Source organism: Streptomyces sp. NPDC057002 (assembly GCF_042673825.1).
GTDB lineage: Bacteria > Actinomycetota > Actinomycetes > Streptomycetales > Streptomycetaceae > Streptomyces.
The window spans coordinates 286,555-334,322 of record NZ_JBHURZ010000007.1; the positions used below are offsets into that span (position 1 = coordinate 286,555).

37 protein-coding genes are annotated in these 47,768 nt (G+C 72.3%); 19 read left to right on the forward strand and 18 right to left on the reverse strand.

Annotated elements, in window-relative coordinates:
• The first annotated feature begins 65 nt into the window (after positions 1-65).
• Positions 66-821, forward strand: a complete 756-nt coding sequence (locus ACFT32_RS32335; RefSeq protein ID WP_382496369.1) for an isocitrate lyase/phosphoenolpyruvate mutase family protein — start codon at positions 66-68, stop codon at positions 819-821.
• On the opposite strand, the gene ACFT32_RS32340 is transcribed toward ACFT32_RS32335, so the two are convergent.
• Positions 818-1,792 (reverse strand): phosphotransferase enzyme family protein, encoded by a 975-nt coding sequence (locus ACFT32_RS32340; protein WP_382496371.1) that lies wholly within the window; start codon positions 1,790-1,792, stop codon positions 818-820. The genes ACFT32_RS32335 and ACFT32_RS32340 overlap by 4 nt on opposite strands.
• Complete coding sequence (locus tag ACFT32_RS32345) at positions 1,785-2,375, reverse strand: TetR/AcrR family transcriptional regulator (protein WP_382496372.1); 591 nt, start codon at positions 2,373-2,375, stop codon at positions 1,785-1,787. Before ACFT32_RS32345 ends, ACFT32_RS32340 begins: the two co-directional genes overlap by 8 nt.
• A gap of 209 nt (positions 2,376-2,584) precedes the next feature.
• Between ACFT32_RS32345 and ACFT32_RS32350 the strand changes: the two genes are divergently transcribed.
• From ACFT32_RS32350 to ACFT32_RS32360, 3 genes are read left to right on the forward strand one after another with little or no spacing between them, the layout of a single operon-like run.
• Positions 2,585-4,345 (forward strand): S8 family serine peptidase, encoded by a 1,761-nt coding sequence (locus ACFT32_RS32350; RefSeq protein WP_382496374.1) that lies wholly within the window; start codon positions 2,585-2,587, stop codon positions 4,343-4,345.
• A 30-nt stretch (positions 4,346-4,375) separates the two neighbouring features.
• Positions 4,376-5,455 carry a ComEC/Rec2 family competence protein gene (locus ACFT32_RS32355; RefSeq protein ID WP_382496375.1) on the forward strand — a complete coding sequence of 360 codons (1,080 nt, stop codon included), beginning with the start codon at positions 4,376-4,378 and terminating at the stop codon, positions 5,453-5,455.
• A complete protein-coding gene (locus ACFT32_RS32360; protein WP_382496377.1) occupies positions 5,452-6,732 on the forward strand; it encodes a patatin-like phospholipase family protein in 1,281 nt (426 codons plus the stop codon). Before ACFT32_RS32355 ends, ACFT32_RS32360 begins: the two co-directional genes overlap by 4 nt.
• A 1-nt stretch (position 6,733) precedes the next feature.
• Here the strand turns inward: ACFT32_RS32360 and ACFT32_RS32365 are convergent, their stop codons facing one another.
• The 3 genes from ACFT32_RS32365 to ACFT32_RS32375 form a co-directional block, all read right to left on the reverse strand.
• Positions 6,734-8,053 (reverse strand): jacalin-like lectin, encoded by a 1,320-nt coding sequence (locus ACFT32_RS32365; protein ID WP_382496379.1) that lies wholly within the window; start codon positions 8,051-8,053, stop codon positions 6,734-6,736.
• A 106-nt stretch (positions 8,054-8,159) separates the two neighbouring features.
• On the reverse strand, positions 8,160-8,927 hold the full coding sequence (locus ACFT32_RS32370; protein ID WP_382496381.1) for a hypothetical protein: 768 nt from the start codon (positions 8,925-8,927) through the stop codon (positions 8,160-8,162).
• Positions 8,928-9,065: 138 nt separating this feature from the next.
• Complete coding sequence (locus ACFT32_RS32375) at positions 9,066-10,142, reverse strand: endo-1,4-beta-xylanase (protein WP_382496382.1); 1,077 nt, start codon at positions 10,140-10,142, stop codon at positions 9,066-9,068.
• 96 nt (positions 10,143-10,238) lie between these two features.
• Here ACFT32_RS32375 and ACFT32_RS32380 point away from each other — a divergent pair, with 96 nt between their 5' ends.
• Positions 10,239-11,534, forward strand: a complete 1,296-nt coding sequence (locus ACFT32_RS32380; RefSeq protein ID WP_382496384.1) for an MFS transporter — start codon at positions 10,239-10,241, stop codon at positions 11,532-11,534.
• Here ACFT32_RS32380 and ACFT32_RS32385 read toward each other — a convergent pair.
• The 9 genes from ACFT32_RS32385 to ACFT32_RS32425 form a co-directional block, all read right to left on the reverse strand.
• Positions 11,524-12,330 (reverse strand): ABC transporter permease, encoded by an 807-nt coding sequence (locus ACFT32_RS32385; RefSeq protein WP_382496386.1) that lies wholly within the window; start codon positions 12,328-12,330, stop codon positions 11,524-11,526. The two genes, ACFT32_RS32380 and ACFT32_RS32385, sit on opposite strands and share 11 nt — an antisense overlap.
• Before the next feature lies 1 nt (position 12,331).
• Entirely contained in the window at positions 12,332-13,135 is an 804-nt protein-coding gene (locus ACFT32_RS32390) for an ABC-2 family transporter protein (protein WP_382496388.1), read from the reverse strand.
• A 1-nt stretch (position 13,136) separates the two neighbouring features.
• Positions 13,137-14,132, reverse strand: a complete 996-nt coding sequence (locus ACFT32_RS32395; protein WP_382496390.1) for an ATP-binding cassette domain-containing protein — start codon at positions 14,130-14,132, stop codon at positions 13,137-13,139.
• A 126-nt stretch (positions 14,133-14,258) separates the two neighbouring features.
• Positions 14,259-17,126, reverse strand: a complete 2,868-nt coding sequence (locus ACFT32_RS32400; RefSeq protein WP_382496392.1) for a glycoside hydrolase family 2 TIM barrel-domain containing protein — start codon at positions 17,124-17,126, stop codon at positions 14,259-14,261.
• A 12-nt stretch (positions 17,127-17,138) separates the two neighbouring features.
• On the reverse strand, positions 17,139-18,026 hold the full coding sequence (locus ACFT32_RS32405; protein WP_382496394.1) for a carbohydrate ABC transporter permease: 888 nt from the start codon (positions 18,024-18,026) through the stop codon (positions 17,139-17,141).
• Positions 18,023-18,988 carry a carbohydrate ABC transporter permease gene (locus ACFT32_RS32410; protein ID WP_382496396.1) on the reverse strand — a complete coding sequence of 322 codons (966 nt, stop codon included), beginning with the start codon at positions 18,986-18,988 and terminating at the stop codon, positions 18,023-18,025. Before ACFT32_RS32410 ends, ACFT32_RS32405 begins: the two co-directional genes overlap by 4 nt.
• A 21-nt stretch (positions 18,989-19,009) precedes the next feature.
• A complete protein-coding gene (locus ACFT32_RS32415; RefSeq protein ID WP_382496398.1) occupies positions 19,010-20,275 on the reverse strand; it encodes an ABC transporter substrate-binding protein in 1,266 nt (421 codons plus the stop codon).
• A 221-nt stretch (positions 20,276-20,496) separates the two neighbouring features.
• Positions 20,497-21,747: an ROK family transcriptional regulator gene (locus tag ACFT32_RS32420; protein ID WP_382496400.1), complete on the reverse strand. Its 1,251-nt coding sequence runs from the start codon at positions 21,745-21,747 to the stop codon at positions 20,497-20,499.
• A gap of 208 nt (positions 21,748-21,955) precedes the next feature.
• Entirely contained in the window at positions 21,956-22,705 is a 750-nt protein-coding gene (locus ACFT32_RS32425; RefSeq protein WP_382496402.1) for an ANTAR domain-containing protein, read from the reverse strand.
• Positions 22,706-22,841: 136 nt separating this feature from the next.
• Here ACFT32_RS32425 and ACFT32_RS32430 point away from each other — a divergent pair, with 136 nt between their 5' ends.
• The gene (locus tag ACFT32_RS32430; protein ID WP_382496404.1) at positions 22,842-23,186 is read left to right on the forward strand and encodes a helix-turn-helix transcriptional regulator; all 345 of its coding nucleotides are present in this window, start codon (positions 22,842-22,844) and stop codon (positions 23,184-23,186) included.
• An 18-nt stretch (positions 23,187-23,204) separates the two neighbouring features.
• On the opposite strand, the gene ACFT32_RS32435 is transcribed toward ACFT32_RS32430, so the two are convergent.
• Entirely contained in the window at positions 23,205-24,461 is a 1,257-nt protein-coding gene (locus tag ACFT32_RS32435; RefSeq protein WP_382496405.1) for a D-arabinono-1,4-lactone oxidase, read from the reverse strand.
• 172 nt (positions 24,462-24,633) lie between these two features.
• On the opposite strand from ACFT32_RS32435, the gene ACFT32_RS32440 reads away from it, so the two are divergent.
• The 5 genes from ACFT32_RS32440 to ACFT32_RS32460 all read left to right on the forward strand — a co-directional run bounded on the left by ACFT32_RS32440 (position 24,634) and on the right by ACFT32_RS32460 (position 31,837).
• Entirely contained in the window at positions 24,634-25,641 is a 1,008-nt protein-coding gene (locus tag ACFT32_RS32440; protein WP_382496407.1) for a hydroxyacid dehydrogenase, read from the forward strand.
• A 1,315-nt stretch (positions 25,642-26,956) separates the two neighbouring features.
• Positions 26,957-28,282, forward strand: a complete 1,326-nt coding sequence (locus tag ACFT32_RS32445) for a radical SAM protein (protein ID WP_382496409.1) — start codon at positions 26,957-26,959, stop codon at positions 28,280-28,282.
• Positions 28,283-28,514: 232 nt separating this feature from the next.
• Entirely contained in the window at positions 28,515-30,008 is a 1,494-nt protein-coding gene (locus tag ACFT32_RS32450; RefSeq protein ID WP_382496411.1) for a cellulose binding domain-containing protein, read from the forward strand.
• 207 nt (positions 30,009-30,215) lie between these two features.
• Positions 30,216-31,322 carry a ribosome small subunit-dependent GTPase A gene (gene rsgA / locus ACFT32_RS32455; protein WP_382496413.1) on the forward strand — a complete coding sequence of 369 codons (1,107 nt, stop codon included), beginning with the start codon at positions 30,216-30,218 and terminating at the stop codon, positions 31,320-31,322.
• 77 nt (positions 31,323-31,399) lie between these two features.
• Entirely contained in the window at positions 31,400-31,837 is a 438-nt protein-coding gene (locus ACFT32_RS32460) for a hypothetical protein (protein ID WP_382496415.1), read from the forward strand.
• On the opposite strand, the gene ACFT32_RS32465 is transcribed toward ACFT32_RS32460, so the two are convergent.
• Positions 31,834-34,701: a BTAD domain-containing putative transcriptional regulator gene (locus ACFT32_RS32465; RefSeq protein WP_382496416.1), complete on the reverse strand. Its 2,868-nt coding sequence runs from the start codon at positions 34,699-34,701 to the stop codon at positions 31,834-31,836. The genes ACFT32_RS32460 and ACFT32_RS32465 overlap by 4 nt on opposite strands.
• 132 nt (positions 34,702-34,833) lie before the next feature.
• Between ACFT32_RS32465 and ACFT32_RS32470 the strand changes: the two genes are divergently transcribed.
• The 4 genes from ACFT32_RS32470 (at position 34,834) to ACFT32_RS32485 (ending at position 40,379) form a co-directional block, all read left to right on the forward strand.
• The gene (locus ACFT32_RS32470; RefSeq protein ID WP_382496418.1) at positions 34,834-35,220 is read left to right on the forward strand and encodes a hypothetical protein; all 387 of its coding nucleotides are present in this window, start codon (positions 34,834-34,836) and stop codon (positions 35,218-35,220) included.
• A gap of 35 nt (positions 35,221-35,255) precedes the next feature.
• Complete coding sequence (locus tag ACFT32_RS32475) at positions 35,256-38,405, forward strand: lantibiotic dehydratase (RefSeq protein ID WP_382496420.1); 3,150 nt, start codon at positions 35,256-35,258, stop codon at positions 38,403-38,405.
• Positions 38,406-38,478: 73 nt separating this feature from the next.
• Positions 38,479-39,894: a DNA-3-methyladenine glycosylase 2 family protein gene (locus ACFT32_RS32480; protein ID WP_382496422.1), complete on the forward strand. Its 1,416-nt coding sequence runs from the start codon at positions 38,479-38,481 to the stop codon at positions 39,892-39,894.
• Positions 39,894-40,379 carry a methylated-DNA--[protein]-cysteine S-methyltransferase gene (locus ACFT32_RS32485; RefSeq protein WP_382496423.1) on the forward strand — a complete coding sequence of 162 codons (486 nt, stop codon included), beginning with the start codon at positions 39,894-39,896 and terminating at the stop codon, positions 40,377-40,379. The genes ACFT32_RS32480 and ACFT32_RS32485 overlap by 1 nt, the downstream gene beginning before the upstream one ends.
• 20 nt (positions 40,380-40,399) lie before the next feature.
• On the opposite strand, the gene ACFT32_RS32490 is transcribed toward ACFT32_RS32485, so the two are convergent.
• On the reverse strand, positions 40,400-40,882 hold the full coding sequence (locus tag ACFT32_RS32490; protein ID WP_382496425.1) for a DUF456 domain-containing protein: 483 nt from the start codon (positions 40,880-40,882) through the stop codon (positions 40,400-40,402).
• A gap of 209 nt (positions 40,883-41,091) precedes the next feature.
• On the opposite strand from ACFT32_RS32490, the gene ACFT32_RS32495 reads away from it, so the two are divergent.
• Both ACFT32_RS32495 and ACFT32_RS32500 read left to right on the forward strand, forming a co-directional pair.
• Positions 41,092-42,780, forward strand: a complete 1,689-nt coding sequence (locus tag ACFT32_RS32495; protein WP_382496427.1) for a protein phosphatase 2C domain-containing protein — start codon at positions 41,092-41,094, stop codon at positions 42,778-42,780.
• 66 nt (positions 42,781-42,846) lie between these two features.
• Positions 42,847-44,589 (forward strand): pyruvate dehydrogenase, encoded by a 1,743-nt coding sequence (locus ACFT32_RS32500; RefSeq protein ID WP_382496429.1) that lies wholly within the window; start codon positions 42,847-42,849, stop codon positions 44,587-44,589.
• Between the two features lie 6 nt (positions 44,590-44,595).
• Here the strand turns inward: ACFT32_RS32500 and ACFT32_RS32505 are convergent, their stop codons facing one another.
• Positions 44,596-45,867 (reverse strand): helix-turn-helix domain-containing protein, encoded by a 1,272-nt coding sequence (locus tag ACFT32_RS32505; RefSeq protein ID WP_382496431.1) that lies wholly within the window; start codon positions 45,865-45,867, stop codon positions 44,596-44,598.
• A 230-nt stretch (positions 45,868-46,097) separates the two neighbouring features.
• Here ACFT32_RS32505 and ACFT32_RS32510 point away from each other — a divergent pair, with 230 nt between their 5' ends.
• A complete protein-coding gene (locus ACFT32_RS32510) occupies positions 46,098-46,721 on the forward strand; it encodes a hypothetical protein (RefSeq protein ID WP_382496433.1) in 624 nt (207 codons plus the stop codon).
• Positions 46,722-47,211: 490 nt separating this feature from the next.
• Positions 47,212-47,634 carry an ATP-binding protein gene (locus tag ACFT32_RS32515; protein WP_382496435.1) on the forward strand — a complete coding sequence of 141 codons (423 nt, stop codon included), beginning with the start codon at positions 47,212-47,214 and terminating at the stop codon, positions 47,632-47,634.
• The last annotated feature ends 134 nt before the right edge of the window (positions 47,635-47,768 follow it).

The window sequence follows — 47,768 nt, forward strand, 5'->3', positions numbered from 1 at the left end:
TGCCATGGCACCCGGGCGGCCGTACTTCGGTCCGCGCCGAAGCGACCCGCGCCTAGCGTGGCCCCATGACTGCCTTCGCCGACCTCCACCACGACGAGGAGCCCCTCCTCCTGCCCAACGCCTGGGACCACGCCTCGGCCCGGGCCCTCGCCGGGCAGGGCTTCCGGGCGATCGCGACGACGAGCCTGGGCGTCGCCGCCGTCGCCGGACTGCCCGACGGCGTGGCGGCGACCCGTGAGGAGACGCTCCGGCTGGCCTTCGCCCTGGGATCCGAACCGTTCCAGCTGTCGGTCGACGCGGAGGGCGGCTTCAGCGACGACCCGGACGAGGTGGCGGAGTTCGCGCGCGAGCTGTACGCCGTGGGAGCGGCCGGCATCAACCTGGAGGACGGCCTCGGGCCCGTCGCCCGGCACGCGGCGAAGATCGCCGCGGTCAAGAAGGCGGCCCCCGCCCTCTTCGTCAACGCCCGCACGGACACCCACTGGCTCGGCGACGGTGACACCGGGGACACGCTCACCCGCCTCGACGCGTACCGACAGGCGGGCGCGGACGGTGTGTTCGTCCCCGGCCTCACCGACCTGCGGCGGATCGCCGCCCTGGTGCGCCACGTGGACGTCCCCCTCAACGTCCTCTACGCGCCCGGCGGCCCGACCGTCCCGCACCTCGCCGACGCCGGCGTCCGCCGGATCAGCCTCGGCTCGCTGCTGTACCGGAGGGCGCTGGGCGCGGCGCTGGAGGCGGTGGCGGACATCCGGGCGGGACGGCCGCCGAAGGGCCTGACACCGTCCTACGACGACGTGGCCCTGCCCCCGGCCCGCTAGGTGTCGAGCGCGGCGACCAGCAGGGCGACGGCGGCCAGGTCCGGCACACCGCGCAGGAAGGCGAGGGCCTGGTCGCCCGCGAACGCGCGTTGCGCATCGGTCACAGCGGGATCGACGGCCGTCCCGGCCTGCACATGGACGTAGTTGAGGGCCGTGGCGAAGAGCATCGAGAACGACTCCGGGCCGGTGATGACGGCCGGGCCCCCGGCACCGCGGTAGGCCCGTGCCAGCCGCCGGGCCGATTCGATGTCCACCGCGTTGCCGCCCGCCCAGACATGGACGGCGCGCGCGAACTCCCGTTCCGCCGAGACCGGCCCCGCGTTGTCCCAGTCGAGGAGGACCGGCCCCTCCGGGCCGACCAGGACGTTCTGCGGCTGGAGGTCGAGGTGCGAGGTGACGAGGCCGCGCGGTGCGGACGGGGTGACCCAGTGGGCCAGCGCGGGAGCGGACGTGGCGATGAAGCCGCCGAGCTCGTCCGACCAGGGCCGGCCGGCGTCCCGCACCTTCTTGAGCACGTCCTCCCACTCGGCGTCGTCGGGACACCGCTCGTACCAGTCGCCCGGGGTGTCGACGGCGCCCTCCCCGGCCTGGTGCAGCAGCGCCATGGTCCGGCCGAACCAGTCCAGCACGTCCGGGTCGGAGGCGTCCGCCCGGGTGCCGTCGACCCAGTCGTACAGCTTCACCCAGGAGGCGCCGCCCGGGGAGTCGAGGCGGGAGACGTAGGCGCCGTGCCGGTCGGCGTGGAGCCGGGGCGAGGCGATGCCGAGGCGTTCCGCGGAATCCCTTAAGGCGGCCTCACGCCGTACTTGGGCTTCGTCGCAGCCGAAGAGGAGCTCCTTCACGGCCCAGGAGGAGCCGTTCCCGGAGAGTCTCCAGATCTGGCCCAGGGCGCCCCGGGTGACCGGCGTCATCGTCCAGGGGCCGGTGCCGAGCGAGTAGAGCTCGGCTATCGAGCCGGCGGTGTCACGCATCGGGGGTCCTCTCCTCGCGGGGCCAGGTCAGAAGCAGGGCGTGCAGGGCGTCGACGGCCCGGTCCCAGGACGCCTGTAGGTCACGGGGCGCGCCGAAGGCGCCGTTGGACTCCAGGGCGCAGTAGCCGTGGAAGGTGCTGCGCAGCAGGCGCACGGCGTCGGTGAGGTCGGGTTCCTCCAGGCCGTAGGCGCGGAGCATGCCGTAGGTGATGTCGGCCGTGCGGCGCATCGCGGGGGAGTCGGCGAGAAGGTCCTGGTCGACGGGGATCTGGGTCGCCGCGTACCGGCCGGGGTGCTCGAGGGCGTAGGCCCGGTAGGCACCGGCGAAGGCGGCGAGGGTGTCCCGGCCGGCTTCCCGCCCCTCGACCGCCGCCGCGATCCGGTCGATCATCTCGCCGCCCGCGAAGAGGGCCAGGCGGGTGCGGAGGTCGTTGAGGTTCCGCACGTGGGTGTACAGGCTGGCGTCCTTCACACCGAAGCGCCGCGCCAGCGCGGACAGCGTGACACGCTCGAAGCCGGCCTCGTCGGCGAGGTCGGCTGCGGCCGAGACGAGGCGGTCGGGGGTGAGGCCGGCTCTGGGCATGGGGGTTCTGGGCGTTACCTCTCGAAGAGGGCCACGACGGTGATGCCGCGTCCGTGTGAAGGTCCCACAGGCGCAGGGTGATCGTAGCCTGCGGGCCAGCGGTTGCAGTGCCCATGACCAGGGCGGAAAATGAGAACAGGCCCCCGGCAGCCATGGCGTCTCCCACCGCCTCGCGCGGGGCCGTACGCACAGCGCACCCGGGAATCCACATGGACCGAGCCGATCTCGCAGCGGTGTTCTATGGGGAGGGACCCGTACCTGTCCTCTGGGCCACCTACTGCCCCGTCCAGTTCGATGTGTGGCTGGCGTTCGCCCAGCCGCCGCGGCCGTCCTCGGAGGGACGGCAGGACCTGATCCTCGCGATCCGCGAGGAGTACGGCGTCGAGCGCGTACTGGAACGGTTCCAGAGCCGCGGGCTGATGGAGAAGTGCCGTCCGATCGCCGCCGGGAGCTTCGTGGCGGCGCGGCTGACCCTGAAGGAACTCGTCAGCGACCTGCTGCCGCTGACCAGTCTCGCCGGCGCGGTGCGGGTCGCCCACGAACTCGCCGGGAGCGGCGGCGCGGACGGCATCGAGGCGGCCCTCGCCGGACACGTCAGGACCCCGGCCACCAGCGAGATCCACGACAGCATGGAGCGCCGGCAGGAGCGCGGCCGCCATCTCACCTGGTTCCTGCGGCTGCTGCACCGCGTCGTGGAGAACGCGCGGCCGGACCTGGCCCGGAGCGACACCCGGGAACAGGAGGTGACCGGCGTACTCGTCGACATGCTGAACGACGTGGTCGTGGACACCACCCCGGTGCGCGGCCCGCACACCCCCGTCGGGCGCGTGGCCGACCGGAGGCAGAAGTACCCGATCGTCTCCGTGACGACGAACCGGCCGGCGACCCGCGCGGTCGTACGGTCCCGCCGGACGATCAAGGCCGACGCGGCCGAGCAGGTCTTCTCGGTCGACACCGCCACCATCGGATGGGCGGTGGTCGACAGCGGCATCGACGCGCGGCACCCCGCCTTCCACGACTGGGACACCACCGGCCCGACGCCGCAGCCGCTGGAGACGCGCATCGCCCGCTCCTTCGACTTCACCGGTGTACGGGAAAAGCTCACCGCCGACGTCCTCGTGGGCGGCCTCGTCAACTGGGCGGCCGCCCTGCCGTCCGTCGAGACCACTCCGGCCCCGGGACAGCAGCCCGCCCGGCCCCCGCCCGGCGACCAGCACGGCACCCATATCGCCGGCATCATCGGCGGCTGGTGGCCGGAGCTGGACTTCCGAGGCATCTGCCCGCGCATCCGGCTCTACGACTTCCGGGTCCTCGACGACGAGGGCGGCGGCGACGAGTTCTCCATCGTCACCGCGCTCCAGGCGATCCGTCACATCAACGAGCAGGCCGGGCGGTTCATCGTCGCCGGGGTCAACATCAGCCTGTCCGTCCCGCACGACGTCGCCAGCCACTCCACCGGGTGGACACCCGTGTGCGTCGAGTGCGACCGCCTGACCCGGTCGGGTGTCGTGGTCGTCACCGCGGCCGGCAACGCGGGGTTCACCGGCGGCACCGCGCACACTCTCGGCGCCGACTACCGGGACATCAGCATCTCCGACCCCGGCAACGCGGACTCCGTGATCACCGTCGGCTCCACCCACCGCAGCAACCCGCACCGCCACGGCGTCAGCTACTTCTCCAGCCGGGGCCCCACCGGCGACGGGCGGCTCAAGCCCGACCTGGTGGCGCCGGGGGAGGACATCGACGGACCCATCCCCGGCGAGGGCATCTCCGCCATGCACGGGACCAGCCAGGCGGCGGCCCATGTCAGCGGGGCCGCCGCCATGCTGCTCGCCCGCCACCGGGAGTTGCTCGGCCGCCCGGAACGCGTGAAGGAGATCCTCTGCGCCACCGCGACCGACCTCGCCCGCGAACGCCACTTCCAGGGACATGGGCTCGTCGACGTGCTGCGCGCCGTGCAGTCCGTGTGACGGGCCGAACCACCAGCCAGGCAGGTTGACATGTATACCTTCGATTTCCTCGACGCCCGGCACGGCGACTGCTTCCTCGTCCGCTGGGGCACACCCGACGAGCGGGTCATGCTCGTCGACGGCGGTCCCGTCGGTGTCTACCGGGCCACGCTCCGCGGCCGGCTCCAGCAGCTCGGGACGCCGGGCGGCGACGCCCCGCCGCACCTCGACGTGGTGTGCCTCTCCCACGTCGACGACGACCACGCCGGCGGCCTCGTACGGCTCTTCCGCGACATGAGGCAGGCCCAGCAGGACGGGGACGCCCTGCCGTACGCGGTGGACGCCCTGTGGTTCAACTCCGTGGAGGAACTCGTCGACAAGCGCGCCCCGGGGCTGAGCGCGTCCGTCCAGCCGCTCCTCGAACGTGCCGCCACCGACGCGGCGGTCGCCGCCAGCTACCAGCAGGGCCGCGACATCCGCAACGCGGCCGGCGCGCTGCACCTGGACGGCAACGCCCCGTTCGGCGGGCCGCTCACCGAGGGTGCCGAGGCCACCCTCGGCGACCTGGACGTCACGGTCGTCGCGCCCGACGAAGCGGCGCTGGAGGAACTGGAGGAACGCTGGCGCAAGGCGAAACAGCGCGGCGACCCCGACGTCATCACGGCGGCGTACTCCGACTCGTCGGTGCCGAACCTCTCCAGCATCGTCCTGCTGCTGCGCCACGAGGACCGCACCGCGCTGCTCACCGGCGACGCCCGCGGCGACCACGTCCTGACCGGGCTGCGCGATCTCGGCCTGCTCGACGACTCGGAACCGCTCCACGTCGATCTGCTGAAACTGCCGCACCACGGCAGCGACCGCAACGTGGAAGCCGGCTTCTTCGAGCAGGTACGGGCCGACCACTACGTCGTCTCCGCCGACGGCATCCGCCACCACCATCCGAACGAGGACACCCTGCGCTGGCTCGTCGAGTCCCGGGCACCGGACGACGAGTACGTCATCCATCTGACCAACCACATCCCGTTCGCCGAGGAGGAACTGGCCCGGCTCAGCGAGGGCCGCGCCTTCGGCGTGGACGTCCGGGAGCCGGCCGAGCAAGCGCTCGTCGTCACGATCGGAGACCGGCCATGACCTCCGCCCGGCATGCCCCCGCCCCGCCCGCGCCCCCGGCCGAGACCGTGGCGGCCGCCCCTCCCGGATGGATGGTCGACTCGCCCGCCGTCGGCACCGGCCTCACGGCCCGCCCCTGCGGTGACACCCTCCGCCCGGCCGAACCGCCCGCCACGGCACACCCGGTCGCGCTTGCGATGTCCGGCGGGGGATTCCGCGCCACCCTCTCCGCGCTGGGCTTCATCCGGCTGCTGGCCGACACCGGGCTGTTGTCCCGGCTGCGCTACTCCTCCTCCGTGTCCGGCGGCTCGATCGCCAACGGCTGCCTGGCCACGGCCTGGCCCGCGCTGCGGCAGGAGGGCTTCACCACGAGTGCCGTGGACGAACTCGTCATCGCACCGGTCGTCGACCGTGTCTCCTCCCGCTCCCTCAAGCGCGCCCTCCTGCGCGGCCTGTGGCGGACCCTCGGCCCCACGACCCGCACGGACCTGCTGGCCAGGCGTCTGGACGAGTGGTTCTTCGAGAAGTCCGAACTGGAGCGGCTGGACCCGCAGGTGCGCTGGATCGTCAACGCGGCCAACCTGACCACCGGTGCCCGCTTCACCTTCGAACGCGATGTGTACGGCGACTACACCATCGGCCTGGCTCCCACGGCCGGCACGCGGCTGCGGCTGAGCCGGGCCGTGTCGGCCTCCGCGGCGGTGCCCGGCGCCTTCCCGCCCGTCGTCCTCGACCGGAACCCCTTCCCGTGCGCCACCCATGCGCCCGCGCTGCTCGATGGCGGTACCTATGACAACACCGGCCTGGAGGCGATCGACGGGGACCGCTACCGCCACACCTTCCTGTGCGTCCTCAACGCCGGAGGACTGCTGCGGCCCGGTGTGTACGGGCGCGTCCCCGTCGTCCGCGACCTGGCCCGGGCGAACTCACTGCTGTACCGGCAGAGCACCACGCTGCGCACCCGGGCGGTCGTCGACCGCTTCGAGGAGGCGAGGGCGGCGGGCCCGGACGGCGAACTGCCGCGCGGTGCCCGCCGGGGAGTCCTCGTCCAGCTCTCCACCGACTTCCCGGCCGACGGCCCGGACGCGCTGCGCCGCTGGCGCGCGGCCTTCGCCGAACAGCCCGCCTTCGACGGCCGGCACCTCGCTCTCGTCCCGACCGTCTTCGACCGCCTCGACCCGGGCCTGTGCCGGGCCCTGATCCACCGCGGCTGGTGGCTCGGCGGCGCGGCCCTGGCGACCTACCACCCGGAGTTGCTGCCCGCCGACCTGGCAGCCCTGCGCCCGCCGCCACGCTGACTCAGCGGATCGGCGCGTACACCACTCCCAGCTTGTCGACCTCGTCTCCCGCGCGGCCCGTGAAGCCCACGATCTGCCGGCCGGCGGGGGCCGTGAAGGTCTTCGCGTCGGACGTGGCGGTACCGGCGGACAGGGTGCGGCCCTTGTCGGTCGTGAACGCCGCCGAGAACAGGCGGGTACGGCCGTCTTTCTGGCCCTGCGTGAGCTTCACCGAGGTCAGGTGCTCACCGGCCGCCAGCGTCAGGGACGTCGCCGTGCCGCCCGTGCCGCCGTGGGTGAGCGTCGTACCGCCGTCGTGGGTCAGGGACACCGCGTCCAGGCGGGCGCTGCCGCGCAGGGTCAGCGTGCGGGGAGCCGGGGTCGCGGGCAGATCGTCCGCGTCGTTGAAGGCCGTGCCGTGCGGGCCGCCGAAGAAGTCGCTGGCGCGCAGGGAGGAGTCGAGCCTGTAGGAGAAGTCGACCGTGTGCGGGAAGTGGTCCGAGAGGTTGGCGCCGGCCGGGTCGAGGAAGGAGGCCCAGTCGTTGCTGTAGCGGGTCGCGTCGAGGCTGAGCAGCTTGCTGCCGCGGTAGAGGACCTTGTCCACGACCTCGCAGTCGTTCGTGGGCGCTGTCGTGGGGCAGACGAGCGCGTCGCTGCCCTGGGCCGGGGGTGTTCCGCCCTTGACGCGCTGGACCCATGCGTCGGTCAGGCCGTTCTCGCTCAGCAGGGTGCGGATGTTGTCGCCGGAGCGGGTGTACCGCGTGTTCGTGTCGCCCATGACGATCACCGCGTTGCCCGCCGAGTTCGCCTGGACGAAGTCGGAGAGCTGCTCGATGTTGGCCCGGCGGGCGGCGAGCGCGTCGTCGGAGTCGTCCGCGTTCGTGTGCACGTTGTAGAGGTCCACGAAGACGCCCTCGGCGAGCCGGACCCGGGCCAGCGAGAAGCCCTTGGGCGTGAGGCAGTTGGTGCCGGTGCACTTGTTCCACTTCACCCGCTGGAAGTCCTCGAACGGATGGTCCGAGAGGGTGTTGAGGCCGTCGCCGAAGGGGACACCGCCGCTGGTCGCGGTGCGGTGGGCGTGGTCGTCGCCCGCGTACAGGGCCGCGTGGTAGTTGAAGTCCTCCTGCACATTGACGATGTCGTACGCCCCGAGCCTGGGGGAGATCAGCGGGGTGTTCTTCTCCGGATTGCCGGAGCTCAGGCCCTCGGGAAGGCCCGCGACGTTGTAGGTGAGGACGTTGAAGGAGCCGGAGTCCGCGGCGACGGCGGGTGTCGCGGCGGTGGCGGCGAGGCCCGTGACGGCCAGGGCGGCGGCCATGAGGGTGCCGATCAGTCTCTTCATGGGGGGTGTCTCCGGTCGGGAGAAGAAGGTGAACGGTGCTCAGGTTCGGGGGCAACACCCGTGGTACGCAAGGGGAGTCGGGAAAACAGTGGGAGACGCCCCGGCGTCAGGTGGGACGCAGCAGCTCCAGGTCCGTACCCCAGGAGTCGAGCACTCCGCCGTGCCCGGCCCGCCGCGCCGCCCCCTCGATGCCGGTGAAGAGCGCACGCTGTGTGTCCGGGTCGCCGTCGGCGAGCAGCCGTTCCACGACGGGCAGCAGCCGGTCCGCCTCCCACCGCCGGTCGCCCAGCGGGCTCCGTTCCAGCTCCCACCGCAGGTACTTGTTGTAGGGCCGGACACGGCGGTGCAGCGCGAAGAGCACCTCCAGGGCGTACGGCACGGACTCGGCGGCGTCCAGGTGGCCCATGGCCGGGTGGCCGTCGCGGTAGCTCTTCAGGGAGCGGTAGGCCTGGTTGACGTAGGCGTCGAGCCAGCCGTCGACCGCGGCCCTGGCCTCTTCGGCACCCAGCCTCCGCTTCTCGTCGAGGATCCGGGCGACCTCCCCGTCGAGCCGGTCCAGCAGCACCTCCGCGTGGACATAGGAGTAGCGCGCGAAGTGGTCGGGCCGGCCGGGCATGCCGCGGGTGCGGAACTCCGCCAGTGGGATGACCACGAGGTCGAGGTGGGCGGAACGGAACCAGTCCAGCTCGGCGAGTTCGGAGGCCTGCCGGTCCCGGAGGATCACGTGCAGGTCGTAGTCCGAGTGGACCGTCGGCATGCCCTCGTGGACCCGGGAGCCGCTGAGGACCAGACCCGCGACTCCGGGGTCCTCGGCCGCCCGGGCGGTGAAGGCGGCGAGTGTGTCGTCAGGGGTGTTGCCCAGGACGATGCGCATGGTGATCTCTCCCTGTGGGACGGGCACGGCAAACGGAGTGCGTCGCGCGTCTGCGGTGCCCGGTGGCACCGCGGGAGAGATCAGCTCACGGTGCGGACGATAGCCCGTCCGCACCGCCCACCGGTACCGGTTTTCGCCCTACGCCTGCGGATTGAGCCCGTCCGACAGCCCCTGGTACGCCGGCTTCGCCCCGTAGCTCTCGGTGTACGGCAGGGCCGCGCCGTAGCCGTTGAACGTGCCCGGCACCCATGAGTACTTGTCGGTGACGCCCCACACCGTGACGCCCGCGCAGCGGGGCACGCCCAGGCAGTTCTCCGTGGCCGTCTTGTAGTCGGTGGACTGCTGGGCAAGCTCGGCGGAGGACGCCGGCATCGGGATGCGGACGTCGAGTTCGGTGATCGACACCTCGAGACCGAGGTCGGAGAAGCGCTTCAGGTTCGCCTTCATCGAGGACGGCAGCTGGCCGACGACGAAGTGCGCCTGGAAGCCGATGCCGTGCAACGGCACGCCCTGCGCGAGGAGTTGCCGCGCCAGGTTGTACAGGCCGTCGCTCTTCGCGTTGTCCGCCTCGATGCTGTAGTCGTTGATGTACAGCTTGGCGCTCGGATCCGCCGCGTGGGCCCAGCGCAGCGCGTTGGCGACGTACCCCGAGCCCAGCTTGCTCTGCCAGAGCGAGTTGCGCATCGAGCCGTCCTCGTTGAACGCCTCGTTGACGACGTCCCAGGCGTAGATCTTGCCCTTGTAGCGGCCGAGCGTGGTGTCGATGTGCTTCTTGAGGATCGTGTTGAGCTCGGACGCCGAGAAGTTGCCATTGGCCAGCCAGGACGGATTCTGGTTGTGCCAGACCAGGGTGTGGCCCCGTACTCCCTGGTTGTGGGCCGCGGCGTGGTTGACCAGCCGATCGGCGGCGGCCCAGTTGTAGCCGCCCCGGCTGGGCTCCAGCGCGTCCCACTTCATGGCGTTCTCCGCCGTCACCGAGTTGAACTCCCGGTTCAGGACGGTGGTGTAGGCCGGCTCGGTGCGCAGCGGCCCGTCGGCGACCGCCGCGCCGATCCGCGCGCCGCGCGCGTCGGCGTAGCCGCGCAGCGTGGTGGCGGCGGAGGCGTCCGGGGTGAACTGCGGGAGCGCCACGGTCGCCGTGGCGACCAGTGCGCCCGCGGCGGCGAGCGTGAGCGGACGGAAGGCGCGGCGGTGGCCTCTTGCGGAGTGCGGCACGGCTCCTCCTGTGGGGGGTGGGGATGCGGGTGCGACACCCCTCGGTCGCCGCGGCCGGCCGTAAGGTTGCCGTGCATCGGCGACGGGGGAGGGCGCATGACATCCGAGGCGGCACGGCGTGAGGACGAGCCCGGCGGCGGCACGCCCTCGGACGCCGGCGACGACGGCTTACGCGGCACCCGCCCGCTGTGGCGGCAGCGGGACTTCGGGATCTTCTGGACCGCGCAGACCCTCTCCGTCCTCGGCGACTCCTTCGCCCTGATCGCCCTGCCCCTGCTGGTCCTGGAGGCCACGGGGTCGGTCGCCCGGATGGGGCTCCTCACAGCGGTGGGCGGGGCGGCGTCGGTCCTCGCGGCGGTGTTCGCCGGGGCGGTGGTGGACCGGGTGGACCGGCGCCGGCTGCTCATCGGCTGCGACCTCGTGCGCATGGGGCTGTACGGGGTGATCCCGCTGGTGTGGCTGTTCGGCCCGCAGATCTGGCTGCTGTACGTGGTGCTGCCGCTGTGCGAGGCCGTCGGCATGCTGTTCGCGGTCGGCTACGTCACCGTCGTGCGCGGCCTGGTCGGCACCGGCCAACTCACCGAGGCCAACGGCCGGTTGAACGCCACGGCCGCTGCCGCGGGCGTTCTCGGGCCGTTGTGCGCGGGGCTGGTGGCCGCCTGGTCCGGGCCGGCCGCGGCTGTCGGCGTGGACGCGGCCAGCTTCGCGGTGTCGGCGGCGCTCCTGTTCTTCTTACGGTTCCGCAGGCGCGCCCCGGACGAACAGCCGGGCAAGCGCACCGGCCTGTGGCAGGACCTGCGCACCGGCATCGCCTTCCTCTACGGCCACCCCGTGCTGCGCTCGCTCACCGTCCTGCTGTTCGTCTTCAGCTTCCTCACCCTCGGTATCCACGACCTGGTCATCTACCACCTCAAGCACGACCTCGGCCAGGACGATGGCACGGTCGGCACCGTCATGGCGGCCGGCGCGCTCGGCACCATCGCAGGCGCCCTGCTCGTGGCCAGGATCCGCCGCCGCCTCGGCTTCGGGCCGACCTGGGCCGGCTCGGTCGCGGGCTGCGGGCTGGCCTTCGCCGGTCTCGGCTGGGCCCGTGACGTGCCCGTGGTCGCGGCGCTGTGCGCCGCCTTCCTCGCCTGCGCCGCCATGGGAGGCACCTGCTCGATGTCGTTCCGGCAGGAGGTGACCCCGGAACACCTCCTGGGCCGGGTCACCTCCGCCTTCTGGACCCTGCACTACGCGGCGGCACCGATCGGCGCCGCCGTGCTGACCTGGGCCGCGGAGGAACAGGGCACGACGCCGGTCGCGCTGGCCGCCGGAGCGACCTGCGTCCTGCTCGCCGTGGCCGCCCTGTTCACCCCGGTCCGCGGCGCGGGCCGGACCGTCAGCCGTTGATGCCGCTGTAGTGCCGCAGACTCCACCGCCACAGCACCCGCGCCCCCAGATACGCCAGCAGCCCGAGCAGCGGTGAGGCCGCCGCCAGCCAGTACGGCACACCGGTCGTATGGCCGTGCCCGGTCAGCACCGCCGCCGGGAAGTAGGCGACGAACGCGAGCGGGAGGCCGTAGGTCAGGAGTCCTCCCACGGCCTTGGGCAGCACGTTCAGCGGGTAGCTGCCGAACGTGCCGAGGAGTTCCTCCAGCCAGCGGCCCCACATGTCGGCGGCCGGGAAGCGCAGGGACGCACTCGCCACGACCGTGAACAGGGCCGCCTCCAGGAGCATGCCGCCCAGCACGGCCGCGATCAGATACGTGATCCGGCCCGCCGTCCAGTCCAGGTCGCTGCGGGACAGCGCGCCCGCCATCAGGCCCGCCGCGACCGTCAGGTCCCCGATGGCGTTGGTGGGGAAGAAAGCCAGCTGGATCTGCCGGTGCACCGGCATCGGGCGCATCAGGTAGATGTCGATCCGGCCTTCCTGGACCTGCCGGCCGGCCCAGTGCATCCGCCCCAGGAACAGCACGAACAGACCGTGCGCCAGCATGCGCGTCGCCGGGATCAGCAGCACGTCCGAGCTGTCCCAGCCGCCCATCCCGGCGAACCGGGACAGCAGCACCGTGGCGAACACGATCACCGACACCTGCCAGATCGCCCCGATCGCGATCATCAGCAGGAACTCGGTCCGGTACTCCATCTGCGCGCGGAAGTTGAGCGCCGTCACGCGCCACACGATCCGCAGAGCCTTCAGCGACATCTCAGCCTCCCTGCGAGATCACGCGCCGGGCGGCCCGCCGCCACAGCAGCCGGGTGAACAACGCCAGCACCACGACCCACCCGGCCTGCACGCAGAGCTGGAAGGCCGCGTCGGACAGGGGGATCCGGCCCACATACAGCGACAGCGGCACGCTCAGCGTGGCCTGGAAGGGCAGGAAGGCGCTCATCGTCACGAACCAGTCCGGGAAGAACCACAGCGGCGCGTACACGCCGGACAGCAGGTTCTGCGCGAACAGCAGGATGAGCATCGCGGCGGTGTTGCGGACCGTCCAGAAGCACAACTGGTCGAGCGTGAGCATCACGTAGTACAGGACCCACTGGCCCAGCAGCATGCTGAGCGCGAACACCCCGGCCACGGCGGCCGAGCGCGGCGGGTCGACGAGCCCGGCGGCCAGGCAGATCACATACCCGGTCAGCGCCCACGCGAGTCCGTACAGCTGCTCGCCCGCGGCCCGCAGGGCGTAGTAGCGCTGCGGCGGCAGCGGGCGCAGGTACCAGTAGACGATCGTGCCGAAGTGCATGTGCTGGAGGACCGTGTCCCGGCCCGCGTACTGGTCCAGCTCCCGCAGCCGGGACGCCAGTACGGCCAGCACGGCGTAGGTGACCGCCTGATCGCGGGTCAGGCCGGCGGTCGTACCGGAATCCGCGTACAGGCCGCGCCACAGCGACCAGACCAGGACCACCTGCACGGACAGCCGCAGCGCGACGGCCGTCATCCGGGGCGGGGCGTTCAGCTCGCCCAGCGGGGTGACGCGGGCGGCGCGCCAGGCGTGCAGCACGGCCATGTCAGACCTCCCCGGCATGCACGTACGCGGCCCGCATCACGTCTTCCAGGTCCGCCTCGTCCAGGGCGATGTCGGTCACCTCGTACCGCTCGATCACCGCCTTGAGCGCCTGGTGGACGGTCGGCGCGTCCGCGCCGTCGGGGCCGAAGACGACCTGCGCGCCGTTGTGCCGCAGCAGCGTGATCCCGGGCGGCGGCACGACCTCGGCGTGCGGGTCGGCGAGTGTGGCCCGGACCTGCCAGGTGGAGCCGAACTTCCGGCGGATCTCGTCGAGGGTGCCGTCCAGGACCAGCCGGCCGTGGTTGACCAGCACCACCCGCTCCGCGAGCCGCTCGACCTCCGTCATGTCATGCGTGGTCAGCAGGACCGTACGGCCGCGCTGCTCCACCTGATGGCGCAGGAACTCCCGCACCTGCTCCTTGACCACCACGTCCATGCCGATGGTCGGCTCGTCGAGGAAGACCACCGGCGGATCGTGCAGCAGCGCGGCGGCCAGATCGCTGCGCACCCGCTGGCCGAGGGAGAGATGGCGGACCCGGGTGTCCCAGAACGACGACAGGTCCAGGATCTCGTCGAACTCCTTCAGCCGGGCGGCGTGCTCGGCCTTCGGCACCTCGTAGATGTCCCGCAGGATCGCGAACGACTCGCGCACCGGCAGGTCCCACCAGAGCTGGGTGCGCTGCCCGAACACCGCGCCGACGTTCCGGGCGTTGCGCTCCCGCTCCCGGTACGGCACGACGCCCGCGACCCGGGCCTCGCCGGAGGTGGGGGTGAGGATGCCGGTCAGCATCTTGATGGTGGTGGACTTGCCGGCGCCGTTCGGGCCGAGCAGGGCGAGGAGTTCGCCCGGGGCCACGTCGAAGGTGATGTCGGAGACGGCGTGCTTGGCCACCCGCTCGGGGTTGACGAGTGAGCGGACGGCGCCCAGGAAACCGGGGCGGCGGACGGTGGTGTGGAAGGTCCGGGACAGTCCGCGGACCTCGATGGAGACACTCAATTGACCCACCTGCTCTCATGCGATGAACGCAGCTGCGGCCGGTCGGCTTCGAGGGCCGACCGGCCGCGGATGACGTCCCGACACTGTCGGAATGTCGATCAATTGGTCAATCGATTAATCGAGTTCTTACCCGGTGGTCGAGAACACGAACGAGAACTCCGTCGGCTCCGCCTTCAGGAAGTACCGCGGCAGCGGACCCGGGCCGCACGACTGCGAGCCGATGCCGTGCTGCCCGTGGTCGAGGTTGACCCACACCGTGTCGCCGGCCGTGAGGTCGGTGCGGTGCAGGGCCGCCTCGAGCTGCTCGGTCGTCCAGCGCCGCGCGGTGAACCAGAACTCCGGGTCGCCCTCGATCCGCAGCCCGCCGAGCTCCACCCAGCGGACATCGGCGCGGGCGCCGTTCTCCTGCGGACGGACGTACGGGGTCTGCAGCCCGTCCACCGTCGACTGCCAGCGGCCCACCATCGACGCCGTCCTGGTGTCCGGGTACGCCTCGCCGGGACCGCCGCCGAACCACTCCACCCGGTCGGCCTCCGGCAGTCCGAAGCGGACACCGAGCCGGGGCAGCGGCACCGTCCAGTCGCCCTCCGGGGTCACGGACACGGTCAGCCGCAGCCGCTCGCCGTCGGACGTCCAGCGGTACACCGTGTCCAGGCCGACCTCGCGGGCCGCGGGCGCCACCCGGGTCCGGACCGTCAGGGCGTCGTCGCCGGCCTCGACCGAGACCAGGCGGTGCCGCATACGGTGCAGGCCGAGCGTGCGCCACAGCATCCCGTAGCGGGTGTCGGTCTGCCACTCCGCGCCGTCGTCGTTGTCGGTCGGCGCCCGCCACACGTCCAGCTTCGGTGCCGCGCCGACCCTGACCCCGCCGATCGAGCGCAGGGCACCGGTACGGGGGTCGAACTCGGCGGGGCCGAGGGTGATCCGGTCCGGGTCCGCCACGGGCCGGTCACTCGCGGGGAAGGACGGCAGCGGCCGTGCCCCCACGGCGAACTGCCCCCAGGCCACGACATGGTCCTTCGGACCCCAGACCGTGTCGTCGGCGAGCAGGGCCCGTACCGTCCACTGGCGTTCGCCGCCCCGGCCGTCCGCGGGCGGCTCCGGCAGCTTCACCTCGGCGCTCTCGCCCGGCACGAGCACCGGCACCGCGAGCGGCCCCGACTCGACGGTCTCGCCGTCCACCTGGCAGGACCACTCGAAGGCCAGCGCGGACAGGTCGGCGAAGTCCTGCTTGTTGGTGATCCGCACGGTGCCGTCGGTGCCGTCGCCCTCGATGCGGACCGGCTCGATGACCTTCTTGTACTCGATCAGGCCCGGCGACGGCGTCCGGTCAGGGAAGACCAGCCCGTCGCAGACGAAGTTGCCGTCGTGCAGCTCCTCGCCGAAGTCACCGCCGTAGGCGTAACCCAGCTCGGCGTGCTTCACGCCGTGGTCGATCCACTCCCAGATGAAGCCGCCCTGGAGCCGCTCGTGCTTCTCGAACAGCTCCTGGTAGTCCGCGAGCCCGCCCGGGCCGTTGCCCATCGCGTGCCCGTACTCGCACTGGATGAAGGGGAGTTCCCGGCGCTTGCCGGTACCGCCGTCGAGCCGCTGCCCGATCTTGTCGACCTCGTCGTGGAAGGCGTACATCCGCGAGTACACGTCCGTGTCGCGGCAGTTCCAGTCGCCCTCGTAGTGCACCAGCCGCTCGGGGTCGCGGTCGTGGATCCACTCCGCCATCGCGGTGAGCCCGCGGCCGGTGCCGGCCTCATTGCCCAGCGACCAGAACACCACCGACGGGTGGTTCTTGTCCCGCTCGACCATCCGCTCCGCGCGGTCCAGCAGGGCCGGCGTCCAGCGGTCGTCGTCGACCGGGTTGTCCCGCCAGTCCTGCTCGGTGAAGCCGTGGGTCTCCAGGTCGCACTCGTCGATGACCCACAGGCCGTACTCGTCGCACAGGTCCAGGAAGGCCGGGTGCGGCGGGTAGTGCGAGGTGCGCACGGCGTTGAGGTTGTGCCGCTTCATCAGCAGCACGTCCTCGCGCATGGTCTCCAGGTCGAGCGCACGGCCCATCGTAGGGTGCCACTCGTGCCGGTTGACGCCCTTGAAGAGGACGGCCTTGCCGTTGACCTTGATCAGCCCGTCCTCGAGGGCGACGGTACGGAAACCGATGCGCAGCGGCACCCGCTCGCCCTCGGTGGCCAGCACACCGTCGTACAGCCGAGGCGTCTCGGCGGTCCACGGCTCGACGGCCACGGTCACCGGCTCGCCGGTCGCGACATCGATGTCCAGGCCCGGGACGGTCACCCGCCCCTCGACGTCGGAGTCGACGCGCAGGGTGCCCTCGCCGGTGGTGTGGTCGTACGACGCGTGCACGAAGAAGTCGCCCACGCTGCCCGCCGGGCGGTGCAGCAACGTCACGTCACGGAAGATGCCCGGCAGCCACCACTGGTCCTGGTCCTCCAGATACGAGCCCGCCGACCACTGGTGCACCCGCACCGCCAGGACGTTGCCGCCCGGCTTCAGCAGATGCCCCACCGCGAACTCGTGCGGCAGCCGGGAGCCCTTGAACTCGCCGAGCTCCGTGCCGTTCAGCCAGAGTCGGGCGCAGGACTCGACGCCGTCGAACCGCAGCACCGACCCGCCGTCCGACGGCCAGTCCGACGGCAGGTCGAAGACGCGCAGATGGTCACCGGTCGGGTTCTCGGTCGGGACGTGCGGCGGGTCCACCGGGAAGGGATAGAGGTGGTTGGTGTAGATCGGGGACCCGAACGCCCCGTCGCCCTGGAGCACCCAGTGCCCGGGGACCGTGACCTCGGCCCAGCCCTGGGCGTCGTAGCCCTCCTCGGCGAACGAGTCGTCCTCGGCGTCGACGGTGGCCGACAGCCGGAAGCGCCAGCTGCCGTTCAGCGACAGGGACGCGGCGTCCGAGGACGCGTACCAGGCGCGGGGCGCGAGGGCCCCGCTGCCCGGGGAGACGTCCTCGACATAGTCGGCGGTGGTGCGGAAAGACATCGGTCTCCTAGCTCAGCCCTTGATGCCGGTCTGGGCGATCCCCTGCACCAGCCAGCGCTGGAGGAAGAGGAAGACGAACACCAGGGGCAGGATGGAAATGGCCGTGGCCATGAAGATCAGGTGATAGTTGACGGTCTGGTTCGTCATGTACGACGACAGCGCCACCTGGACCGTCCAGGCGCTCGGGTCCTGGCCGATGACCAGGGGCCACAGGAAGGCGTTCCAGCCGTTGATGAAGGTGATCGTGGCGATGGCCGCGAAGAAGTTCAGCGAGTTCGGCACGACGACACGCCAGTACGCGCCCCAGTAGCCGAGCCCGTCCACGCGCGCCGCCTCCTCCAGCTCCTTGGGGAACCCCAGGAAGTACTGCCGGAACAGGAAGCAGGTGAAACCACTGAAGAGCCCCGGGATGATGAGACCCCGGTAACTGTCCACCCAGCCGAGGGACGAGACCAGAACGAAGCTCGGCACGAAGGTGACCGCCGTGGGAACCATCAGCGTGGCCAGGACGGCGTAGAACACCTTGTTGGCGTGCTTGTACGGGATCCGGGCGAGGCCGTACCCGGCGAGCGAGCAGATCAGCAGGATGCCCGAGGTGTGCAGGACGGCGACGACGATGGAGTTCCACAGGGCGCGCGCGAAGTCGACGGTGACGTCGTCGAAGGGCTCGGAGATGTTGCCCCACTGGATGGAGGTGGGGAACCACTTCCACTCCTCGCCCGTGATCTCCTGGTCCGTCATCAGCGCGTTGCGGACGATCAGATAGAAGGGGATCAGGAAGAGCAGGGCCGCGACGCCGGTCGCGATGTACAGACCGGTGTTGCCGAGAACGCCGCCGCCACGCTTGGCCTTGGCGGCCGGCTTCGCGCCCTTGCGGATGTCGGGTGCTGTGGTGGTCACTTGGCCTCCTCACCCCTTCCGAACCCCATGATCTTGCCCTGGAACAGGGTCACGACGCAGATGAGCAGGGTCAGGACGACCGCGCCCGCGCTGCCCGCGCCGTAGTTCTGGTTCTCGCCGAGAGCCATCTTGTACAGCTCGACCAGCGGCGGCTGGCCCCAGGTGGCCTTGCCCAGCAGGTTGAAGAACTCGTCGAAGGCCTGGTAGGCGGCGATCAGCAGCAGCAGGATCACCGCGGTGGACGTGGCCCGCAGCTGCGGCAGCGTGATGTGCCGGAAGGTCTGCCAGCCCGGCTTGGCACCGTCGATGGCGGCGGCCTCGTACAGCTCCCGCGGGATGTTCTGCAGCGCCGCGAGGAACAGGATCATGAAGAAGCCCGACTGCAGCCAGAGGCGTACGGTCACGATGACCAGCCAGTACCAGGGCGGGTCCGGGTTGGCCAGCCAGGCGACGTTGTCGATGCCGAACCAGCCGATGACGGTGTTGGCGAGGCCGAAGCGGACGCCGTTGAAGATGGACATCTTCCAGATCAGCGCGGCGGCGACATAGCTGACCGCGGTCGGCAGGAAGAACACCGACCGGAAGAACGCCCGCATGAACCGCAGCCGGTTGACCAGCAGCGCGAGGCCCAGCGAGAGGGCCCAGGTGGCCGGCACGATGAACGCGGCGAACACGGTGAACGTGACGAGCGAGTTCCGGAAGTCCGTGTCCGTCAGGACCTGCTTGTAGTTCTCGAAGCCGATGAACTCGCTCGGCGTGACCGTGAAGCGTGCCTCGAAGAAGCTGAGCCAGATGCTCCAGCCGATGGGCACGAAGACGAAGATCACCAGGCCGATCAGGAACGGCCCGGTGAAGAGCCAGAAGTTGAAGGTGCTGCTCGCCCCGAGGCCCCGCCGCGGCCGGGTCTTGGAGACCTTGGCCGGGGCGGGCTGGGCGACCCCGCGTGTGGTGGTGGTCGACATGTCGTGGTCCGTCCGCCGGGCCTAACCGAACAGCTTCTTGAGTTCGGCGTCGACCTTCTTCTCGGCGGCCGCGAGCTGGGCCTTGGGGTCGCCGTCCTTGCGGACGGAGTTCGCCATGACGTCGTTGATCGCGGCGATCATGGCCTGGGTCCAGCCGATGTTGTCGAAGTGGCCGAACTCGTTGAAGAGCTTCACGCCCTCGGCCGGCAGGCCGGACTTCAGCTTGGTGGCCGACTGGGCGAGGGAGGTGCGCGGCGGGATGTGGAAGCCGTAGGAGGTGGCGAAGTCCTCCTGGTACTGCTTCTGGTCGATCCACAGCCACTTGACGTATTCCTTGGCCGCCTCGACGTTCTTGCCCTTGGCGTTGACGAACATCGACCAGCCGCCGTTGTAGACCGACTCCTTGCCGGCGGAACCGATCTTCGGGAAGGGGAAGATGCCGATGTCGTCGCCGAGCGCCTGCTGCATGGCCGGCATGGCCCACATGCCGCACCACTGGATCGCGGTCAGGCCCTGGTTGAAGGCGGAGGGGTCCCAGGAGTCGGCGGGGGCGTCGAGGAGCAGGTTGCCGCTGGTGAACAGACCGCGGAGCTGCTTGAGGCCGTCGGCCACGGCGTCGGTGTTGAAGGCGGGCTTGTTGTCCGCGGTGAGGGTGTCGGCGCCGGCCGACCAGATCACGTTGTGCTGGATCGAGGTCAGGTCGTTGCCGAGGAAGATGCCCTTGACCTTGTTGGTGGTCAGCTTGTCGGCGGCCTCGATCAGCTCTTCCAGCGTGGTCGGGACCTCGATCTTCGCCTTCTCGAACAGCGAGGGCCGGTAGAAGAGGAACTGCGGGTCGTCGATCATCCGGATGCCGTATATCTTGCCGTCGACCGTGTGCGACTTGATGTCGGCCGGGTTGAAGTCGTCCTTGACCGGGTCGATGATGTCGGTCAGGTCGGCCACCTGACCGCTCTTCACGAGCTGGATCTGCGGGTGGAACTCGAAGACGTCCGGCGCGTTCTTGGTGAGCAGCGCGGCGAAGAGCTTCTGCTCGTAGTTGTTGCCGGTGATCCACTGGGTGGTCACGTTGGCGTCCTTGTAGGCCTTGGCGTACTTCTTGACGGCCTGCTCGACGCCGGCCTCGCCGTACGCGTGGAAGTACTGGGTGAGGCCGTCGCCCGACCCGGACCCACCGCCCCGGCCGGTGTTGCTGCCGCACGCGGCGAGTCCGCCGGCGGCGGCCAGGCCCATCGCGGCCCGCAGTACGTTGCGGCGGTCCCAGTTCATGTTGCTCGATGCCGACATGCTGACGTCCTTGTCTCGAGTGCGGCTGCGGCTCTTCGGCTCACTGCCTGATGGCTCACGGGCCCGGGGGCTCGCGCCAGATGGCTCAAAGAGAGGTGCGGTGCGGGACGCTAGAGCTTCGGCTAAGGCTTCGGCAAGGGGTTGGACGAAGTCTGTTCGAAGCGTTGTGTCCGGTTCGCTATTTCGAACATGCGGGGGAAGCGGAGGAGTTGCTTCCGCCGCTACGAGGGTGGCGCGGCGGCGGTTCGGCTCCTCACGGGGGCGGTGCGTTTGCCGTTCTTCTGCCCGACGGCCTGGAGCGCGCCCTCCAGCGCGAACGTCGCCGCGCCCAGGCACACCGGGTCGGTGGGGATCGGGGAGAGGACGATCTCGGTGGCGGCCAGCGGCCGCGGCAGCGCGTGCCGGGTCACGGCCTCGCGCACCTCGTGCAGCAGTGGTTCGCCCAGGGTGCGGGCGACCCAGCTGCTCAGCACGACGATCTCGGGGTTGAACAGGTTCACCAGGTCCGCGACGCCGGCGCCCAGATAGCGGGCGGTCTCGTGGACGGCCCGGCGTGCCACCGGGTCGTCCGCCGCGATCCCGCGGGCCAGCGCGTCGATGGTCGCCGTCTGGTCGTCCGCGTGCAGCAGCGCGCTGTCGGGGCCGATCTCCCGCAGGTTCAGCATGATGCCGCGCGCGCCGACGTACGTCTCCACACAGCCGTGGTTGCCGCAGCGGCACAGCCGCCCGTCCAGCACCATCGTGGTGTGGCCCCACTCGCCTGCGCTGTTGCTCACCCCGCGGTGCAGCCCGCCGCCCAGGACGAGCCCGGCGCCCACGCCGGTCCCGAGGTTGACCACCACGGCGTTCCCGGCCCCGCGCGCCGCCCCGAACCACAGCTCGGCGACCGCGCTGGCACGCAGCGGGTTGTCCAGGTAGAGCGGGTAGGCGATGTGCTCCGTGAGCAGGTCGAGCAGCGGTACGTCGTGCCAGTCCCAGTTGGGCGCGTACTCCGAGATGCCGGTGGCGCGGTCCACCTGGCCCGGCACGCTCACACCGACCCCGAGCACCCGGGCGCCCTCGATGCCGGCCTGGGTGACCACCGAGCCGACGGCGGTGGCCACATGGCCGACCACCTGCTCGGGCAGGCTCTCACTCGCCCGGACGTCCTCCTCGGCACGGGCCAGGACGTTCAGCCCCAGGTCGAACAGCTCGACATGGACGTAGGTCTCGGCGATGTCGACGCCGATCAGCGCGCCGCCCGAGGCATTGACCGCCACCAGGCCCCGGGGCCGGCCGCCGGCCGAGTCCTCGAAGCCGACCTCCGTGATCATGCGGAGGTCGAGCAGCTCGCCCACGAGCGTGGCCACCGTGGCGAGGCTGAGGCCGGTCGCGGCCGCCAGCTCCTGCCGGGAGGTGGGTGACTCCGCGATGATCTGGCGCAGCACCTCGTAGCGGTTCGCGGTGCGGATGTCGCGTGATGTGCGCTTCACCGGGGTGCCCCATCCCTTCCCAGACCTGCCCTGGCCGGGGTCGACGTCGGCACCGGCGCGGCGCAAGGCTATGGGCTGGCGGGACTTTCGACAAGGGGTTTGGAAAGGGGCTTTATAAAGTGCGCTCCCGGTGGAACCGGCGGTGGCAGGCCATGGCCTGTTCATGATGCCTCAGGGGGCGGACGCGGCGGGTCCCGGGAGGGGCGTGTCAGTCCCCGCGCCCGTCGGTTCCGCTCGGGGGACCGGCCGCCGCGGCGCTCCGGGTGCCCGTGCTCGCGACCGCGGCCGCCAGTTGCCGCCGCACCTGCTCCGGCAGTGTGGTGCCGTGGGCGGTGCTCACCAGTTCGTCGGCCAGATGGTGCAGCTTGGTGTTGGTGTTCTGGGAGGTCCGCACCAGCACGCTCCAGGCCGCCTCGGGGCTCAGTCCGAAGGAGGCCATCAGGATGCCGCGGGCCAGATCGATGGTCGGCCGGGTCTGCATCGCCCGTCGCAACTGGGCGACTTCGGCCCGCAGGTCCTGGTCGGCGCCGGTCTGAGGGGAGACGGCACGGGCGGGCCGGGGGACGTCGTTCGTCAACAGCTCCCGGGTGCCGGTCAGGTCGAGGACCCGCTCGACCGCGCGGCCGCTGGAGCGCACCACGACCGTCTTGTCCAGGCCGAGGGCGCGCATGCGCAGATCCAACAGCACGTTGAGGCCCGAGCAGTCGCAGAAGCCGACCGCGTCCAGGCGCAGGTCGATGCCGCTGCCCGACAGCGTGAGGATGTCGTACAGGTCCGGCAGGAGCCGTCGGCTTCCCAGGTCCAGTTCCCCCCACAGGGTCACGGTCATCCGGTCGCCGTCCGGTGCGACGTCCATGGTCGCCATGCACGGCGGGATCGCCGCCGGTGCGTTGTCGCCCGCCGTGGACGCGGCGCCCTCCGGCGTGTGAGGCCGCGCAGGGTACGCAGGCTCCGGCATGGCCTTCTTCTCCCTTGTCCGTTCGCCCTGCCTCCGGGTTTATAGCGTTGCCTCTCTACCCCACACACGTCAACCGATACATGAAACGAAGTACGTGTTTTTGAGTGCGTGAACCCCAGGTCGGTAGAGTTGGGATATGGATGGAGTGCCCGAGCCACACACCGGATGGACGTTCATCACCAACCACGCCCGGGTGCTGGCGGCCATTGCCGACAATCACAGCGCCCGCATCCGGGACATCGCCGCCCACTGCCGGCTCACCGAACGCGCGGTGCAGAAGATCATCGCCGACCTGGAGCAGGACGGATATCTCTCCCACACCAAAGAGGGCCGCACCAACACGTACCGGATCGACCCCGGCAAGGTGCTGCGCCACCCCGCCGAGGCCGGTCTGACCGTGGCGTCACTGCTCTCCCTGCTCGTCCAGGCCGAGGCCGACCGGGCCACCGCCCCGGGCGGCAGGTCGCACGCCTCGACCTGACTCGCCGACTGCGTCTGCCTATGCCTCAGCGAGCACGTCCCGCACAAAGGCGTTGGCGAACTTCCCCTCCGGGTCCAGCTCCCGCGTCAGCGCGCGGAAGTCGTCCAGCCGCGGATACAGCCCGCCCAGGACGGACGCGGGCACGGTGAACACCTTGCCCCAGTGCGGCCGCGCCCCGAAGGGTTCCAGCGCCTCCTCGACCCGCCGCACCACCGGGAGCACCGTCCGGGTGTCCTCGACCCAGGTGAAGTGCGCCGCGACGGTGTCCCGGCCGTGGGACGGGCTCAGCCACTGGTCGTCGCCGGCGACCGTGCGCACCTCGCAGGTCTGCAGCACCGGGGCGACCGTCTCCCGGATCGCGTCGAGCGCGCGCAGCATCTCCACGGCGTGCCCGCGCGGCAGCAGATACTCCGACTGCAGCTCCGCCCCGCTGCTCGGGACGAACTCCGCCCGGAAGTGCGGCAGCCGTTCGTGCCACGGCCCCGGCACACCGAACTGCTCGGTGCAGTTCACCGCGGGCATGCCCGGCACGGGGTGCATCTTCTCGGTGGCGGGAGCCGCCCAGGGGAAGGCCGGCAGCGCCTGGTCGGTGCGCCGCTTCAGCCACACCTGCCGGAAGCCCGGCGCACGCCAGTCGGTGAACAGGCTGACGCTGTACCCCGTCGCCATCACCGTCTCGAACGTCCCCGAGTCCAGCCCCTCCAGTGGCAGTTCGGTGAACACATGCTGCTCGACCTCGAAGGCCGGTTCCAGGTCGAGGGTGAGCGCGGTGACGACACCGAGTGCGCCGAGCGAGGTGACGGCCCCGCCGAACCGCTCCTCGTCGCGTCCTGTCGTCACCGTCGAGCCGTCCGCCGTGACCAGCTCCACCTCGCGTACGACCGTCGAGAGCGGGCCGTTGAGGACGCCCGAGCCATGGGTGCCGGTGGCGACCGACCCGGCCACCGAGATGTGCGGCAGGGACGCCATGTTGTGCAGCGCCAGCCCCTGGCCGTGCAGCCGGCGGGCCAGCTCGGCGTAGCGCACGCCGCCGCCGACGCGGACCGTACGGGCCGCCGTGTCGATGTCCACCTCGGGAGGCAGGTCGGCCAGCGACAGCAGGACGCCCTCGGCGCCCGGCTCGGCGATCCCGTTGAACGAGTGCCCGCTGCCCAGCACCCGCACCCGGTCGCTGTCCGCGACCAGCGCGCGCAGCGCGGTGAGCGAGCCCGGCCGGTGCAGCTCCTTGGCCGCGTAGGTGATGTTGCCCGCCCAGTTGGTCACGGTCCCGGTCATCCACGTCGTCCTTTCCCCGAGGCTGTGGGGACGGCAAGCCCCCGCCGGAACCTACCCCGGCCCGGTGTCCGTTGCCGTCGCCACCCGGCTCGGCCTACCGTGGAGAGATTGTAGAGAGCGGTTTCTGTCCATGCCGTTTCCCCGTGTGCCGCCGAGCCGGAAGGTCACCTCCTTGAGCCAGCGCCCCCAGGCACTGTTCGCCATGTCGGCTGAGAACGTGCCGCAGGTCTTCCCGCCCGAGGTGCTGGCGCGGCTGCGGGAGTCCGTGGACATCGACCCCGCCCTGGTGGCGCAGGACTTCACCGACCCGCGTGTGCTCGACGCGCTGGCCCGGACCGAGATCCTGGTGACCGGCTGGGGCTGCCCCCGGCTCGACGAGACGGTCCTCGACGCGGCTCCCCGGCTGCGCGCCGTACTGCACTCGGCCGGCTCGGTGAAGTCCTTCGCCACTCCCGGGATCTGGCGGCGCGGCATCGCCGTCTCCTCGGCCGCCGTCGCCAACGCGCTGCCGGTCGCCGAGTACACCCTCGCCATGATTCTGCTCGCCGGGAAGGACGTCCTCGCCGCGCGCGACCGGATGCGCACGTCCCGCACCTCCTCCGGCTGGGGCATCGTCCCCGGCATCGGCAACTACGGCCGCCGGGTCGGAGTGATCGGCGCCTCCCGTATCGGCCGGCGCGTCCTCGAACTGCTCCGCCCCTTCGATCTGCGGCCCGTTCTCACCGACCCGTACGTCGACGAGGCGGAGGCCGCCGCGCTGGGCGTCCCACTGCTGTCGCTGGACGACCTGCTGCGCACCTGCGACATCGTCACCGTCCACGCCCCCGAGACACCGGAGACCCACCACCTGATCGGCCGCCGCGAGCTGGCCCTGATGCCCGACGGGGCGGTGCTCGTCAACACCGCGCGCGGCGCGCTGGTCGACCACGACGCCCTCGTGACGGAACTGCGCGCCGGTCGCCTCACCGCGATCCTCGACGTCACCGACCCCGAGCCGCTCCCCGCCGACTCGCCCCTCTACGACCTGCCCGGCGCCTTCGTCACCCCGCACCTGGCGGGCTCCCAGGGCAACGAACTGGCCCGCCTCGGCCGGACGGTCGCCGAGGAGGCGGCACGGCTGCTGGCCGGAGGGGAACCGGCCTACGCGGTCGACCTGGCGGCGCTGGAGCGGGAGGCCTGAGAGCGCGCTCAGCCGGCAGCGCCGGTATGTGCCGACATCAGCAGAATCGATCCGGTTCGGATCGGCTGCGGCCGGCCGGCTGCCGTGTGCTTGCCCGCCGGGTTGCCAGGGGTTTCGCCGGGTTGCCAGGGGTTTCGGTGGGTGAGTGGGGGGCGTGGTCCGGCGGGTCGCCTGATGGGGTCGGCCGGGCGGGCAGGGCCGCGGGGGTGTGACGGTTGTGCGCGGGCGGGCCTGGCGCTGATGCGCGGCTGCCGCCGGTCGGCCGTCGTGCGCTTGCCCGCCTGGGCTGCTGCGGGCTCCGATCGGCCGGGCGGGGTGCGTGGCCCGGCGGGTCCTCACCGGCCCGGGCGAGCAGCCCGCCGCTCCGAGGGGGAGGCCGCACGGGCGGCGGCAGTCCCCGTGTCCGGCTGTGCCTCAGCGGGGGGCCGGGTCCTCACCGGCAGTTCCCCGCTCGGTGGCGCCCCCTGACGGGCCGGGCGGCGGGCAGCGCGTGCCCCGTCGGCCGGGCGCTGCCCGTTGCTCTCGGGGGACCCGGTGTCGCCGGCGCGCGGCGCAGGCAGGTCATGGTCGCCGTTGACCGGGCCTGGCGCTGCCACCGACCCGAGGGGGAGGGGCCGCACGGGCAGCGGCACGCCCCGTGCCGGCTGTGCCTCCGCGGCGGCCGGTCCTCATCGGCGATTCTCCGAGGGGCGGCACCTCGCCGATCAGCGCGTGCCCCGCCACCCCGTCGCGGCCGCCGGGGCCGCGCGCGGGCGGCGGTACTTCCCGTGCCGGCTGTGTCTCCGCGGCGGCCGGTCCTCATCGGCGATTCTCCGAGGGCGGCACCTCGCCGATCAGCGCGTGCCCCGCCACCCCGTCGCGGCCGCCGGGGCCGCGCGCGGGCGGCGGTACTTTCCGTGCCGGCTGTGCCTCCGCGGCGGCCGGGCCCTCACCGGCGGCTCCCCGTCGGTGGCATTTCGCCGATCGGCCAGGCGGTGGCGGGCGGCGTGTGCCCCGTCGGCTGGGCGCTGCCCGTTGCTCCAGGGGGACTCGGTGTCGTCGGCGGGCGGGGTCTGCCGGGCCGTCAGGGTCACTGTCGGTGGGTCTGGCGCCGCCGGCCGGCGAGGCGGGGGGCATTCTCTCCGGCGGTTGTCGACCGGCGGGCCGTCGCAGGTGGGGCAGGCGGCGATCCGCAGGCAGGAGCAGGCAGGAGGAGGCGGCGGGTGTCCCGCCGGGTGGGGTATCGCCCACGCTCCAGGGGGGACCCGGTACCGCTCACGTACAGCCGTGGGCATACCGTGAGGAGTCGTACGTTCGAGCCGGGAGGAGAGACGGGATGAGCAGCGGCAGCCGTACCGCGCTGGTCGAGGATCTGATGGAGCGATTCCCGCACGTCCCGCGGGAGGCCGTCTTCAAGGAGGACCTGCTCCGGGGCGGAGTGGCCTTCGACCCGTCCGCGCTCAGCGACAACGAGGGTGGCGAGGTCAAGCCGAAGTCGTACTTCATCTTCTCCTTCGACCACGGCACCCTGCCCGAGCTGGGCGAGGCCGCACTGCGCCGCCCGCCCGAGGAGATCATCCTCACCGGCGGCCCGTACGAGCTGCGGCGGACCGTCGTCTCGGTCCGGGTGAACCCCTCCTCGCCGTACCGCGTCGCCGCGAACGAGGACGGCGTGCTCGGCCTCTACCTCGACGGCAAGCGGATCTCCGACGTCGGCGTGCCACCGATGCCCGAGTACTACCGGCACACCCTCGCCAACGGGAAGTCGGTCATGGAGGTGGCCCCGACCATCCAGTGGGGCTACCTGATCTACCTGACCGCGTTCCGCGTCTGCCAGTACTTCGGCGCCAAGGAGGAGTGCCAGTACTGCGACATCAACCACAACTGGCGCCAGCACAAGGCGGCCGGCCGTCCCTACACGGGCGTGAAGGACGTCGACGAGGTCCTCGAGGCGCTCGAGATCATCGACAAGTACGACACCGCGAAGGTGTCCACCGCGTACACGCTCACCGGCGGCGCGATCACGTCGAAGGTGCAGGGCCTGGACGAGGCGGACTTCTACGGCCGGTACGCCAAGGCCATCGAGGAGCACTTCCCGGGCCGCTGGATCGGCAAGGTCGTCGCCCAGGCGCTGCCCAAGGACGACGTCCAGCGCTTCAAGGACTACGGAGTGCAGATCTACCACCCCAACTACGAGGTGTGGGACGAGTACCTCTTCAAGATGTACTGCCCGGGCAAGGAGCGCTACGTCGGCCGCGACGAGTGGCACAAGCGCATCCTCGACTCGGCGGACATCTTCGGCGCGCGCAACGTCATCCCCAACTTCGTGGCGGGCGTGGAGATGGCCGAGCCGTTCGGCTTCACCACGGTCGACGAGGCCATCGAATCGACCACCGAGGGCCTGCGCTTCTTCATGTCCCACGGCATCACGCCCCGCTTCACCACCTGGTGCCCGGAGCCGACGACCCCGCTCGGCAAGGCCAACCCGCAGGGCGCGCCCCTGGAGTACCACATCCGTCTGCTCCAGGCGTACCGGCAGACGATGGAGGACTTCGGCCTCTCCTCGCCCCCCGGCTACGGTCCCCCCGGCGCCGGCAACGCGGTCTTCTCGGTCAGCTCCTTCATGGACAGCCTGCCCGCGGACGAGCCGGTGGAGCTCTGACGCCGGACTCGCGCCCGCCGTGTCCCGATGGCGATCCGATGTGATTCGGGTCGCCATCGAGACGTTTCGGCGTTCCGTACGTATCTACTTCCGGAGTCGGCCGCGTGAGGATTTGAATACGCGGCTTGTCAGTTGTGTCGAGAGCGTGAAAAACTCGTCTCCTGCCCCGAGGTTCCCCCCAACTCCTTTGCCAACATGGTGAGTTGACCTCGCTTGTGGATGCAGGAGACTCATGCCCGACCTGCCGACCCCTCAGGACGCCTCCGAGGCCGCGCTGTTCTCCGAGTGCTGGGACGCGGTCCTCGCCTACGCCGACCTGTGCACGTCCGGCTCCACCGCCGCCGCACAGCTCGGCCGCGAGGCGTTCGCACACGGCATACGTGAGGCGCGCGCCGCCGATGCCGGCCCGGTCCGCACCTCCGGGCGCCGCCCCGCCCGGCTGCCCCGCATACCCCTGCTGCTGACCGCCGTACGCACCACGGCCGCGGCCTGGGAGGAGGCGGGGCAGGGCCACAAGCTCGACCCCGACCTGCGGCTGTGGCTCAACTCGGACAAGGCCGCCCGCTACACCGGGCCGCCTCTGCAGCGCCCGCTCGCGCTGCGCGGACTGCGCGACCTCCAGCAGGCGGACGCGGAACTGCTGTGGCTGGCCGAGGTGGAGGCGCTGCCGCTGTCCCTGGTCGCCCGCCGCCTGGGCCTCGACCCGGCCACCGCCGATGACGAACTCCAGCAGGTGCGCACCCTGTTCCGGGACCGCTGCCACCGCAACCACCTCGACACACCGATGGACGCCCGGTGCCGCAGCTACGCCCGGCTGCTGGACGCCGTCACCCGCGCCCCCGCCGCCGACGCCCCGGGCGACCTCTCCCGGCACCTCGCCACCTGCGTGCAGTGCGCCGAGGCCGCCGCCTGTCTGCGCCTGCACGGCGGAGGACTGCCCGGGGCGCTGGCCGGCGGGGTGATCGGCTGGGGCGGGCTCGCCTATCTGGAGCGCCGCCGCCGCGCCGCCGAGGTGCGTCTCGGCGCCGGCCGTCCGGGCCGGGCGGAACTGGCGGCCGGAGAATCGGAGGAGGGTGCGCAGAAGGCGCGCGTCGCCCGCAACGGCCTCCTCGTGGCCGCCGTCCTGGTCTCCGTCCTGGCGCTCGGCGTCTCGATGATGCCCTTCGGCGGCAGCGGCGACGACCTCGGGGCACGCGGCGACACCGGCCGTCAGCCGGTGGCCGACCCCGAACTGTCCCTGCCGTCCGTCCCTTCGCTGCCTCCCGCGACCTCGAAGCCGGCCGGCAAGGCCACCGAGAACACGGGGAAGTCGCAGAAGCCCGCCAAGCCGGAGAGCAGCGACCGCCAGACCGAACCGCAGGGCACCTCCTCTCCCACTGACCGTGCGGAAGACGCCGAGAACGAGGACCCCGCCTGCCGGGTCGAGTACGACCTGGTCAACCAGTGGCCCGACGGCTTCCAGGCCACCGTCACCGTCACCACCAACGAGGCCCTCGACTCCTGGCGCGTCTCCTGGTCCTTCCGGGACGGCCAGCAGGTCGGCCAGATGTGGGACGCCTCCGTCTCCCAGCACGGCTCGCGTGTCACCGCCACCGCCGCCGACTACAACAAGTCGGTCCAGGCGGGCGACGACCTGGCCTTCGGCTTCCTCTCCTCCTGGCGGGGCAAGAACTCCCCGCCGTACGACTTCGAGCTGAACGGCCACGACTGCGCGAAAACCGGTTGACGCGACTCCGCCGTGCCGGGATAGCGTTACGGCGGTTCCACTGAGAGAGCCGAAGAAGAGCCGAAGAGATCAGGGACGAGGAGGTGTTGACCGATGGCTGTCATTGCGATGAGCGCTGCCCGCATCCAGTTCATCAAGTCCACCTCCATGGTCACCGGCTGATCCGACCGTCTGTCGGGCCGGGGGCCGACCTGGGAAGGGTCACCCTTGACTTCCAGCTCCGCTTCATCCGTTTCCTCCGCGCTCGCTCCCTACGGCTGGGACGAGGCATGGGCGGCCGAGTTCGCCGCCTACGACACCGAAGGACTGCTGCCCGGACGCGTGATCCGGGTCGACCGCGGGCAGTGCGATGTCGTCACCGCCGACGGGATCCTGCGGGCCGACACCGCGTTCGTCACGCCGCACGACCCGATGCGGGTCGTCTGCACCGGCGACTGGGTCGCCGTCGAACCCGGCGGGAACCCGCGCTACGTCCGGACGTACCTGCCGCGCCGCACCGCGTTCGTCCGCTCCACCTCCTCCAAGCGGTCCGAGGGTCAGATCCTCGCGGCCAACGTCGACCACGCCATCGTCGCCGTGTCCCTCGCCCTCGAGCTCGACCTGGGCCGCATCGAACGGTTCCTCGCGCTCGCCTGGGAGTCCGGGGCACAGCCCGTCGTCGTCCTCTCCAAGGCCGACCTCGTGCCGGACGCCGTCACCCTCTCCCATCTCGTCCAGGACGTGGAGACCAGCGCCCCCGGCGTGCCGGTGGTGCCCGTCAGCTCCCTCGACGGGGACGGGCTCGACGTGCTCGCGGCGATCGTCGCCGGTGGTACGTCCGTGCTGCTCGGACAGTCCGGCGCGGGCAAGTCGACCCTCGCCAACGCGCTGCTCGGCGAGGACGTCATGGACGTCCAGGCCACCCGGGACGCCGACGGCAAGGGCCGGCACACCACCACCACCCGCAACCTGCTCGCCCTGCCCGGCGGCGGGGTCCTGATCGACACCCCCGGACTGCGGGGCGTCGGACTCTGGGACGCCGAGACCGGCGTCGGCCAGGTGTTCTCCGAGATCGAGGAACTGGCCGAGCGGTGCCGCTTCCACGACTGCGCCCACGAGGCCGAGCCGGGCTGCGCGGTGCTGGCCGCCATCGAGACCGGCGAGCTGCCGGAGCGGCGGCTGGACAGCTACCGCAAGCTCCTGCGGGAGAACCAGCGCATCGTCGCCAAGACGGACGCCCGGCTCCGCGCCGAGATCCGCAAGGACTGGAAGCGGAAGGGGGCGATCGGACGGGCGGCGATGGAGGCCAAGCGCGGAGCACACTGGCGTTCGTAGGCGCTCCGCCATCGGCCGGATATGATCAGCGGCCGCCCGACGGGCGGTCAAGTGTTCGTATCGAGGGGGATGGCGATATGCGTTTCAGAGCTCTGGGTGCGGCGGCGGCCGCGGCGGGGGTACTCGCGGTCACCGCCGCGCCGGCCGGCGCCGCGCAGGGTTGGCAGGCGGTGGACACCAATCCCACCTGGCACTGCGGTGGCTACAAGACCCACAAGGTCTCCGACAACGTCAAGTTCAAGGTCTGCGCCGTCATCAACGGCAGCAGGTACGGCCAGGCCGTCCTGGTCGTGCAGAACGCGGCGAGCGTGGCGGTGTCGATCAGTGGTGCGGTGAGCGGCAACTTCGGCAGCGACGTGGACTGCGCCGGCTTCACGCTCAAAGCCGGCCTCACCCGCGGATGCCTCGCGCCGACCAAGTACGTCGGCAACGAGTCGATCTTCGTGGTCGCCGGCCGGCTGCGGCTCAACGGTGTCGACGACTGGTACTACGACACCGAGTTCTACGTTCCCTAGAGACCGTCCGGTCGCTCTCGAAGACCATCCGGTCGCTTCGCCGAGGTGAGTTCCAGGGCCAGGGCCACCCGGTCGGCCGCCGTGAAGCCCACGTCGTGCGCCATGACGTAGGCCTCGTCGCCGAGTTCCTCCCGGACGCGCCGCTCCGCGGACAGGTGCGCGGTGTGGAACGGCAGCAGGCCGGTCAGGTCCACCCCCATGTCCCGGCGCAGCCCTTCGGCGGCACCGAGCAGCGTGGCCGCCGGGCCGGGCCGGGCCACGGCGGCCGTCGCCCACGCCAGGCTCTCCACCCCCCACACCGGGCCCCAGCTGTCGCCGACCGCCCGCTGCCGGGCCAGGGCGTCCCGCAGCCGGGGCAGGGCCCGCGCCGGATCGCCGTACCGCAGCTCGGCGATCCCCGCACACCAGGCCGCCCAGCTCCTGGCCCACTCGGCGCCGGACGCCTCGGCCTCGGCGGTATACACCTCGCGGGTGGCCAGGGCGGTGTCGCGGGGGCCCATGAAGGCGGCGGCCATGGCCCACATCATGGTGGCCATGTGCGCGTCCCCCGGCAGCCCTGCGGCCAGGAACGCCTCGCGGGCACCGGCGAGCCGGTCCACCGCCGAGGTGTCGCCGTCGACGAGCAGGGCGTAGGCGCCCTCGACGAACCGGACCGCGGGGTGGACCGTCGGGGCGGCACCGGTCGGCCAATAGGCGTCCAGGAAGGCCCGGACGGAGGTCCGGTCGCCCTGGCAGAGGGAGACCCACACCGTCATCGCGCGGGCGGCGACGTCCTGCTCCGGCCCGATCGTGCCGTCCGGGCGGGCCAGCAGCCGCTCCAGCCAGTGCCGGCCCTCCCCGAGCGTGCTGCTGAAGAACCAGCTCCGGGAGCGGCTCAGGTCGACCGCGATGTCCAGGCCCGTGCCCGTCAGGTCCGGCTCGGATGCGCACAGGTCGAGCGCCGAACGGATGTTGGGCAGGTCGAGACGGAGCCGGGTGAGCCAGTCCACCTCCCGCGGCCCGCACCACTCGGCGGCGGCCCGGGCGGCGAGGTCCCGGTAGTGGCGTACGTGGCGCAGCCGCATCGCCGACACGTCACCGCGTTCGTCGAGCCGGTCCCGGCCGTACTGGCGGATCGTCTCCAGCAGCCGGTATCTGACCCGCGGCCCGGCATGACCGGCGTACACGATCGACTTGTCGACGAGCGCCGCCAGCAGATCACGGACGTCCCCCGGGGCGAGTGCCCCGCCCGTGCAGACCGCCTCGGCGGCGTCGAGGTCGAAGCTGCCGGTGAAGACGGAGACCCGGCTCCACAGCAGCCGCTCGGCCTCGGTGCACAGATCGTGACTCCAGTCGATGACCTGGCGCAGGGTGCGCCGCCGGTCGTCCGGGCCGCCGCCCCGGGGCGCGGCCAGCAGCCGGAAGCGGTCGTCGAGCCGGTCCAGGATCTCCCCGGCGGCCAGGGTGTTCAGCCGTACGGCGGCCAACTCCACGGCGAGCGGGATGCCGTCCAGGCGACGGCACAGCTCGGCCACGGCGGCACGGTTCGCCTCCGTGACGCGGAAGCCGGGCGCCGAGGCCGCGGCCCGGTCGGCGAGCAGCCGCAGCGCCTCGCAGCCGGTGTCGTCGGCCCGCTCGGGCAGGGCGAGGCCGGGGACCACGACGACATGCTCTCCCAGGACGGCCAGCCGCTCCCGGCTGGTGGCCAGCACGGTCAGCTCCGGCGCCCACCGCAGCAGCCGCAGCACCAGGGCGGCGACCGGCTCCACCAGGTGCTCGCAGTTGTCCAGGACCAACAGCAGCCGTCGGTCGCGCAGATGCTCGGTCACCGCGTCGGCCACGGGCCGGCTGGAGTGGTTGCGCAGACCGAGCGACTCCGCCACCGCCCGGTCCAGCAGGCCCGGATCGGTCAGCGGTGCCAGGTCCGCGAGCCACACCCCGTCCGGGAAGGCATGGGCCGACCTGGTCGCGGCGCGCAGCGCCAGCCGGGTCTTGCCGACTCCGCCGACACCGGTCAGGGTCACCAGCCGGGTCCGCGCCAACAGGTCGGCGACGTGGTGGAGTTCCCTCGCGCGGCCGACGAACGACGTGGTCTCGGCGGGCAGCCGGCCCGCGGTCCGGTCCCGGCCGGTGAAGACGGCGGGAGTGTCGTCACCGGACAGCACCCGGCGGTGCGCTTCACGCAGCCCGGCCCCGGGGTCGACGCCCAGTTCCCGTGCGAGGGTGGCCGCCGCCTCCCGGTAGCAGTCGAGGGCCTCGCCCTGCCGTCCGCTCCGGTGCAGGGCCAGCATCCGCTGCTCGTGAAAGCGTTCACGCAGGGGGTGTGCCCCGGCGAGGGCGCGCAGTTCGGAGAGCACCCGGGCGTGCCGGCCCAGCGCCAGATCGGCGTCGATCCGCAGTTCCAGGGCGTCGAGAAGGGCCTCGCCCAGGGCGGGCAGCACCTCCCGCAGTGACTCGGCCGGCAGGTCGGGCAGTGGGTCGCCCCGCCAGAGCCGGACGGCCTCGTGCAGCGGGCCGGACGCGTCCGCCGGGCGCCCCGCCTCCAGTGCCGTACGACCACGCCGGACCAGTGCCGTGAAGCGGTGCAGGTCCACGTCCTGCGGGGTGACGTCGAGCAGATAGCCCGACGGGCGGGTCAGGAGAAGGTCGCGTTCGAGGGCGCGGCGCAGCCGCAGCACGTAGTTCTGCAGGGTGTTGGGGACACGGGCGGGCTGCCGATCGCCCCACACCCGGCGGGCGAGGCACTCCACCGGCACGGTCCGTCCGGCGTCCACCAGCAGCGCGGCCAGCAGGGCCCGCAGCCGCGCCGCGCCGAGCGGCACGGGCACTCCGTCCCGCCGGATCTCCAGCGGCCCCAGCACCATGAACTCGTAGCGTGCACCCATCGCATTCATGATGCTACACAGGGTGACTCTCGCGTGGCCGGGCCGGTGAGAGCCGGACGTGACCGGGCCGAGAGCGGGCCGGGCGACGGTGGACGGGTCCACGACGATCCGACGATCCGAGAGGAGAGCACCGTGCACGACGATCCGTTCGACCTCGACACGCGGCAGACCGGAGCGGGGGAGGGGCACGCTGCCGCGCTGACGAGCGGCGGCACCATGAACCCGTGGTCGGGAGCGGCTGTGCGGTTGACGACCGAGCAGACCCTGCACCCGTGGTCGGGAGCCGCCCCGCAGGCAGCCACCTCGACGACCCCGCACCCGCGGTCCGGTGCTGTCGGGCAGCGCACCAGCGGCACCTTGCACCCTTGGTCGGGTGCCGTCGGGCAGCGGACCAGCGGCAGCACCATGCACCCATGGTCGGGTGCCGTCGGACAGCGGACCAGCCACACCATGCACCCCTGGTCCGGCGCCGCCCGGCAGGCGACCCAGCACGGCACGCTGCCGTTCCCGACGCTGTGACCCGGAACGGCCCTTCGGAACCGGGTCGGACGCGGATGCCGTCCGACCCGGTCTTCGAGCATCTGGGCACGGCCCTGCTGCGCTCCCCGCTGCTCCCCGTCGACACGCTGCGGACACCGGCCACACCGGATCCGGCCGACGTGACGGACGAGGCCAAGGCGCTGCGCGCGGCCGTCACGGAACTGACCGACGATCCGCTGCTGCACGAGGCCCTGGCCCTGTCCAGCCCCTCCCTCGGCCGGCGGCTGGAGTCCGTGCGCGCGGGCGGGGACGTGTCCCTGTCCGCGCTGCGCCGCACCTGGCGGGCGGTGCTGCGCTACCGCGCGCGGATGGCCGGCCGGCCCACGCCGTTCGGGCTGCTGGCGGGCGTCGCACAGGCCCGGTTCGGCGAGACCGCCCGGGTGCGGCTCGGGGCGGCGCACGGCAAGTCGGCCCGTCCCGACGCCGAGTGGCTGGCCTGTCTGACGCAGCGCTGGGAGCGGGACCCGGCGATCCTGGCCGGACTGCGCCTGTCGGCCAACGGTCTGTGCGTGCGGCGCGGCGACCGTCTGGTCCTGCCCTACGCGCCTGCCGCGTCGGATGCCGGGCCCGCGGAGGCGGAGGAACCGCGTGAGGTGTCGGTGCGCTGGACGGCGGCCGTGGCGGCGGCCTTCGAGCACGCCCGTCGGCCGGTGACCCATGCCGCTCTCACGGAACATCTCCGTGCCCGGCTGCCCGCCGCGCCCGCCGGGGCGATCGAGAAGCTGGTCACGGAACTCGTCACCCTCGGCCTCCTGCTGACGGACCTGTCGCCGCCGCCCGGAGCGGCTGATCCGCTGGCGCACGTGACCGACCGCCTGGCGGGTGTACCGGCCGCGACGGGCGAGGCACGGCGGCTCGCGGGGGTGGCCGCCGCACTCGCCGACTACGCCGAACGCCCACCGGGCCGGGGGCTGCTCGCGCTGCGCGCGGCCGAGGACCGCATGGACGCCCTGGCCCAGCGCCCGTACCGCCTCGCCGTGGACACCGCACTCGACGCGGACGTCACCCTTCCGAACGCGGTCGCCGAGGAGGCACGGCGCGCGGCGGACCTGCTGTGGCGCCTCGGCCCGCCGGCCACCGGGACGACGCGTCCGCTCGCCTCGTACCATCGCGACTTCCTCGAACGGTACGGCCTCGCACGGGCCGTACCGGTGGCCGAGCTCCTCGATCCGGTCGTCGGACTCGGCCCTCCGCTGCCGGACGCGACGACGCGGCCAGGGAGCCGGGACCGTGTTCTGACGGCCCTGGCCCAGGAGGCGACCGCGTCCGGTGCGCGCGAGATCGTCCTCACCGACCGGGATCTGGACGCCCTCGGCGACGACTCCGGTGTCCCTCCGCCCTCGGCCGAGCTGGTCTTCCAGCTCCTGGCGTCGTCCCAACAGGCCCTCAACGCGGGGCGGTTCACCCTTGTCGTGTCCGCCCAGCTCACCGGCACCTGGCCCGCCGGCTCCCTCGCGGCACGCTTCGCCCATCTGCTGCCCGAGGCGGGGCGGGCGTTCGCCGGGACGGCGTCCACGGCACTCGCCGGTGCCGCCTCGCCGAACGCTCAGGTCCTCCCGGTCCAGTCGGTCTTCCGCCCGGCCCTGTCCCGCGCCGGCAACGTCGTCCGCACTCCCCGCTGGATCGAACACACCGTGGCACCCGGCACGTTCGGGGAGGGCTCGGACCCGGGGAACCTCGCACTCGACGAACTGGCGGTGGTCGGCGAGCTCGACCGGTTGCGGCTGGTGTCGCTCCGGCACGACGGGCAGGAGGTCGCCGCGGCGACCTTCCACATGCTCGACACCCGACTGCTGGCGCCCCCGCACGTACGCCTGCTGCATCTGCTCAGCGTCGACCACGTCCGGCCGCTGCTCGGCTGGGACTGGGGGACGGCGAAGGACTGGCCCTGGCTGCCCGCCGTACGACACGGCCGGACCGTGCTGTGCCGGTCCCGGTGGCTGGTCCGGGACGCCGATGTCCTGGACCAGCGAACGGGGTTCGCCGCCTGGTCGGAGGCGCTGGAGTCGTGGCGGCGCCGGCTGGGGGTGCCCGATGTGGTCGAGGCCGGCAGCGGTGACCGCCTGCTGCCGCTGGACCTGTCCCGCACGGCGGACGCCCGTCTGCTGCGCGAGGAACTGCGGCGCGACCCAGGCACCCCGCTGCACGAGAGGCCCGACCTGACCGGGGACGGCACGGGCTGGCTCACCGGACCGCAGGGCACGCACGCCGCCGAGATCTCCGTGCCGTTGCTGCGCCGCGAGCCCTCCGACCTCACCGCAGCCCCGGCCGTCACCCGGCGTCCGCTCGTCCGCCGTGGCGACGACGCCGCGGGCGGCCTGCCGGGAGGCTCATGGCTGTACGCCAAGCTGTACTGCCCCGGCCCGCTCCAGGACACGGTCCTTGCCCGCCACCTGCCGGAGCTGCTGGAATCCTTGCCGCCCGGGGCGGACCGCTGGTTCTTCGTCCGGTACGCCGACCCGGACCCCCATCTGCGGCTGCGTCTGCACGGCGATCCACCGACGCTGTACGGGGAGATCCTGCCCGCGCTCCACGACCTGGCGGCGGACCTGCGGCGGCACAGGCTCGTCGGCCGGCTGGTCCTGGACACCTACGACCCGGAGACGGAGCGGTACGGAGGCACGGCCCGGACCATGGAGGCGGCGGAACGCGTGTTCCACGCCGACAGCGCGGCGGCCCTCGCCCAGCTCCGTCTGCTCGACCACGCCCGGCCACCGGCCGGCCCGCTGCCCCTCACGGCGGCCGGCCGGGCCCATCTCGCCTGGCACCTCGTCCCGGGCACCCCGGCCGAGCGCGCCCGGCGCCTGCTCGCGGTCGCCCCCCGCGACGAACACCACCGCTTCTTCCGCGACCACCGTGCGCAGGCGCTGCGGCTCGTCGACCCGTTCGGCGACTTCGCGGCCCTGCGCGAGGAGGCCTGGGCGGCGCCGCTCCTGGCCGCCTGGCGGACCCGTGCGGCCGCCGCCGACAGCCTGCGCCGGTGCCTGACCGAGGCGCCCGCCGACGCCGACACGGTGGACGCGGTACTGGCCTCCTTGCTCCACATGCATCACAACCGGCTGACGGCCGAGCCCACGCCATGGTCCGAGGGCCGCGTGGCCGCCCTCGCCCGAGGTGCCGTGGAGGCCCACCTGGCACGCCGCGAGGCGCGGCCCGCCCCCTGACGAGGCCGGACACCCGAAGCGCCATGTCCGATTCCCGCCAGCGACAGGCCGGCCCACGGCGGAGACTGGACGTGTGAGAGACCAGGTAACGGACGAGGACACCAGGTACGAGGCCGTGCGCAGCCGCGACGCCCGTTTCGACGGCGTGTTCTTCTTCGCCGTCGAGACGACCGGCATCTACTGCCGGCCGAGCTGCCCCGCGGTCACCCCGAAGCGGGCCAACGTACGGTTCTTCGCCACGGCCGCCGCCGCGCAGGGCTCGGGCTTCCGGGCCTGCCGACGCTGCCGGCCGGACGCCGTGCCCGGCTCCGCCGAGTGGAACGTCCGCGCGGACGTGGTGGGCCGGGCCATGCGGCTGATCACCGACGGCGTGGTCGACCGGGAGGGCGTCGCCGGTCTCGCCACCCGGCTCGGCTACAGCGCACGGCAGGTCCAGCGGCAGCTCACCGCCGAACTCGGCGCCGGGCCGGTCGCGCTCGCCCGGGCCCAGCGGGCCCACACCGCGCGGGTGCTGCTCCAGACCACCGGGCTGCCGGTCACCGAAATCGGATTCGCGTCGGGTTTCGCCAGCATCAGGCAATTCAACGACACGATCCGGGCCGTGTACGCCTCGACACCGAGCGAGCTGCGCGCCGCCGCCGTCCCGAAGGGCAGCCGGAACCGCCGTACGGCCACCCCGAACGCCGGCATCCCGCTGCGGCTCGCCCACCGCGGCCCCTACCAGGCGGGACCCGTCTTCGACCTGCTGGAACGCGAGGCCGTACCCGGCGTCGAGGACGTGATCGGCCCGCCCGGCGCACGCACCTACCGGCGCACGCTCCGGCTCCCGTACGGCACCGGCATCGTCGCCGTCGACGAACGCCCCGGCACCGCCCGCACCGGGCTCGGCGCCCACCCCGGCGGCTGGCTCGACGCCCGGCTGCACCTCACCGACCCCCGCGACCTGACCACCGCCGTACAGCGGCTGCGGCGGCTGTTCGACCTCGACGCAGACCCCTACGCCGTCGACGAGCGCCTGGCCGCCGACCCACGGCTCGCGCCCCTGGTCGCCGCCCGGCCCGGGCTGCGCTCGCCGGGCACCGCCGACCCGGAGGAACTCGCGGTGCGCGCGCTGGCCGGCCGGACGGAGGCGGAACGGCTCGTACGGAGGTACGGCAAGGCGCTCGACGCCCCCTGCGGCAGCCTCACCCACCTCTTCCCCGAGCCGGCCGTCCTCGCCGGGGCCGAGCCCGGCGGCACCCTCGGTGCGCTCACCGCCGCCCTCGCCGACCACGCCGTACGCCTCGACCCGGGCGCCGACCGGGACGACGCGCAGGACGCCCTGCGTGCCGTGCCCGGCCTGGACGCCCGTACCATCGCCGAGATCCGCACCCGCGCCCTCGGCGACCCGGACGTGGCCCCGCCCGGCCTCGACGTCCCCGACAGCTGGCGCCCCTGGCGCTCGTACGCCTTGAACCACCTGCGCGCAGCAGGGGAGTGGGAGTTGTGATGACCACGACGTACTGGACGACAGCGGAAGGCCCGCTCGGGCCACTGCTGCTCACCGCCGCCCCGACCGGCGAGCTGACCTCGCTGTCCGTGCCCGGGCAGAAGGGCGGACGGGCGGTGCTGGACGACTGGCGGCGGGACGACGGGCCCTTCCGGGAGGCCGAGGAGCAGCTCGCCGCCTACTTCGCCGGGGAACTGAAGGAGTTCCGGCTGCCGTGGCGCACCGAAGGCACGGCGTTCCGGGAGAAGGTCTGGGCCGCGCTGGACGACATCCCCTACGGCTCGACCGCGACCTACGGCGAGATCGCCGCGCGGATCGGAGCGCCCAGGGCGGCCGTACGGGCCGTCGGCGGTGCGATCGGCGCCAATCCGCTGCTGGTCGTCCGGCCGTGCCATCGGGTGATCGGCGCCGACGGCACCCTGACCGGCTACGCGGGCGGCCTGGAACGCAAGGTACGGCTGCTCACGCACGAGGGCGTGCTCTAGACCGCCTCGCGGGGGCGTTGTCAGCCCCAGAAGACCGCGCCGATCCAGGCCGCCGCTATCAGCTGGCAGGTGAACAGTTCGGCCAGGATGCTGGAGCCGCCCGAGCGCATCACCTGACGCAGGGCGGCGACCGCGTCGCCGTGGCGGCCGAGGCGGCGGCGTTCGTAGAGGTAGATACCGGCCAGATATCCGGGGATCGCGCCGAGCACGGGGAGCAGGACGAAGCCGACGGTGGAGCCGCCTCCGGCCCAGGCCAGCATGCGGCGGTTGGCGCTGCTCGCGCGGAGCCGCCGGGGCGGCAGGGCCCAGCGCACGCCCTGGGAGACGAACATCAGGACCGTGGCACCCACCAGGGTCCACCACGCGACGGGCTGGGGATCCTTCAGCGCCCACCACATGACCGCGGCCCACACCAGCAACGACCCGGGCACCGCGGGCAGCAGCACTCCGCACAGACCGAGCAGGATGACCAGCCCGACCAGCAGGAGGTCCCACACTCCCATCTGACCAGCCTGCCGGAATCCGTGAGAAGACGCAGGTCAGGAGCGTGGCCGTGGTCAGGACCGCAGGTCAGCCGCCCGGGGCCCGCCGCCTGCCCTTATCGCATGGCCGTTCTAGGGATCACTCGAGCCGTCGTTTCAGGGTGCCGTGACGGACCGGTTTTTCCGGAAGCCCCGTTTTCATCCCGGCCGTGCGGTGGACAATTAGGGGCATGAGTCAGCAGGGGGGAAGGCCCACCGGTCATGACGACGACTGGTGGAGGCACTTGTACGACGACTCCACCGACGACACGGGCCCCGCACCCGCCCCGGATTCCCTGGACGACCGCTTCGCCTCGGCGGCGGGGGCGGTGGGGGACCCGGCGGACGAGCGGCCCGCCTCCGAGAGGGTGGTTCCGGCGCCCCGGGCAGCCGCCGACGAGGCCACGGACGCGCCGCGCGCGCCCTGGGAGCCACCGGCTTCCCGGCCCGAGGGCCCGCTGACCTTCCCGACCGCCACGAAGCCGCCGGAACGGGCCGGTCAGGTACCCGATCGGCCACCCACGAGCGGCACGACCTCACCGACCGGCCCTCGCGGCCCCTCGGAGGGCCCTCAGATCCCACCACCGCCCCCTCCACCCCTGCCGACCACCCCACCCTCTTGGCCCAGCCCGGAGTTCCGCCCCGCCGAGCCCGGTGGGACCGCGTTTCCCGTCGCCGAGTCCGGCCGTACCGGGGTCCCCGCCAGCGGGTCCAGCGCGGCCGCTTTCCCGGCCACCGAGCCCAGCGGGAAGGCCTTCCCCGCCCCGGCCGACCCGCCGTCCGCGCCACCACGCCCGGCCGATCCACCGTCCGCGCCACCCCGCCCAGCCGACCCGGTACTCGCCCCGGCGCCCCCGCCGCACACCCCCTCCGACCAACCCACCCCCCGGATCGAGCGGCCAGCGTCCTCCCCCCGCCCCCGCGGGTACGTAGGGTCCCGGCCGCCCACCTACGACGCCGAACCCATCGCGCTGCCGGCGGCCGACCCCGATGATCTCGACGACCTCGTCGCGGACACCGTGCTCGACGGGGCCCGGTACGGGGCCTGTACGTTGCGGGCCGTGTCCGTGCGGGGGGACTCCGCGCGGTACCGGGGGGAGCCGCGGCGCGATTCGTTGCTCACCGCGCGCTTCGGCACCGGCGAGCACGCTCTGCTGCTGGTGGCGATGGCAACCGGGGCCCGTGCAACACCGGGGGCGCACCGGGCCGCCGCCGAGGCCTGTCACTGGATCGGACGGGCCGTCGGGCGCAGTCATGCCCGGCTCGTGGCGGACATCAGGGATGGCCGGCGGGGCGACCTCAAGTCCGGGCTGCACCGCCTCACCGACCGCAGTCTCGGCAAGCTCCGCGCCAGCGCCTCCGAACAGGGCGTCGACCCGGAGGAGTACGCCGCCGGCCTGCGCTGTCTGCTGCTGTCGGCCGATCCGGAGTGCCGTACGCGCGTCTTCTTCGGCGTCGGGCCCGGCGGGCTGTTCCGACTGCGGGAGGGCGAGTGGCAGGACATCGAACCGCAGGTCGCCGAGATCAAGGGCGAGCCCGTGATGGGGTTCGGGTCGCCGCCGTCCGAGACGCCCGAGGGCGACCGGTTCACCATGGACCTGGGAATCCCGACCCCGCCCAGCCCTTACGAACCGGCCCCGGAACCACCCCGCGAACCCTTCCGCTTCCGTACCTCCATCGCCCGCCCGGGTGACACGCTCCTGTTGTGCAGCGGCGGCCTCGCCGACCCGCTGCGCGGCGAACCCGAACTGGGCGACTACCTCGCCGAGCGGTGGTCCCGCCCCGACCCGCCCGGCCTCGCCGCGTTCCTCGCGGACTCCCAAGTGCGGGTCAAGGGCTATGCGGACGACCGTACGGCCGCCGCCGTGTGGGAGGCGTGAGCGCGCACCCTGTGACTTGATGGAACCCGGAGGGATCCCCGGAGACCGAAGGGGCACACGAGAGCCATGGCCAAACAGAACGTCGCGGAACAGTTCGTCGACATCCTGACCCGCGCCGGAGTCAAACGCCTCTACGGCGTCGTCGGCGACAGCCTGAACCCGGTCGTCGACGCCGTCCGGCGCAACTCCGCCATCGACTGGATCCATGTCCGGCACGAGGAGACCGCCGCCTTCGCCGCAAGCGCCGAGGCCCAGATCACCGGCGGGCTCGCCGCCTGCGCCGGCTCCTGCGGGCCCGGCAACCTCCACCTCATCAACGGCCTGTACGACGCCCACCGCTCCATGGCGCCCGTCCTCGCCCTCGCCTCCCACATCCCCTCCGGCGAGATCGGCCTCAACTTCTTCCAGGAGACCCACCCCGACCGGCTGTTCCAGGACTGCAGCCACTACAGCGAGCTGATCTCCAGCCCCAAGCAGATGCCCCGGCTGCTCCAGACCGCCATCCAGAACGCCATCGGCCGCAGCGGCGTCAGCGTCGTCTCCCTGCCCGGCGACATCGCCGACGAGCCCGCCCCGGAGAAGCCCGTCGAGACCGCCCTCGTCACCTCCCGGCCGACGGTCCGCCCGGGTGACGAGGAGATCGACCGGCTCGTGAAGATGATCGACGAGGCCGGCAAGGTGACCCTCTTCTGCGGCGCCGGCACCGCGGGCGCGCACGCCGAGGTCATGGAGTTCGCCGGGAAGGTCAAGTCGCCGGTGGGGCACGCGCTGCGCGGCAAGGAATGGATCCAGTACGACAACCCGTACGACGTGGGCATGAGCGGGCTCCTCGGATACGGCGCCGCCTACGAGGCCACCCACGAGTGCGACCTGCTGATCCTGCTCGGCACCGACTTCCCCTACAACGCCTTCCTCCCCGACGACGTGAAGATCGCCCAGGTCGACGTCCGGCCCGAACACCTCGGCCGCCGCTCGAAACTGGACCTCGCGGTCTGGGGCGACGTACGCGAGACGCTGCGCTGTCTGATCCCGCGGGTGCAGGAGAAGAAGAACCGCCGCTTCCTGGACCGGATGCTGAAGAAGCACGCGGACGCGCTGGAGGGGGTGGTGAAGGCGTACACCCGCAAGGTCGAGAAGCACACGCCGATCCACCCCGAGTACGTGGCGTCCGTGCTGGACGAAATCGCCGACGACGACGCCGTGTTCACCGTCGACACCGGCATGAACAACGTCTGGGCCGCCCGCTACATCTCGCCCAACGGCCGCCGCCGCGTCATCGGTTCCTTCTCCCACGGCTCGATGGCCAACGCACTGCCCATGGCGATCGGCGCGCAGTTCACCGACCGCAAGCGGCAGGTCGTGTCGATGTCCGGCGACGGCGGGTTCTCCATGCTGATGGGCGACTTCCTGACGCTGGTGCAGTACGACCTCCCGGTCAAGGTCGTCCTCTTCAACAACTCCTCCCTCGGCATGGTCGAGTTGGAGATGCTGGTCGCCGGGCTGCCGTCCTACGGCACCGCCAACAAGAATCCCGACTTCGCCGCCGTCGCCCGGGCCTGCGGCGCGTACGGCGTACGGGTCGAGAAGCCCAAGGATCTCGCCGGCGCCCTCAAGGACGCCTTCAAGCACAAGGGCCCGGCCCTCGTCGACGTCGTCACCGACCCCAACGCGCTGTCCATCCCGCCGAAGATCAAGGCCGAGATGGTCACCGGCTTCGCACTGTCCGCCTCGAAGATGGTGCTGGACGGCGGGGTCGGCCGGATGGTCCAGATGGCACGGAGCAACCTGCGCAACGTGCCCCGGCCTTGAGCGCGGTCAGCTGTACGGCGTCCACTGGCGTGCCGAAGTGTCGTACATGTACCGGGGCAGGCCCTTGATGCCGCTGGTGCGGAACGGGCGGCCGGCGTCGTCGATACGGACCGTGCCCTTGCGGCCCTGGGAGGACCAGTCCAGCTCCAGGTACCAGCGGCAGTCGCAGGTCACGGTCCGGGCGGTGACCAGCAGCACCTCGGGATCCTCGGCCGAGACGCGGTACGGCATGCGCACCGCCGGGATCGGCACGCCGGTGTCGCTCCCGGCGACCGCGTGGGCGATGGGCCGGTCCTTATCCAGGTTCACGTCGAAGTAGCGCGGGGTGACCGCACCGCCGCAGCCCTGGTCCATGGCGTAGGCGTTGCCCGGAGCGGGGGCCGTACGCCCCACCACGCGCACCCGCAGCGCGTTCAGCACGACGGCCGTGTCGGTCCGCCCCTGTACCGACAGCTCCACGAGCGTCTCCCTGCCGTGCACCGCGCCCTGCGTCGCCGCCCAGGTCCCGGCGTCCTGCGGGGCCGGGGGCGGTGGCACCTGCCCGGGCGGCTTGGCGATCACGTAGTCATGACCGCAGCCGAGGTTCCAGGCGTGGGAGTCGACGGACCAGGTGAGGGGCACGGCGGGCTTTCTCCCGCTGCTCGGCGGGCTGGTGCTCGGGTCGGAGGAGGGCGCGGGGGAGGGCTTGTTCTTCGGAGTGGCGGAAGCCGAAGGCCGCTTGGTTGTGGGGGAGTCGCTCGGGCTGGGCGAGGTGCCGCTCCGGTCCGGCGCCTTCGCCTCCGTCGTGCCGGACGCGGTGGGTCCGGCCGTACGGGCACGGTCGGCGGCGGGGCGCCGTCCGTCCGGCAGCGCGGACAAGGCCCCGAGCGTCGCGAGCAGCGCACCGGCCGCGGCCAGCCCGACCGCGACCTGTCTGCGCCGGTACCAGGGGCGGCGGGGGAGCGGGGCCGGACCCGAGTCGTCCTGCTCCTCGGCAGGAGGTGCCGTCTCCTCCACCGCACTCGCCGTACGGGGCCGTCGGCGGGCCGCCACCGCCAGGAGCCAGCGGCGGTGGAGTTCCAGGCGTTCCTCCGGGGTCGCTCCGCAGAGCGCCGCGAAACGCTCCACGGGAGCGAAGTCGACAGGGACCGCCTCGCCCGCGCAATAGCGGTGCAGGGTCGAGGTGTTCATGGCCAGACGGCGGGCCAGCGAACCGTAACTGCGGTCGGTGCGCTCCTTCAGCGCCCTCAGCAGCGCCGCGAACTCCCCGACGTCGTCCACGTCGTCCTGTGCCGACACGATTCCCCCGCCTCGTAAGGTCCGACCCGGCCCGGGACGGCATCCCAGGCATCCCTGTACCTGCACGTCAGAAGGGCTGGGATGGTTCCACCGTGGCCGATCGGCCGCCGGCTGTTGCGCCCGCCGGCTGTGACCGCTGATGCTCTTGGTGTCGCACCGACCAGGCCCGGGCCGACCAGCCGGCCTCGCCGCGGCATCCACGTCCACGCACTCATCACGGGGGAACACCCATGTCCATGCGTATCCGAACGAGCGCTCTCACCGCACTCACCGTCGCCGCCCTCGCGGCGGGCACGGTCCTCACGGCACCGGCCGCCGGCGCCGCGCCGAAGGCCGCCGCGCCCAAGTTCCTGTCGGCGTCCCAGCTGCCGCCGCACCCGACGTCGTCCTGGACCGCCGGGCCGGTCACCGAGGGGTTCCCGGAGGAACTCGGCTTCTGCGTCAGTACGGAGGGCGTGCTCGACTACGACTACCGGCACCGGACGTTCCGGACCGACCTGGACACCAGCGCCGTGCAGCTGACCGTCGTGACGGGCACAGCCGCCCAGGCCAAGGCCCTGGCGAAGCACTACGACGACCTGATCCGCACCTGCGCAGACCGCATCGAGGAGTCCTCCCCGGACGTCGAGGCCGAGGGCCGGGACTACGGCACGCTGCCGGTCGAGGAGGGCGCCCGCGTCCGCGGACTGCACACCGAGACCTCCTGGGGGGCCACGGACATCGCGCTGCTGTCCGTCGGACAGGACGGCCGGACCGTCACCGTCGTCGAGTGGGGGCAGATGGGCGACTTCGACGACGCCCCCGTGGCCGCCTTCAAGAAGACGACGACCACCGCCGTCAACAAGCTGTACTGACCGCGCGGCACGCGGAGAGAATCAGGGCCGTCCTCCCGCCACGGGGGTGGGGAGGACGGCCTTGTTCCGGTCAGGGCGCGGGGGAGAGACCGTCGTACTTCGGCCAACTTCACCGGACCGCCGCGCACGGGGGCCGGCTGCCCCGCTCCTTCGTCGCGTACGCAAGGATCGGCAGCCGGCCATCGGCACATCGTCCGATCTCCTGCGGTCACGATCCGCCCGAGGACATGGACCGGCTACCCTCTTGTCCCCCTCCCCGCCACCGCCGTACCGCTCAGCGGCCCGCAGCCCGGCCCGCCGGTCCCGTCCGATTGGCCGAACACCCGGTCGTTGACGACTCGACATGACTGCCGCGTGTCCGATGGGGCATGGATCCCCGTGAACGTGTTCGAGCAGGAGGGGAACCGACATCGGCGCGCGGGCGGGGGTCATGGAGAGGCAGGCACGGGGAGGCGGTCCCATAACGATAGGGGCCTTCTCGGCGAAGACGGTGGAGGACAAGACCGACGACGACACGGAGCAGGTGCCCGTGCCTCAGCTGAGGCGCAGACTCGGGCGGGCGGACCTGCGGGCCGTGCCGGAAGCCCGCAGGGCCCTGCGGGAGCTGCTCGGGCAGTGGGGGAGGACCGGACGATCCGATGTAGCGGAACTGCTCACCAGCGAACTCGTCACCAACGCGATCGTCCACACCGATCGCGACGCGCTTCTGACGGCCACGGTCGGACCGCGCGGACTGCGGGTGGAAGTAAGGGACTTCGTGGCCCGCAGACCCCGGCTGCGCGTACCGATCGCCGACGACGGTACGAACGGCAGGGGCCTGTTCCTTGTGCAGTCCCTGGCGGACGCCTGGGGCGTCAGGCCGCACGGAGTGGGCAAGGCCGTCTGGTTCGAGCTGGAGGCCGAGGCGGCGTGAACGGGGAGGGGGGGCGGCCCCCCCGCCCCCCCCCCCCCCCCCCCCCCCCCCGCGCCCACCCCCCCCCCCCCGCCCCCCCGGCGCTCTCTTGGGCACCCCCGCGGGCACAAGCCGGCGTGGCCAGGTGTTCGTCG

Excerpts from the sequence above, each read along its gene's own strand:
- ACFT32_RS32335 (WP_382496369.1), top strand. The coding sequence starts at position 66 with ATGACTGCCTTCGCCGACCTCCACCACGACGAGGAGCCCCTCCTCCTG.
- ACFT32_RS32340 (WP_382496371.1), bottom strand. The coding sequence starts at position 1,792 with ATGCGTGACACCGCCGGCTCGATAGCCGAGCTCTACTCGCTCGGCACC.
- ACFT32_RS32345 (WP_382496372.1), bottom strand. The coding sequence starts at position 2,375 with ATGCCCAGAGCCGGCCTCACCCCCGACCGCCTCGTCTCGGCCGCAGCC.
- ACFT32_RS32350 (WP_382496374.1), top strand. The coding sequence starts at position 2,585 with ATGGACCGAGCCGATCTCGCAGCGGTGTTCTATGGGGAGGGACCCGTA.
- ACFT32_RS32355 (WP_382496375.1), top strand. The coding sequence starts at position 4,376 with ATGTATACCTTCGATTTCCTCGACGCCCGGCACGGCGACTGCTTCCTC.
- ACFT32_RS32360 (WP_382496377.1), top strand. The coding sequence starts at position 5,452 with ATGACCTCCGCCCGGCATGCCCCCGCCCCGCCCGCGCCCCCGGCCGAG.
- ACFT32_RS32365 (WP_382496379.1), bottom strand. The coding sequence starts at position 8,053 with ATGAAGAGACTGATCGGCACCCTCATGGCCGCCGCCCTGGCCGTCACG.
- ACFT32_RS32370 (WP_382496381.1), bottom strand. The coding sequence starts at position 8,927 with ATGCGCATCGTCCTGGGCAACACCCCTGACGACACACTCGCCGCCTTC.
- ACFT32_RS32380 (WP_382496384.1), top strand. The coding sequence starts at position 10,239 with ATGACATCCGAGGCGGCACGGCGTGAGGACGAGCCCGGCGGCGGCACG.
- ACFT32_RS32385 (WP_382496386.1), bottom strand. The coding sequence starts at position 12,330 with ATGTCGCTGAAGGCTCTGCGGATCGTGTGGCGCGTGACGGCGCTCAAC.
- ACFT32_RS32390 (WP_382496388.1), bottom strand. The coding sequence starts at position 13,135 with ATGGCCGTGCTGCACGCCTGGCGCGCCGCCCGCGTCACCCCGCTGGGC.
- ACFT32_RS32400 (WP_382496392.1), bottom strand. The coding sequence starts at position 17,126 with ATGTCTTTCCGCACCACCGCCGACTATGTCGAGGACGTCTCCCCGGGC.
- ACFT32_RS32410 (WP_382496396.1), bottom strand. The coding sequence starts at position 18,988 with ATGTCGACCACCACCACACGCGGGGTCGCCCAGCCCGCCCCGGCCAAG.
- ACFT32_RS32415 (WP_382496398.1), bottom strand. The coding sequence starts at position 20,275 with ATGTCGGCATCGAGCAACATGAACTGGGACCGCCGCAACGTACTGCGG.
- ACFT32_RS32425 (WP_382496402.1), bottom strand. The coding sequence starts at position 22,705 with ATGCCGGAGCCTGCGTACCCTGCGCGGCCTCACACGCCGGAGGGCGCC.
- ACFT32_RS32430 (WP_382496404.1), top strand. The coding sequence starts at position 22,842 with ATGGATGGAGTGCCCGAGCCACACACCGGATGGACGTTCATCACCAAC.
- ACFT32_RS32435 (WP_382496405.1), bottom strand. The coding sequence starts at position 24,461 with ATGACCGGGACCGTGACCAACTGGGCGGGCAACATCACCTACGCGGCC.
- ACFT32_RS32445 (WP_382496409.1), top strand. The coding sequence starts at position 26,957 with ATGAGCAGCGGCAGCCGTACCGCGCTGGTCGAGGATCTGATGGAGCGA.
- ACFT32_RS32450 (WP_382496411.1), top strand. The coding sequence starts at position 28,515 with ATGCCCGACCTGCCGACCCCTCAGGACGCCTCCGAGGCCGCGCTGTTC.
- ACFT32_RS32460 (WP_382496415.1), top strand. The coding sequence starts at position 31,400 with ATGCGTTTCAGAGCTCTGGGTGCGGCGGCGGCCGCGGCGGGGGTACTC.
- ACFT32_RS32465 (WP_382496416.1), bottom strand. The coding sequence starts at position 34,701 with ATGGGTGCACGCTACGAGTTCATGGTGCTGGGGCCGCTGGAGATCCGG.
- ACFT32_RS32475 (WP_382496420.1), top strand. The coding sequence starts at position 35,256 with ATGCCGTCCGACCCGGTCTTCGAGCATCTGGGCACGGCCCTGCTGCGC.
- ACFT32_RS32485 (WP_382496423.1), top strand. The coding sequence starts at position 39,894 with ATGACCACGACGTACTGGACGACAGCGGAAGGCCCGCTCGGGCCACTG.
- ACFT32_RS32490 (WP_382496425.1), bottom strand. The coding sequence starts at position 40,882 with ATGGGAGTGTGGGACCTCCTGCTGGTCGGGCTGGTCATCCTGCTCGGT.
- ACFT32_RS32495 (WP_382496427.1), top strand. The coding sequence starts at position 41,092 with ATGAGTCAGCAGGGGGGAAGGCCCACCGGTCATGACGACGACTGGTGG.
- ACFT32_RS32500 (WP_382496429.1), top strand. The coding sequence starts at position 42,847 with ATGGCCAAACAGAACGTCGCGGAACAGTTCGTCGACATCCTGACCCGC.
- ACFT32_RS32510 (WP_382496433.1), top strand. The coding sequence starts at position 46,098 with ATGTCCATGCGTATCCGAACGAGCGCTCTCACCGCACTCACCGTCGCC.